Raw genomic sequence first — 57671 nt, 5'->3', positions numbered from 1 at the left:
CTCCTAGTACTTTTCGAATTCCAATTTCTTTAGAACGTGTAAATGCTTGTGCAGTAGAAATATTTATAAAGTTAATACAGCCAACTACAATTAAGAAAAAACCTATTAAAGAGAAGATCCAAAGCAGATTAACATTTATTCCTCCATATTTATTATTAAAATGTATATCATTAAGCGCTTGCAATTTATAACGATGTACATTTTTACTTTTAGAACGATGCTTCGTCACCAATTCTACTAGTCTATTTTCTATTTGAGCAATATTTTGATTAGGCCTTAATAATGTAAAACACATTAAGCTACTATTAATACCACCCCAAGAGCCACTAGACACAAAATCATCATAACTTTTTAATGTTTTAAATGATGGAAAAATACTAGCTTCTATAAGTGTTCTCTCTGGTAAATTTTTAAGAACCCCGATTACAGAAATGGTTTGATTATTATCAAGAACAAAAGTTTGCCCTAATGCATTTTGATCTCCAAACATTTTTTTAGCAAATCTCTCTGTTATATATGCCGTATTTGGTTCTGCAAGTGTTTGATCTCCTAATTTTTCTAATAAAGGAAAATTCAAAATATCAAAAAACTCAGGTTCTGCAAATGCAATATCTTCTTTAAAACGTTTTTCCTCATTACCATCAGAGCCATTAACTTGCCAATTTTTTCTGATATAAAAACTAGCTACTTTTTCTGCATAATCATAATCCAACTCAAACGCTTTTGCAAACCCTGGAGGAACAGCTGCATCATATTCTATATCATCACGATGTTCTTCGGTTACGACACGGTAAATACGATCCGCATTATTATGAAATGTATCAAATTGCAGATGATGGCTAACATATAAGAATATCAAAGTAGTACATCCAAATCCCAATGCCAATCCAAGAATATTAATAAAGGCAAATACTTTTCTCTTACGAAGGTTTCTCCAGGCGATTTTTAAGTGATTTTTAAACATAGTTTTGTTTTTTTGATAACCCTGAAGGTTTAAAAAAAATCTTCGGGGTTATCATGACTTTATTCTGTTCTTAAACTCTTTATAGGGTTTACAATAGCAGCTTTAATACTTTGATAACTTACAGTAAGTATAGAAATGATTATGGCCAAAAAAGCAGCAGTAGCAAATACTCCCCATCCAATTTCTATTCGGTACGAAAAGTCTTCTAACCATTTATTCATAGCATACCAACCAAGCGGTAATGAAACCAGAATAGCGATTCCTACTAGTTTCAGAAAATCTATAGTTAGTCTATATGAGATTTGACTAACACTTGCTCCCAATACCTTTCTCACTCCTATTTCTTTGGTCCGTTTTTCTGCATTAAAGGCGGCTAATCCAAATAATCCTAAACATGCAATTAAAATAGAGAGTATCGTAAATGTTATAAAAACACGTCCTAACCGTTTTTCCGCTTGATAAGTATCATTAAAAGAATCTTCTAAAAATCGATAACTAAAGGGTTGACCTGGAGCTACTCGATTCCATATATTCTCGATATTTGCAATTGTATTTGAAAAATTACCTGGCGCTAATTTAACAGACATTGATCCCGAAGAGCTGCTTAAATTAAGACTTAATGCGCCTATATCTTCTCGTAATGATTCAAAGTGAAAATTCTTAACTACACCAATAACCTTAGAAAATTCAGGGTTTTCTGATCCTAATTCTCGAGACAACCTAATTCCTAATGCCTCTTCGGGCTGTAAGCCCATAATTGCAACTGCAGATTCATTTAAAATAATTGCCGAAGAGTCAGCGCTAAACGCCTTATTAAAATCTCGTCCTGCAATAATTTCTATCTTAAGTGTATTTAAATAATCATGATCTACATCCCACGTCTGCATGTTTATTGCATTTTCTTGTTCTGTAGATCCATCTTTGAAGAATGAAGAATTATTCCTATAAGAAGGTGTGGGTAAGTAACCACTTAGAGATACACTTTCTACTTGTCCAAGCTTCTGAACCTCTTCTTTAAAAGAAGTAACTTGATTTCCTGCTGCATATGCATCATTAACAATTAAAACTTGATCTTTGGTATAACCAATATCCTTATTTTGAATAAATTCTAATTGTTGAAACACAACTAAGGTGCTTACAATCAGAAAAACCGATATTGCAAACTGAAAAATTACTAATGAATTTCTTATCCGACCTCCGCCATTACTGACTCCTGCAGATCCTTTTAATACTTTTACAGGTATAAATTTAGACATAAAGAACGCCGGATAGCTTCCAGAAAAAATACCGAGTACAGCTGTAGCTAAAAATACTATAAACCAAAATATAGGGTTTGTAAAAGGTATTGCAATTGTTTTTCCTGATAGTGTATTAAAAAAAGGGAGTGCTATTACAGCCAAGAGTATTGATAAGACTAGTGAGATAAAAGAAATAATCGCTGATTCTGTTAAAAATTGCTTTATTAAACCAAATCTGCTAGAACCCAAGGTTTTACGAACACCAACCTCTTTTGCTCTTTTAAGAGAATGTGCCGTAGATAAATTCATAAAGTTTACACTGGCTAAAAGAATTAAGAAAACACCAATAAAAGAAAGAATATATACATTTTGCATACTACTATTTGGACTCAATTCTGTAATTCTGTTGGAATGTAAATGGATATCTGTCAATGGCATTATACTATAATTAATATAGTTGCCAGAAGCGATAAATTGTTCTTTGGTTATTCCAGGATAAAAAGCTTGAGCATAAGGAATAATATATTTATCTATCATTGACTCTAATAAAAAATTAAAATCATCAATATTCGTGTCTTTAATAAGTTTAACAAAAGTGAAATAATTATGGCTAGTCCATTCCATCGCTTGTGCATCTTCATATCCCGACATAGCCATAAAAACACTGCGATCTTTTAGAAAAGAATTTTGTGGAAGATCATCCATAATACCCGTTATGGTATATGTTTCAGAATTTTCTAGTACAACCAGCTGTCCTAATGCTTCATCTAATTTGAAATGCTTTTCTGCGGCACTTTTTGTTAACACCAAAGTATTTGGTTTAGTTAAAGCTGTTTTGACATCTCCATACAATAATTCAATACCAAACATTTCAAAAAAAGTAGCATCTGCATAGGTGCCTTGTAATTCTTTTGCATTTAACTCAGCATTGCTTTTTTTGATCAATACACTCCCTATATTTCTAAATCTTGTGGTGACTTTTACTTGAGAAAAATCATTTTTCATTGCTGCTGCCATTGGCGCAGATACTTCTGCCGATTCGTGCGCGTCACCACCAAATTTAATATCAGCATTTACTCTATAGATTTGATCAGAATCAGCAAACATTGTGTCATAACTTAGTTCATCATAGATATATAATGAAATAAGTAAGCCTCCTGCCATTCCGATAGCTAATCCAAAAGTGTTCAGAAAAGTAAAAAAGGGTTGTTTTTTAAGACTTCGCCAGGCAATTTTAAGATGATTTTTAAACATAATTATTCTTTTTTGATGATGATATTACTCAGTACGTAAACTTTTTATAGGGTTTACTATCGCTGCTTTTATTGATTGATAACTTACTGTTATTAGAGCAATAGCAAGTGCAACAACTCCTGCTAAAACAAAAATCCACCATGAGATCTTTATTCTGTAGGCAAAATCCTCTAACCAATTATTCATAAAGTACCAGGAAATTGGCACTGCTAAAACGATAGCAATTAAAACCAGCTTTAGGAAATCCTTAGAAAGTAATGTTGTAATACTAGTTACAGATGCTCCTAAAACTTTACGAATTCCAATTTCTTTGATTCTATTTTCTGCCATGTAACTAGCAAGACCAAATAAACCTAGACAGGAAATAAAAATGGTAAGCAATGTAAATAAGCTTACGAGCTGACCTGTTCTTTTTTCATCGTTAAATTTTTGAGCATATTCCTGATCTACAAATTCGTATTCAAATGGATATTCGGGGTTGTATTTTCGAAATACACTTTCTACTTTGGCAAGACTTTCTGAAGTGCTATTTGCTGTATTGAGTTTTATATGGATTATATTAAACCAAGCTTTGGCACCTTCTATCACCATTGGGTCTATCTTTTGAAACGGAGATTCTAACACAAAATCTTTTGCAACTCCTACAATATGCCAGTCTATACCGTTATCTTTTACAATCTGACCAATAGGCTCATCAAAATTCATTAGTGCCGCGGCAGACTCATTAATAAGTACTGCCGTAGAATCTGTTGGATACATATCTAAATCCAGATCACGACCTTCAACAATTTCTACACCTAAAGTTTCTGACACATCTTCATCGGCTACGAACCTTTGGATTATGATCTTATTTTCTTCGTTTTTTCCTTGCCATTCAAACCCCCAAGTATTGCTCCAACCCTCAGTAATTGGAGAACTAGTTCTCGTTATTGAAGTGGCAGCTCCAGAAGCCAATAATTCTTCTTTAATGAGGGCATAATTTTTTTCTACATCACCTTCTATTGACGTATAAACTAAATTGCTTTTAGAATAACCCGTTTGTCTGTCTTGTACTTTTTTTAACTGTTGTGCTACAATCATACTAGAAGTAATCAATATAATCGCAGCAGAAAATTGAAGAACCACCAAAACTTTTCTTGGTGTAACCGCAGCATTTGACTTAATAAATGTTCCTTTTAATACAGAAGAAGGTTTAAACCCTGAAAGAAACAACGCAGGATAGCTACCCGCCAAAAGACCAGTAAAACATATTACCCCAAAAGCCGATATCCAAAATCCAACATTAGTCAAATCTAATGATAATGGTTTTTCTACTAATGCACCAAAATGAGGTAATCCAATTATAACGAATATAAGGGCAAATACCGCTGCAATGAATGATATGAATATTGATTCTCCTAAAAACTGACTTACAAGTGCCAATCTTCTTGCTCCTACAACTTTTCGTACGCCTACTTCTTTTGCTCTTTTCTCACTTCGAGCTGTACTCAAGTTCATAAAATTTATACAGGCAATTATCAAAATTATGCTTGCTATGATACCAAACATTCTAATCACATCTATTCTACCTCCTATTTCCTTACCATTTTCAAAGTTCGAATACAACCAGGAACGTGTAAATGGGTACAAGTACGTTACCATTTCTGGAGAGTCTTTGTCATACACTTTTCTTAAGCCTTCTATTCGTTTTATGAACGCAGCATGATCGGCTTCTTTTTTAAGCATTACAAAAGTGGCAATAGAATTATTGCTCCAATTTTTATCATCCCATCCACGTTGTTTTAAAAATGCCCAAGGCATCAAAAAATCAAATTCAAAAGCTGTACTTGATGGTAAATCTTTTAAAACTCCACTAATCGTAAAACTATCGGTGTTATCTACTTTTACTATTTTACCTACTGCGGGTACGTTACCAAACATTTTTTTTGCAAAAGATTCTGTAATAACAACCGAATTAACATCCTCTAGAACAGTTTCTATGCTTCCTTCTAACAAAGGGAAACTAAACATTTTCAGAAAATCTGGGTCTGTTATAATTCCGTTACCGTTTATTCGTACATCACCTTGTGCAAATAAAAACTCAGAATCTTCTTGTAATCTTACTGCACTTTCAACTTCTGGATAATCCTCTTGGATGATGGGTCCCATGATTTTAGGAGTAGAATTCCATGTCCATATCTCTCCATTTACCGGATGTTGATTATACACTTGATAAATTCTATTTTTATTTTCATGAAATTGGTCCATCCCGATTTCAAAATTCACCCAAATCACTATGAGTGTCGTTACCGCAAGACCAATAGAAAGTCCAACAATATTTAATACAGAGAAACTCTTGTTTCTGAGTAAATTTCGCCAAGCGATTTTTAGATAGTTTTTAAACATGATATTGTGATTTGATAATATGGTTCAGACCACAAAGGTTTTAAAAACCTTTGTGGTCTATTACGCTATTCTGTTCTTAAACTTTTTACGGGATTTGCCATTGATGCTTTTATTGCATGAAAGCTTATCGTTAAAATTGCTATTGCAAGTGCTATCATACCTGCCATACCAAATACCCACCAATTTACGTCTACCCGATATGCATACCCTCCTAACCACTTATGCATAGCGTACCAAGAAAAAGGTGTCGCTATAACGACCGCGATAAGTACCAATTTGATAAAGTCTTTTGACAATAATTTTACAATACTCGAAGCTTCTGCACCCAATACTTTACGTATACCAATTTCTTTGGTTCTTTGCATGGCACTATAAATTGCTAAGCCTAATAAACCTAAACAAGCAATTAAAATGGCTAGAAATGAAAAGATGGTAAATAACTTTTTAAACTTAAAATCAGCTTCATATTGTGTATTAAAAGAATCATCCAAAAAGCTATATAAAAATGGACGATGTGGAGCCAAAGCAGCCCATTTATCTTTTATATCCTTAATAGTTTTCTGAAGGTTTTGGGATTTTATTTGTAATGAAAAGTATCTACTACTGCTAGGTTCTAATCGTAGTGTTAAGGGAGCTACTTTTTGGTGTAAGGATAAATAATTAAAATCTTTAACTACCCCAATAATTGTACCTTCTTTACCCCATTGCTCAAATTGTTTTCCTATAATTTCAGATGGATCTGTATATCCAAAACTTTTTACAGCAGCTTCATTAATTATCATCGAAGAAATGGTATCTGTTGCAAAATTTCTAGAATAAGCTCTACCTGCGACTATTTCAATATTATAATGAGGTATAAAATCAACATCTATTTCGTATAAGAAAGGATCAAAATTTTTCATCGGCCCTTCTTTTGTCTCTATATTAGTTCCTGCCGCGGGAAAATGACCTCCTGGAACAGTTCGTGAGGCTGAAACTGAACTAATATCTGGATGATTTAAAAACTCTCTTTTAATGGTTTCTATATTATCACGTACTTGACCATCCCAGTTGAAATCTATAACTAACTGTTGTTCTCTATCAAAACCTAAGTTCTTATTTAGCATATAGTCTAACTGAGAATATACTATTACAGTACTTGCAATTAAAGCGATCGAAAGACTAAATTGAAATATAACAAGCCCCTTTCTAAGATTAACTCCTTTTTTTGAAGTGCTAAAAGTTCCTTTAAGTACACTTGATGGTTTAAAGTTAGATAATATAAAAGCAGGATAACTCCCCGCTAATATTCCTGTAATAAATGCTGTTGCAAAATATAATGACAGCGTAAAACCATTAAAAATTTCTCTGATTAGAAATTGCTTTCCTGTTATTGTATTCATCCAAGGAAGACATATCATCACCAATACCAAACCTAGTACTGCGGATAACATACCCATAAGTAATGACTCTCCTAAAAACTGATAAATCAATCCTTTTTTATCTGCTCCAATTACTTTGCGTACTCCAACTTCTTTTGCTCTGTCTAACGAACGGGCAGTAGCAAGATTCATAAAATTAATAGAAGCAATTACGAGTATAAAAAAGCCAATAATAATAAAAATGTAAATGTTAGATAAGTTACCTGTAATTCCTGGTTGTCGAGCAGCTTTAGAATTTAAATACATATCTTTTAGTGGCTCAAATGAAAGATCATAATAGTATTGAGCATCTCCAGCGGGTCTGTTTTTTTTCAGAAAATCTGGCATCTTATCTTGAAATGCCGTTTGATCAAAATTATCGTTTACCAAAAAATAGGTATAAAAATCAACATATCCCCAAGCATCAAAAATACCTGGTCTAGTTTGGTAAAAGGAGCTCATAGACATAAGGATATCAAAAGAAAAATGTGAATTAGATGGTACATCTTTCATTACACCTGTAACCGTGTATACGCCATCATTGGCTCTACCACCAACCCCATCAATACTTTTTCCCATTGGATCCTCATTACCAAAATACTTTTTTGCTATGCTCTCGGTTAACACTATAGAATATGGAGCTTTTAAAGCGGTCTCTGGGTTTCCTGAAATTAAAGGCCAACTAAATACATCGAATACCGTTGGGTCTACATAAAAACAATTGGCTTCTTGGAAAGAACGTTCATTATAATCTAACAGCACATCAGATCTTCCTGAAAATTGAACTGTTTCAATAACTTCAGAAAAATCACTTTTTAAAGCTTTTCCAACTGGCGCATTACCCCATATCCATCTATCATCTAAATTATCTTTGCTACTATGGTGAACAACTCTATATATATTATCACCATTTTCATGATAACTATCATAAGAAAGTTCATTCCTCACAAACAACGTTATCAATAAAAAACAAGTCATGCCTATAGCCAGACCTCCAATATTTATAGCAGAATATCCTTTGTTTTTTAAAAGATTTCTCCAAGCTATTTTGATATAATTCTTAAACATGATTTTATTTCTTTGCTAAACCCCTAAGGTTTTAAAAACCTTAGGGGTTCTGTTTGATTTTATTCTGTTCTTAAACTTTTTACAGGATTAACTACTGATGCTTTTATGGCATGAAAACTCACTGTTAATAATGCTATAACAATTGCTAAAACCCCTGCTAATCCAAACATCCACCATTGTATGGTTATTCGATATGCAAAATCGCTTAACCAATAATCCATGATAAACCATGCGATCGGTGATGCTATTAAAAAAGCGATCACTACCAGTTTTAGAAAATCTTTAGATAGTAATCGTACTACTTCGGTAACTGAAGCTCCTAATACTTTTCTAACGCCTATTTCTCTTTTTCTTTGAAGTGTACTGTACGCGGCAAGTCCCAATAAACCTAGACAGGAAATAAGAATTGCTAATATTGCAAAATTTAAAAACAAGTCTCCAAATCGTTCTTCGGTACGGTATTGTTCATCAAAAAATTCATCTAAAAAATAATAATCAAATGGCTCTGTAGGTAATATAGAGCTCCATTGACTCTCAATAGAGGCAATTGTTTGTTTTATATTTTGCCCAGCAATTTTAACCGCTATAAGATCATTTCTATCCGATTCTATTCTCATGGTCATCGGACTGATATTTTGTTGTAAAGATCTAAAGTGAAAATCCTTTATTACTCCTATAACTTGTCCTTCTCTTCCCCATTGTTTGAATTTGGCTCCAATTGCTTCTTCGGGGTTACTGTACCCCATTATTTTTGCTGTTTCTTCATTAATTACCATTGCTTCTGTTGAATCGGTGGCAAATTCTTTTGAGAAACCTCGTCCTGCAGCAAGTTCTAATTCAAATTGAGAGATATAATCATAATCCACAAAATAGAGCGCAAGATTGGCTGCTTGAAGTTCTCCCGCTTTATTTTCAATTTCTGAATACGCATTAGAATTTCCTCCTCCAGGTACACTAGAACCAAGACTTGTAGATTTTACACCAGGTAATTTTTCAATAGCATTTTGAAATGCCAATTGTTTAGGAGAAGCGTTTGTTTCTAAAATTAACAATTGTTCTTTACTAAATCCCAATTCTTGATTACGCATAAAATTGGTTTGATTGTAAATAATTATGGTTCCGATAATTAATGCAATGGATATTGTAAATTGTGTAGTCACCAATCCTTTTCTTAAGATTGTACCTTGGGTTCCTGTAGAGAAATTTCCTTTAAGAACACTTACTGGTCTGAAAGAAGATAATACAAATGCTGGGTACAACCCTGCAAGGATTCCAATACTCAAAGAAATTGAAAAAAGTATTAATATATTAATACCGCTTGAAAAAACACCCGAGCTTATTATCTTACCAGCAGCGGCATTAAATAAAGGAAGAAATACTACGGATAAAACAATACTAATTATAAACGCAATAATACTTATAATAATGGATTCTCCTACAAATTGCAATGCTAGTTGTCCTTTTTCTGCACCGATTACTTTACGAACCCCAACTTCTTTTGCTCTTTCTACAGAACGTGCTGTGGTTAAATTGATAAAGTTGATACTAGCAATCAAAAGAATAAAAAGTGCTACAATAGAGAAAATGTAAATATTATTAATGTTTCCATCACCTTTTCCCCCACGCGTTGAATGTAAATAGACATCTTCGAAAGGTTCCAAAAAAAGCGTAGCAAACATTTGAAATTCTCTCATTTCTTCTCCACAATTTCTCTCTAAAAAATCTTCAAACTTTGGTTCTAACTGCTCTTTTTTGACGTTTGAATTCACCAAAATGTATGCTGCGGGATCATAATTACCCCAAGCTGTGTTTAGTTCCTTATCCAGATCTTCTGTGAATGTAGTTAAGGATAGTACCATATCTGCGCGGATATGTGAATTTTCAGGAATATCCTCCATCACGCCAGTGATTTTTGTGATATATCCGTCTTCGGTAATTTTTAATGACTGCCCTATTGGATTTTCGTCACCAAAATATTTGTGAGCAGTTGTTTTAGATAAAACAATACTATAAGGCTCTTTAATAACTGTGTTAAGGTCTCCTTGTAATAATTTAAAATCAAACACTTCAAAAAATGCTGGATCTGCTGCGATAGCATTAGATTCTTTGAACTTGATTTCATCATTCCGAACCAACATATTCATATTTAGAATTCGAACAGCAGATTCTATTTCGGAGAATTGTTCTTCTAAATGTGGTGCTACTGCCCAAGCTGGTTGTGATAATTGTAAATGATCCGAGGGTGTTTTTAAATCTGCTACAACTCGATAGATATTGTCTGACTTTGTATGAAAACGATCATAACTTAATTCAAAATTAACATATAATAAAATTAGAAACCCAGCGGTAAGGCCAATTGCTAATCCACTTATATTAATCAGAGAAAAGCCACGTCTTCTCCAAAGGTTTCTTAATGCTATTTTGATATAATTCTTAAACATGATAATTGTTATTTTATAATTTGATTAAGACCTCGAAGGTTTTTAAAATCTTCGAGGTCTGTCAGGTACTTATTCTGTTCTTAAACTTTTGGTAGGATTAGCTGTAGCTGCTTTAAATGCCTGTATCGATACAGTTAATACAGTTATCACCATTGTGATTCCCCCGGCAAGTATGAAAAGCCACCAATCAATCGAAATGCGGTAAGCAAAACCTTCTAACCAATTTTCTAAATAATAATAAGCAAGTGGTGCAGCAATAAGTAGGGCAATTGCGACCAATTTCACAAAATCCTTTGTAAGCATATTAACCACATTTCCTACACTTGCACCCAATACTTTGCGGATCCCAATTTCTTTCTTTTTCTGCTCTGCCATGAATGAAATAAGTCCAAAAAGTCCTAGACAACTAATTAAAATTGCCAAACATGTGAATACAATTGATATTTGACCTAATCGTTTTTCTTCTGCAAATAACTTTTCAACTTCACTATCAATAAAGTGAAACACAAACGGTGTATTTGGATTAGTAGATTCCCAACTTTGTTCTAGATTAGCTAATAGTGTTTTATAATCTTTAGTTTCTGTTTTAACGATTACCCATCCAGGAGCATTTTCATTAAAAAGCATAATTGGAGCTATAGATTCTTTTAGCGATGAGAAATGATAATTATCCACCACACCTACAATCTCGTACTCACTAACCCGACCCTCATACGTTTGAATAAGTTTAGAAGCTAAGGCATTTTCTAAATCAATATTAAATGCATCTATAGTTGCTTTATTAACTACAATTTGGGTACTATCATTTGCTCTTAAATCTCTACCTGCAAGAAATGAAGTTCCTACTGTTTTAAAATAATTATCGCTAACGCCATTGTATTTTACCAAGGTTTGGTTTGCTGGATTACCTCCTGGAAGATGAAGTCCCAAATCTCCCATAATAAATTCTGATGGGTAATGATTACTTCCTGCTGCATCTAATACCCCCGAAACATTTAATATCTGTGATCGTAATGCACTAAATCTGCTCACGGTTTCATCGGTACCTAATCGGATTGCTATGAGATTTTCTTTATCAAATCCCATATCCAAATTTTGTGAATATTTTACTTGCTTATTCACTACTATTACTGCAATAATTAGGGTGATAGAAACTATAAATTGGAAAACGACCAATGCCTTACGGAAATTTCCATTTCCTGATGATACATTAATGGTTCCTTTTAGTACTTTAATCGGTTTTATCGATGACAAAACCAGTGCTGGATATGCACCTGCAAATAAACCGCTAACAATACTTAAAACTACTAATGGTAATAAAGCCTCAATTTGGAACAAAGCAGTATATTCTATATTTCCTTTAGTCAATATATTTACAAAGGGTAATACTACCGCCGTTAAAGGAATACTAATAAGTAATGCCAAAAACGAAAGTAAAACAGATTCTCCTAAAAATTGACGAACTAAAGATCCTTTATTAGCTCCTACTGCTTTTCTAATTCCTATCTCTTTAGCTCGTTTATTAGCTCTTGCTGTACTAAGATTGATGAAATTTACACAGGCAACTAATTGAATAAACAAGGCTAAGATCAACAATAAATATAAATACTGAATATTAGAAACTTTATCAATTTGATTAGATATTCCTTTAGAATACAAATGAATATCTTTTACTTTTTGCAGAAACAAAGATTTATCAAATCCAACATCTGCTAGATTTTGACCACCACGAGTTTGTATAAAATTAGGCAATTTACGCTCTAACTGTTTTTGCTCAGAACCTGGAAGTAACTTTACATAGCTATGTACAAAGTTTTGAGTAGCAAAATTCTGTTCATTTCTTACAAACTCTCCCAATCCAGGAGAATTCATACTTAAAATATAATTTGGATTAAGGTGAGATTTTTTAGTGCTATCGTCAAAAACACCCGTTACTATTACCTTTATTTCATTTTCTCCACTTCCTAACACAAGTGTTTGGTTTTCTGAATTTTGGTTTCCAAATAATTTTTCTTTTAGTGTTGATGATAGTACTATTGTATTTGGTTGCGTTAAGGCTCCCGATGGTCGTCCTTCTACAAATGAATAGTTAAATAGTTTGAAAAAAGTAGAATCGGCAAGATACCCTCTTGATTCATAATAACTATTGTTGCTATTTTGAACTTTGATAAGTGCATCATTACCTTCTCCAAAGTAAACAATTCTACAGGCTTCTACTACTTCTGGAAAATCTTCCTTCATGGCAAAAGCAATAGGTGGAGAGCTTGTTGCCGAATTAAAATCTGCACCACCATTACCATTTCCTGTAATTACTGTGCGTATGCGATACAACGATTCTGTATTTTCATGATGAGTATCATAACCCAACTGTGCTAATACAAAGACAATTATGCTTAAGCAACATATAGTTCCTACTGTAAGTCCTAATAAATTTATGGTGGTCTGAAGTTTATTTTTCAGAAGACTTCTCCAGGCTATTTTGATATAATTCTTAAACATAACTGTCGTTTTTTGATGATGAATTGATTTGATTAATGAATACTTAGTTCATTTTTTGAATGACGGCTCTTCCTATTACTATTCCTTTGTTTATAGATGGGTTTCCATTATAAGCTACTGTTGCTTCTCCAAATGCAGTCACTTTTAAGTGGTCTGAAACATTTACCCTAAAATTACCTTCTCCATAAGCTGTTATTTTTGTGTTTTCATTAGCGATACCTAGTGTATTTATTTTGCCTTCGCCATATACTGTATATTTTTGATTATTTACAGTACCTTCTTTAAGTTCTAAATAACTTTCGCCATACATAGTAACATTTAGATTGTTAACTTTAAGTGCGTTCATAGTAATTTTAGATTCTCCGTATGCTTTTAATCTAAAACCATCTTGCTCTATTAAACTTTCACACTTTATAATCTCTTCTCCACGAATCGATAGATCTTTAAGCTCTTTGTAGATTACTGTTGCTACCACTTGCGTATCTTTATAAAGTGGTTTTTTGCGATTGTTCCACTCGTCTCTCTTTGTTTTTACATTCTTAGTGACCATTTTTGCTCCATCAAGATAAATTCTAAGTGTTTTACCTTCATTTTCGATATTGATTTTTTCTTGAGAAACTTTTGAACTTTCAATAATTACGCGTTCTGCATCTCCTTTTTTAAATGTTACTTGAATGTGTGGGCTTATTATTGCACTATCAAAATGGTTTACCTGTACAGTTTTTGTTTGCCCATAACCTATGATGTGCATTAAAAACATTGAAATTGCGAGTATTAAATGTGCTATATACTTTATCATGAGTTTATTTTTTTGATGTTAATGAATGAGATTTATGCGTTAACCCCGAAAGGTTTGTTTTGACTTTCTGTTACGATTTGACCATCAAACAGATTTATCACTCTATGTGCATAATGTGAGTCTCTGTCTGAGTGGGTAACCATTACTATGGTTGTTCCTTCTTGATTAAGTTCTGTTAGCAAATTCATAACCTCAATACCATTTTTAGAATCTAGGTTTCCTGTTGGTTCATCTGCCAATATTAATTTTGCATTAGTAACAACTGCTCTTGCTATTGCTACACGTTGTTGTTGTCCTCCTGATAATTGCTGAGGAAAATGTTTTTCTCTATGTGCAATTTTCATACGTTCTAATACTTGTCTTACTTTTTGTTCTCGCTCACTTTTTTTCATATTTAAGTAAATAAGCGGTAATTCTACATTTTCAAAAACTGTAAGTTCATCGATCAGGTTAAAGCTTTGGAAAACGAACCCTAGGTTTCCTTTTCTAATTTTGGTACGTTGATTTTCTTTTAATCCTCCTACTTCATGACCATTAAAGTGATAACTGCCTTCATTTGGATTATCCAACATTCCAATAATGTTTAACAACGTAGATTTCCCACAACCAGACGGTCCCATAATGGCAACGAACTCTCCTTCTTCTACTTTCAGATTTACACTATTTAAGGCCAAGGTTTCAACCTCTTCGGTTCTAAAACTCTTTTTTAAGTTTTCTATCTGTATCATTTTTTGATTGTTTTATTTTTTAGTGTATTGCTTATTTTAATATTATTTTTTCGGCATCTCCGAAACTATCATAATTTGAAGTAATTACTTTTTCTCCCGCTTCTAAACCTTCTAGTACTTCATAATATCTAGAGTTCTGCTTACCAATTCTTATGGGTCTTTTCCAGGCTACTTCTCCAGAGGCATCTACTACAAAAATCCACTGCCCTCCTGTACTTTGAAAAAAGCTTCCTCTTGGTAGTAGCATAGCATCATTAGATGCTCCTAATTGTAGCTTAATGTTATAGCTTTGTCCTGATCGTATCGTTTCTGGTTTTTGATCTACGAAGACTAAATCAACTTTAAATTTTCCATTTCTTACTTCGGGGTATACCTTGCGTAAACGTAGTTGATATTCTTTGCCATTACGTTCAAGTATTGCTGTTAAATCTCTTTTCACTCTATCAATATAATGCTCATCAATAGTAGCTTCAATTTTATAATCCGTTAATACATTTACTTGACCTATACGTTGGCCTTGTGCTATACTTTGCCCTATTTCTGCATCTAAAAATCCTAATTGACCATCTGCAGGAGCTCTAACATTTAAATGATCTATACGTTCATATACCATCGATAATGTCTTTTTCATTCTTGCCAGATCCGCATCCAGTTCATTTAAAGAAGTGCTGCGTAATACGTTATCTTGATCGGTTTGCACTTTGATAATATCAAATTGTTTTTGCGAAAGTTCAAAATTTTCTTTGGCAGTTAGGTATTCTTCTTTTGAGATTAACTCATCTTCATACAATGCTTTACTTTGCTCGTAATTTCTTTTTAGTTTTTGTAATTCATATTTAGAGTTAACCAAATCTTTTCGACCTTCTACTTGTCTAGAATCAAAAGTAAGTTTTGTAGATCGCAGATCATTTTGTTTTAATGCAAGGTTATTTTCACTTGCCAATATCTGCTCATAAAGACCTCTGTTTTCTAAAGTCAGGATGATATCTCCTTTTTTAACCATCGCTCCTTCTTCGATAAGCTTTTCTGTTACTCGTCCACCTTCATAGGCATCCATATATATAGTGCTTATAGGTGCTACAGCGCCATTAATGGTGATATAATCATCAAACTTTCCGAAGGAAACATTGGCTATCGATAGTTTTTCCTTTTCTGTTCTAAAGGTGGCTGCCGAGTTTCCGAAAACCATTTTCCACCCTACAAAGAACAGTATCACACCTATAACAATATATCCGTAGTGTTTAGGTCTTAGTCCTTTTTTCTTTTCAATTTTTATATCCATTTTATTGTGCTCTGTTTATATTAAATACGGGTAATCCTTTGTAAAAGTCTAGTGTGCTTTCATTTACTTTTAATCGAAGTTGTACCTGTAAATTTTCGTTTTGTGAATTAGCTAGTAAGTTTTTTGATTGGTTTAATTCTATGGCGCTTATTAATCCTTTTTCATATCGTTTTTGTGCAATTTCAAAAGTTAATACTTGAGCATCCTTTCTTTGTTCGCTTTGCTTATATTCTCTTGATAATGCATTTCCTTCTTGCACTAATTGCTGAATTAATTGATACAATTCTTGTTTTTGAATGTCATAATTATTTTCTGCTCGCATTAATGCTACTTTTTGTTGTTTAACTCTTGAACGATTAGACCATGCATTACTAATTGGTATGTTTATAGAAACACCTACAAATTGTGCTGCGTTGTCCTTTATTTGTGTATTAAAAGGAATAACTTCTCCTGCGTCATCTAAACCATTATCTACATATCTTGAACCGTAACCTGCAAATAATGATAATGACGGGTATAAGTTTCCTCTAGCGGCAGACAACTGTTTCTTAGCTGCCTTTGTTCTAAGCTCTCGAGCCTTAATAATAGGTACAAAATCTTTTGCCGTATTAAAAATAGAATCTTTATTCTTATCTACGAGAACTTCATTCTGATCAATTGCTACGGGAGTTGATTTAATCGTTATCGTTGTAGCATCTTCTAAGTTCATTTCTTGAATCAAAGTAAGTTTTGCTGCAATTATATTATTTTCATTTTGAGTTACTAATAATTGATCCGCCAATAATGCTGATTCTGCTTCGTACAAGTCGGCTTTTGCTTTTTGCCCCAATTCTACTTGTCTCTTAACCAAATTATGGTTGTTTTGTGAAACCTGCACTTGTTCTCGAGAGATGTCTAGCAGTCCTTGCATAAATTGAATATCATAAAATGCAGACATTACTCTAAAAGCTAATAAATATTCTTGTTGTAGCCTTTCTTCATTTGCCGCTTTATATAAAAATTTAGTGGCTTTAATAGTATTTACTTTTTGAAAACCTCTAAACAATTCTAATTCTGCATTTAAATTGTAATTATTTGAAACAAATTCTGTGTTCTCGAAAATGTTTGTATTTGGGTTAGCTGATCTACCAAAGTTTTTAATATAATTTGATGATGCACTTATATTAGGTAATAGACTTCTTATAGATTGTTTATATGTCTCTTTATTTGAATCTTGATTATATTTAAAATCTTTAAGTTGTAAATTATGACTTACAGCATATGTCACACATTCATCTAGTGACCATGATTTCTGTGAGCACATCGTATGAACCACGAAGATCAAGAGAAAAAATACTATTTGGTTTTTATTATTCATTAGTTTCAATACTTAAAATACTTTTTAGATACCAAACCATAGTCTAATCTCGTGCCATAAAATTAACTATCTGATTAACAAGTTTTTATGATTAAAATTCAAAATTATGGATTAGACGAATGTAAAATATTTATACAAATAGTGTCTAATTATTTTACACTTGTATTGGTGTATGCATTAAGATTTGTAGTTTTAATGTATTAATTGAAACCGTATATCATGCAAGATGGAAAAATCTTAGTCATAGATGACAATAAGAGCCTTTTAAGTGCGCTAGAAATTTTATTACAATTCGAATTTAAGAATGTAGAAACAATTTCTAACCCTAATCAAATCTCTTCTTTTAAGGATTTAAATACTTTTGATATTGTATTGCTGGATATGAATTTTTCTGCTGGTGTTAATACTGGTAACGAAGGATTATTTTGGCTTAGAGAAATTAAAAAGAAAGCGCCACTAATTTCTGTAATTATGATGACTGCTTATGGCGCTGTTGACCTTGCTGTAAAGGCTTTAAAAGAAGGTGCTACTGATTTTGTATTAAAACCCTGGAACAACGAAAAACTATTAGCCACTATAAAATCGGCATATTTATTACGAAAGTCTCAAAACGAAGTTCAAGAACTAAAGCAGAAAGAATCCCATCTTAAACAGGTAATTAATCAGGATAGTAATTTTATCATTGGTAACTCGAAAGCACTTACCGCTGTACTAAATCTAGTGACTAAAGTTGCCAAAACAGATGTTAACGTATTAATTACTGGAGAAAACGGAACAGGAAAAGAGCTTATTGCTCGTGAATTACATCGACTTTCTGTTAGACAAAAAGAAGTTTTTATTGGAGTGGATATGGGTTCGATATCAGAAACCTTATTCGAAAGTGAACTTTTTGGTCATACCAAAGGTGCTTTTACAGATGCCAAAGAAGATCGAGCAGGAAAATTTGAAGCTGCCAATAAGGGAAGTCTGTTTCTGGACGAAATAGGAAACCTATCACTTCAAACTCAGGCCAAATTATTATCAGCGATTCAAAATAGAACTATTGTACGAGTAGGATCTAATAAAACAATACCTGTAGATATTCGGTTAATATGCGCAACCAATTGCAACCTTAACCAAATGGTAGCGGATGGCGTTTTTAGAGAAGATTTGCTATACAGAATTAATACAATTCATATAGAAGTACCACCACTACGAGAGCGAGGGAATGATATTTTAATTTTAGCAGATTTCTATTTAAAAAAATTCGGGTCAAAATATAATAAACCAGCACTTAGAATAAACAACTTTGCCGAAGAAAAATTATTAGCTTATCGATGGCCTGGTAATGTAAGAGAGTTACAACATACCATAGAGAGAGCTGTGATTTTATGCGAAGGAAATGTATTAAAACCAACAGATTTTCTATTAAGTACTACAAAAGAAATGTCTTTTGAAAAAGGGCCAGAAACTCTAGACGAGATGGAGCACTTGATGATTACAAAAGCTCTTGATCAGCATAACGGAAATTATAGTGCCGCCGCTAGTCAATTAGGAGTTTCTAGACAGACACTTTATAATAAAATGAAGAAATTAGATCGCTAATGGTAAGTAGAAATTTTTATAGACAACTAATATTTAGGGTTACGATGCTTGTACTAGTATCAATAGCCATGGCCTTCTTATTTTTTAAAGAACAGTATATTTTCTCTCTTTTTCTTTTAATCATAATTACATTTCAAACGATATTTTTAATCCGATATTTAAATTATAACAATAGAAAAATAGCATTCTTCTTTCATTCTATTAAAAATGAAGATTTCACACTTCGTTTTCCTGAAAATGGAGACATAGCATCATTTAATGAATTGAATCAAAGTCTTAATTCATTGAATGGAATTATGCAAAAAGTGTATTTAGACAATCAAGCTCAGGAACAATATTATAGAGAGATTTTAAAACAGGCCGAAATTGGTATTCTAACATTTAACAAAAAAGGACATATTCTTTTTGCAAATCCCGAAGTCGAGAAATTGCTCAACTATACGCCATTAAATCATATCAAACAATTGGATCAAATTGATAAAAAATTATATGCGATGTTTGAGAACATTGAGCCTTTTGAGCGACAGCTTTTTCAATTAACAAATGAACGAGAGACGATCCAACTCGCAATTAAATCTAATGAGATTGTTTTAAATAAAGAAAAATTAAACTTGATAACCATACAAGATATTAATAATGAATTAGACAAAAATGAAACAGATTCCTGGATAAAACTAATACGAGTATTGACACATGAAATTATGAATTCTGTAACACCTATCACCTCTATATCCGAATCTATTTTAAGGTATTATAAAGGCTCTAATGGTGTATTATTGGCTGAAGATCTTGATGATGATAAAGTAAAAAACACTGCAAAAGGATTAGAAGTTATTAAAAATCAGGGGAAAGATTTAATGAGTTTCGTACAATCTTATAGAAGTTTTCTAAATGTCCCTACTCCTGATAAGTCACTAATCAAAGTAGAAACACTTTTAGATAAAGTAAAAGTGCTGTCCAGCCATGAAATGGGATTTAATACTATTAGTTTTGACGTGATCAATACTACCGAAGATTTAGAAATATATGCAGATGAAAAATTAATAACACAAGTATTATTAAATCTTGCAAAAAATGCTATACAAGCCTTAAAGGAAACTGATAATCCTCATTTACAAATCATATCAGGTACGGCAGAACATAACAAAAAATATATTATTGTTAAAGACAATGGTCCCGGAATACCAACAGAACTAATTAATGAGATTTTTGTTCCGTTTTTTACCACTAAAAATGACGGAACCGGAATTGGTTTAAGTCTCTCTAAACAAATCATGCATCTTCATGGAGGGAGCTTGAAACTCTATTCCCTACCAAATAAGGAAACAACTTTTACATTGCTTTTTGAATAATTTATATACACTCAGTGTATTTGATCCAATTTTAAGGTTTTGAGTAATGCCTCAAAATAATAGTCTTCTTGATCAGGAACTATAGTAGTGGTATATGCTGTATTTTTTATCACGTAATATGATGAAGTTTTTGGATCTAAGGAGGTAGAATGTAGATTTACAATTTTCTGAATAAATTGATTAATCAAAAGTACCTCATCATAAGTGACTTCTCTTCTAAATGTGGGTTTGTCACTTTTGTAAACCAAATAATCATTCCTAAAACTTAACGATTTACAGTTACCAGTTGCCGTATTAAATTCAAATGTAAAATCCTTTGAAGCAAATATTTTATTTACGTTTTCTGCCGTAGGTTCTAATGTTCTTGCACAGCTTATGATAAAAACTATAGGTAGTAGTACTATTATTCTTTTCATATATAAGATCTTTTGAATTAGAACTATTTATTGTAGTAAATTGAATAAAAAGAAAAGATACAAAAATGGTATCTAGATAACCACATTCGTGTTATCTAGATACCATTTTAATTTTTTAATACAAAGAGAAGCCTCTTTATATTATTTTGATGCCAAATGCTTTACCGAGTTTTCAAAATCAATATCCTTAAGATTACTAATCAGTAATCCAATACCTCCAGATTTTGACGCTACGATATACTCTGTTTGAAACTTTCTGTCTTTTTTGTATGCTTTTAAATACTTAAGCTTAACAACTTTTGACGTAGGTGTAAAGAAGAAACGTCCGTGAATTCTTCTATACTTCACTTCTTGTACATTGGCCTCATCTTTTCTTTGATCGCTAAGAGCTTGTACAACTCTTGCTGCTCTATGCTCATCTAACTTGTAAAAATCACACGTATAAATGAAAACATAGTTTTCGACATTTTTAACATCTATAAATATCTCATAGTCGACTTTTTTATCTTCTATTTTCTTTAATTCGGCAAGTGCAACTTTTTTGAATTTAAGTTTACTCTCGTCTAGTAAATCTAATTTTTGCTTAAATTCATCTGTAGAAGTCTTAGCATAATCACTGGTAAGAACAATGGTATTATTCTTAAACTCGATTGTGTTTTTAGAAAACTTGACGAATCCAGGTTTTTTAGATGTAAAGTCGCAGCCTACAATAAGGACGGCTGTTGTGATCAATAGTAGAAATTTTTTCATAGGGCGTTTGTGTTAATAAATTACGGTTTTAACATAGGTTACCGTCATTAATTCGTACGCAATATAAGAAAAAATATTGAATTATAGCCATTCAACGGGATTTTTAAGCACTTTAACTAGTTTTGATTCAGCGCTTTCCGGTTCTGGATTATGGTCATAACGCCATTGTACATGGGGTGGCAAGCTCATTAAAATACTCTCAATCCTGCCATTTGTTTTTAATCCAAATAATGTTCCTTTATCATGAACCAAATTGAATTCGACATAACGTCCGCGTCGAATTTCTTGCCAATTTCTTTGTGCATCTGTATATGCTATCTCTTTTCGTTTTTCTACAATTGGCACATACGCATCTAAAAAACTATCCCCTATTTCTGTTACAAAATCATACCAATTAGACATTGACATCTCGTCATTTGCTTTACAGTAATCAAAAAATAGACCTCCTATACCTCTACCTTCTCCTCGATGTGCATTATAAAAGTATTCATCACATTTTTTCTTATACGTGGGATAAAAATCAGTGTTATGTTTATCACATGATGTTTTACAAATTTGATGAAAGTGTTTTGCATCTTCTTCAAACAAATAATACGGTGTTAAATCCTGACCTCCTCCAAACCAACTATCTACTATTGTACCAGTTTTATCATACATTTCAAAGTATCTCCAATTTGCATGTACTGTTGGCACCATAGGGTTTTTAGGATGTAATACAAGGGATAAACCACAAGCAAAAAAATCAACATCGCCTACATTAAAATAGCTCTGCATTGCTTTTGGTAAAACTCCCTCTACACCCGAGATGTTTACCCCTCCTTTTTCAAATACATTACCATTTTCTATAACGCGAGTTCGACCACCACCCCCTTCAGGGCGTTTCCAAATATCCTCCTTAAATTTCGCTTTACCATCAATCTCCTCTAGTTTTAAAGTTATACGATCTTGGAGGTTTTGTATATAGGTATAAAATTTATCTCTCATGGTTAGATTTTCTTTAAGCTCTTTTCACAATAGTGAAAATTTATTCTTTAATTTTTTGAAGGGACTCTGATGTGCCTTTTATTGCAATTAGTTTCTTTTCTTCTAAAATCTTTATAGTTTCACTAGACGCAGCCACTACAGATATCGGTAATGTTATAATAAAACCAATAATAGGAATAAACAACATTACTACAAATACAGCACCATTACCAATAGCAATACCTCTGTGCTTTCTTACAAACTGAACGCTTTCTTTATAATTAAAATGACGTTCCATAGTATAGTCCATATTTCCAAAACCTACATAGTATGCTTGTATCAAAAAGATAAGTATCGTTGCTATTATACCAACTACTGGGATAAAACTTAAAATTACTAACGGAATCATAAACAATAATTCTTTGAATAAGTTTCTCATATTAATACGTATACCTCTTGATAACTGCTCACTAAATGAAGTTTTACGGTGTTCATGTTGGGTGTTTCCTAAAAGATGGTGCTCTATTTTTTCTGAAACCGGACTCATAAACGGAGCAGATAATGCCATTACAATATGTTTATATAGCACTAACCCCAGTACTAAAATTAACAATCCACCAATATATGTACTAATGGTAGCAAATGTTTCTGATCCCCATTTCCAAATCCAAATTTTAGCAATAAAAGCACCTAAATTATCCGAAAAGAAATACGCCAATACCATGATTAATATTCCGGTGACTACACTAATTAATATAGGTATGGCAAAATATTTCCATAAGCCTAATTTTGAAATCAATTTAAATGTTCCGAAATACGCCTTGATTCCGTTAATGATGTTTTTGAACATAAGTGACTATTTTAATACCGAAGTACCTTCAGTAATGATTGATTATTTACTTTATATATGTAGTCATTTCCTAAATTTTGTTTCAATACAATATGAGTTTTCAATACTTCTAATCATTCATTTTCTAAAATATAGACCAAATCATTAGGGTAATTGGCTATTTCAATACTAGAGGTAACCTTTATTGCACAATTGGTCTTGTTCTTTAAAAAAAGAATAACTTCTTCTTCTGTAGCATTGACTAAAGTGCTAAAAAATTGTATTCCCATTGCATTATTATGCAAATCCATTGCTGTTTCTAAAGGTGCATTAGGGGCCAGTTTTTCGTGTAAATCTGTAATTTTCTGAGCCCAAATCATAGATTTTGCTTCAGTTTTGGTAATTTTTAAAGTTTCTTTACAAACAAGCAAACTCCATATCGCATGTCGAAAAGCGTTAGCCCTTCCATTTTTATGATGCGTTTTTTTGTAATGAATATCACAAATATACAATGCTCTTTTGGTAGCCTTAAGCGCTGGATATGCAAGTAGTGGATTAGCAAGTAACATTTTGGCTAACGTAGTGAACTGCCAAAAGTTTAATTGTCTTACTATTCCCCAAATATTCATACTTTACATTCGATATTCTTTTACAGCATCAACAAAGGCCTGTGCATTCTCTACAGGTATGTTGGGTAAAATACCATGTCCGAGATTAGCTATATAATTATCCTTACCAAACTCGTCAATCATTTGTTTTACCATCTTTTTAATTTCCGCAGGTGGAGACAACAGTCTTGAAGGGTCAAAGTTACCCTGCAGTGTTATATTTCCTCCGGTAAGATAACGTGCATTACGGGCAGAACAAGTCCAATCCACACCTAGGGCAGCAGCACCAGATTTAGCCATATCATGTAAAGCAAACCAGCATCCTTTTCCAAAAACGATAACCTCGGTCTCGTCTTTTAATGCATCTACAATTTGCTGAATATATTTCCATGAAAATTCTTGATAATCTACCGGGGATAACATCCCTCCCCAACTATCAAAGACCTGTACAGCATTAACGCCAGCTGCTACTTTAGCCTTAAGATATGCAATGGTAGTATCTGTAATTTTTTGTAATAGTTGATGTGCCGCTTCGGGTGCAGAAAAACAAAGTTCTTTTGCTTTATCAAAATTCTTAGATCCTTGTCCTTGCACAGCATAACACAAGATCGTCCAGGGTGATCCTGCAAAACCTATTAAAGGCACTCTATTATCCAAGCGCTCTTTGGTTAGTTTTATAGCATTCATTACATAACCCAATTCTTCATGTACATCTGGCACAACAACTTGTTCTACATCTTTTAATGATCTAATAGGGTTAGGTAACCACGGGCCAATACCGTCTTTCATCTCAACCTCAATATTCATTGCTTGTGGTATTACCAAAATATCACTAAACAATATAGCCGCATCAGGACCAATGATATCGATAGGCTGTACTGTAATCTCAGAAGCTAATTCTGGAGTTCTACAACGCGTAAAGAAATCATACTTTTTCTTTAACGCCATGAATTCTGGTAAATATCTTCCTGCTTGGCGCATCATCCATACTGGTGGTCGTTCTACTGTTTCTCCTTTTAAAGCCCTAAGGAATAGATCGTTTTTTATCATGAGTATACAATAATTATAATTTGTAAAATAAAAGCTATAGTGAACAAAAACGCTGCAATCTTTAAAAGAGAAAAACGCAAATTATCACTGATTATTAATTTATTTAAAATAGGTAATACAATTTTACTATCTAAAAATAGTGTTATTTTCTTCCGAAGAAGAGACATTATAATAATAACAATAACTAAAATTATCGTTATCAATTTGTTTTGTTTTATTACTCCAAAAGAAAAACCAAGCCCAATCCCAATACCCAACACAAATAAAATAATAAACGGAATTGTCTTGATAGAGTTTCGTATTAGTACTTCTGTTTTTTTGAGCCATTCTTTTCCTAAAATTTCTGGGGCAGCCAATGGAAAAGTTATAAACTGAAAAGAAATCGAAATAATACTTAAAATCTTAATCCACATTTTTAAAATATTTTACGGCTTGAACGATAACATTTGCAACAGTGGGTTTATTGGCAATGATTATAGTATCACTATGTTTTCTAACCTCGGACGCCGTTGTATTTCCGATACAAAAGGCAACACCTTCATCTAAACTATTTTCTGAAATATAACTTTGAACAGTTGAAGGACTAAAAAACAAAACACCATCAAAATTATGATTAAATTTCTTAGTATTAAGATTAGTTGTATATACAACTTGTTCCTCTAAACTAATATTATGTTGTTGTAAAATATGAGGTAATTCATCTCTTCTTAGATTTCCGCAAAAAAACAAAAAACTATCAGATTTATACTTTTTTACTATAATTTCTGCTAGTTCTGAAGCATTTTGAGCAGTTTCTACCACATTTTGCCCATTTTCTACCAATACATTCTTGGTGGTTGTTCCCACGCAAAAACACTTTTTAATATCATATCCTGAATCTTGTACAGCTCTAACAGCATTCTTGCTTGTAAAAATTGCATTTTCAATTTCGCGATCCCCAAAGACTTCTTCAAGATTAATTTTTATAGCATCATATTCTACAAAACTTAGGCCCGCATTAAGCACAAGTTCTTTTTGAGCTATTGTTAATTTTTTTGTAGAGAGTATTTTGGCTGTAGCATTCAAATTATTGTATTTCAGCTTTTATCTTCTTCATTAATTCACGACCTCCGTTCTCTAATATCTCCTTTGCGCAGGCTTTTCCAAAACCTTCTTGTCCGCTTACATTAATTTCTTTTCTAATATCTATTTTTTGCTTTCCGTCTAGACTAAACAATGCGCCATTAAAACGAATAGTATCATTTTCTATTTTTGCCAACGCTCCAATAGGTGCGGTACATCCTCCTTCTAACTCTCTCAAAAATTCTCGTTCGATATGCACACAAATCTCTGATGATTTATGATTTAAATTAGCCAAGGCTTCAAGACAAAATTCATCTTCTTTCTTTGCTACTATTAACATTGCTCCCTGTGCTGGTGCAGGGATCATCCAGTCTAAATCAATAAAATTATCAGGCTTTAAATTTATCCGTTCTAATCCTGCTGCTGCAAATATGGCTCCGTTCCAATCATTATCATTTAATTTTTGCATACGCGTATTTACGTTTCCTCGTAAATCTACTATAGTATGTGCGGGGTACCTATGTAGCCATTGTGCTTGTCGTCGCAAACTACCTGTAGCTATTGTTCCCGTAGCGTCTAAAAAATCAAGTCCTTTATGTACCAATATATCTTGAACATTGGCTCGTTCTAAAATAGCAGCTTCTACAATTCCTTTAGGCAATGCCGTAGGTACATCTTTCATAGAGTGCACAGCAATATCAATATCTCCATTTAACATGGCAACATCTAGCGTTTTTGTAAAAATGCCTGTGATTCCTAACTCGTATAATGGTTTATCCAAAACTATATCTCCTGTAGATTTTACAGGAACTAAGGTAGTTTTATACCCTAAACTCTCGAGGTGGTTTTGCACCGTATGAGCTTGCCAAAGTGCTAATTCACTATCTCTGGTACCTATACGAATTGTTGTTGTCAAGTTTATTTATTTTGTAGTTGGAAGACTTTTTGAATCAGTTCTATACTTACATCTGCCGAGGTGCTTTCTTCTCTTAAGTGGCTGGCAAAATGATTGGTGATTTTTTGGATGATTCTGCTACTTATAATATCGGCATGTTCCTCATCAAAATCAGAATACTTTTTTCGCTGTAAATTAATTTCAGCATCTTTTAAAGTAGTGAGTTTATGTTTAAGTGCTTTTATAGTAGGAGCAAATTTTCGAGTTTCTAACCAGGCATCAAATTCTGCTTTAATCTCATCTATAATTGCTTCTGCCTGCGGAATATGTTCTCTTCTACGTTTTAAAGTTCTATCTGTCATTTTTGAAAGATCGTCTAAATGAACTAAGGTCACGTTTGGCAATTCTTTTACATCTAAAGCAACATTACGTGGTATCGATAGATCTAAAATTAACAGAGGTTTATCTGAATGAATTAACTGTTTAGAGATCGTCGGTTTTTGAGCTCCTGTAGCCACTATTAACACATCAGATTCTTTAATTTCTGATTGTATATTAGCATAATCTTTTACGACCAGATTAAATTTACCTGCAATCTTCTCGGCTTTATTTTTAGTTCGATTAATAAGCACAATATGGTCGTTTTTAGTGTGCTTTATTAAATTCTCACATGTATTCCTTCCTATTTTACCCGTACCAAAAAGGAGCAAGTTTTTATCCGAAACATAAGGTACTCTAGCAAGTATATATTGTACCGCAGCAAAACTTACCGACGTAGCACCGCTAGAGATTTCTGTTTCGTTTTTAATACGTTTACTCGCTTGAATTACAGCATTAACTAAACGCTCCATAAAAGGATTCATCATATCCTTTTTCTTAGACTGCTTAAAACCTGTTTTGATCTGACTAATAATTTCAAAATCACCAAGTATTTGACTGTCTAATCCGGTTCCTACTTTAAAGAGATGAGAAATAGCGGCATTGTTTTTATGAACATAAGCCACTTTTTCGAATTCTTCAACAGTACCATGTGTATGTTCACAAAGTAATTTTATTAACTGAAAAGGATGTTCTGCAAAACCATATAACTCTGTCCTATTACAAGTAGAGATCACCACTAAAGAAGAAACACCTTCGTGTTTAGCTTGAGAAAGAATATTTAATTTAGCTTCTTCGTTGATACTAAAATGCCCTCTTACCTCGGCGTCAGCTTTTTTGTAGCTAAGACCAATTGCATAAAAATGTTTTCCATTCGCTCGTAAGTGGGGCTCCATGTATACTCTTTTCCTTTTTATAGTTCAACAAATGTATTTTACAAAAGCAATATAAAGTAACGCTAGAAGAACTATAAGTAACGAAAAGCGTTAATTTCGACAGTTTTTAGAACTAAAATCGTTCAAAACCCCTATTTTTGTTATAAATACATAAAACCGCTAACGATAGTTTAGATTAATTCTAAATTAAATCATTTTTTTAATTATGGAAATCGAATTAAAAAATAACGCTCCAGGAATCTTAGAAGAAACCAAAATAGAAGATGGCTTTACGATTTTGAAATTCAAAAACGAAACTAATGAAAGTCAATGCATTATAAGAGAAATCAATAGTAGTTTTATTCAATTTCATTTTTGTATTAAAGGCGGTATTAAATTTAACTTTAACAACGGAAGTTATGCGATTAATCTCGCAGAAGAGAACTCCTTATTACTTTATAATCCGCAACGTGATTTACCAATGAATATTGAAATGGAAAAAGATTCATGGTTAATTACTGTTTTAATTTCAATTAAAAAATTTCATTCTTTATTCTCTAAAGAAGCCAGTTATATTCCTTTTCTCGGTGATGGAAATCGAGACAAAAAGTATTATACTGATGCGATCATTTCTCCTTCTATGGCAGTTGTTCTTAATCAAATTATGAATTACAGCTTACACCAATCTATTAAATTACTGTATTTTAAGGGTAAAGCATATGAATTATTAAGTCTATATTTTAATAGACCAGAAGATGCGGATATAGAACAATGCCCTTTCCTTGTCGATGAAGAAAATGTAACCAAAATCAAAAAAGCTAAAGAAATTATTATTTCTAGAATGGCAGAACCTCCTACGCTTCAAGAGTTATCTAACGAAATAGGTTTATCGTTAAAAAAACTTAAAGAAGGTTTTAAACAAATTTATGGTGAACCTGTTTATGCCTTTTTGTTCGACTACAAAATGGAAGTAGCTCGCCAATTATTAGCTTCCGGAAGTCATAACGTGAACGAGGTAGGTTTAAAAGTAGGCTACAGTACGGCAAGTCATTTTATTGCCGCATTTAAAAAGAAATTTGGCACTACTCCAAAAAAATATGTTATGAGTCTAAATTAAAGACTCTTTAGTCAAGTAACTCTTCTTTAGCACTACCTTTACCTTTTTGTAAAGAGACTATTGAGTTGTACATTCCTTGATCTTCTTCTGATGCAGCTACAACAGATACAAATTCTAATTGTTCTAATAATTCTAAAACAAAAGGTAGTTTGTCTTTTTCGACATCTACAATAATACGTTTCATGTGTTTTTAATTTTGTTTGTTAACGGTCACATGGAACCCTTTCATACTACAATAAAGTATTTTGATTAGCAGTAATAGACTAATCAAATAGGGCTCATCTTTGCTTTTTTTTCATTCTAAAAGTACTAAAATAAAACTACTCTATTTTTCAGTTTATCATAATTTAACGTATTTCTAAGGTATGTTAGATTCTTAACCCGTAAATATGATAATTAAACAGTAATATTTGTAAATTATACTATCAAAAACTCTTATGGTTTTTGGCATCTTTCCTCTTTATAGTTCGTATTTTTGTTTGTGCTAAAAGAAAAATTATGAATAAAGGAGTTCTTCTTGTTAATCTTGGATCCCCTGACAGTACAGATCCAAAAGATGTAAAAAAATATCTAGGTGAGTTTCTAATGGATCCAAGGGTTATCGATGTTCCTCTTTGGGCCAGAACATTACTGGTGAAAGGAATAATTTTAAATACAAGACCAAAAAAATCGGCTGCAGCTTATAAAAAGATATGGTGGGATGAAGGTTCTCCCCTTATTGTTTTATCTGAAAGACTACAAAAAAAGGTTGCCGATCGCACGTCTATTCCTGTTGGACTTGCTATGCGTTATGGGAGTCTGAATATCAAGGATGGCTTACAAGAATTACACGACAAAGGTGTGACAGAAGTAATGATTATTCCTTTGTATCCTCAATTTGCTATGGCTACTACAGAAACTATTTTAGTATTAGCAGAAGAGTTACGTGCAGCGCATTTTCCTGATATGAAAATTACTGATATTCCGGCATTTTATAACAAACCCGAATATATTGATGTTTTATCTAATAGTATTGCTGAAAATCTGGAAAACTTGGATTACGAGCATCTATTATTCTCATATCACGGGGTACCAGAACGACATATTAGAAAGAGTGATATTAGTAATGGAAACTGTAAAATGGACGGAAAGTGTTGCTTTAAAAAAGGATCAGAGCAACATGAATTTTGTTATCGCCATCAATGTGAGATGACCACAGTACAAGTAGCAAAAAAATTAGGCCTTAAAAACGGAACATACTCTACATCCTTTCAATCTCGTTTAGGATTTGACCCATGGTTACAACCCTATACAGATCGTACTATCGAAAGAATGGGAAAAGAAGGCATAAAAAAAATGGCCATAGTTACTCCAGCTTTTGTTTCTGATTGTCTTGAAACCTTAGAAGAAATCGCTATGGAAGGAGAAGAAATATTTCATGAAGTAGGCGGTAAAGAATATACCACTATCCCTTGTCTAAATGATCGTGACGATTGGGCAGATGTAGTTGCCAATTGGATAAACGAATGGGTAGCTGTTAAAACCGAAATGGTGTAATGGCAAAAGTCTCTTCTGAAGCTTTAGGGGTTGAACCCATAGGTAAATTACTAATCAAACAGGCCGTTCCTGCATCAATAGGGATATTAGTGATGTCACTAAATATTCTTATTGATTCAATTTTTGTGGGTAATTGGATTGGCTCTATAGCTTTTGCATCGATTAATGTAGTGTTACCGGTTTCCTTTTTCATAGGAGCTATTGGTATGTCTATTGGTGTTGGAGGTTCTAGTATTATTTCACGAGCATTAGGAGCGGGTAACAAAGAAAAGGCATTAAAAACGTTTGGTAACCAAATATCTTTAGGATTTCTAGTGATGGTTCCTCTTGTAATTCTAGGCTTACTATTTGTTGATGATATCATTCCCAGATTTGGTGGAAAAGGAGCTATTTTTGATCCTGCAAAAATCTACTACACCATTCTTTTATACGGTGTTCCTATTCTCGGTTTTGCCATGATGGGCAATACTGTAATAAGAGCAGAAGGCAAGCCTAAGTTCGCTATGACAGCCATGATTATCCCAACCATTAGTAATCTTTTAATGGATTATGTTTTTATTTATCTTTTGGATATGGGAATGGCCGGAGCGGCATGGGCCACTACAGGTTCCTATTTAGCATGCTTTTTATATATCTTTTGGTTCTTCTCTTCAAAAAACTCTGAATTAAAAGTAGGTTTTCGTCATCTCGGATTACAAAAAGAAATCGTTTCAGAAATTGCAACACTTGGTGGCGTTACTATGTCAAGACAAGCAGTAGTAAGTATCACTTATTTATTAATGAATAACATTTTGTTCAATATTGGTCAAGAAGGTCTTGTTGCGGTATATGCTATCATTGGGCGAATGTTAATGTTTGCATTATTTCCGGTTTTTGGGGTAACACAAGGATTTCTGCCTATTGCTGGATATAATTATGGTGCACAACAGTATACACGCGTTCGCGAAACTATAAATACAGCTATTACTTATGCAGCAATAATAGCCACAATAGTATTTATCGGGTTAATGATTTTTCCTTCAGAAATTACCTCATTATTTTTAAGTGATAACCCAAGTTTAAGTCCAAAAGAATTAGCACTAAATAAATTTGTTCTAACACATACCGCAGCGCCTATGAGATGGGTATTTGCTGCTACGCCAATTATAGCGCTTCAGCTAATCGGAGCTGCCTATTTTCAAGCAGTGGGTAAAGCTATTCCTGCTTTGCTTTTAACATTATCTCGACAGGGATTTATTTTTATTCCGCTAGTCTTGATCTTACCTAAGTTTTATGGTGAATTAGGTGTTTGGATTTCTTTTCCGATAGCAGATGTTTTGGCAACGATAGTGACAGGATATTTTCTTAACCGCGAAATTAGAACAAAGTTATTGACACCAAAAACCAATTAAACAACATCTTATCTTCATCTAACCTCTAAAGTCTTATTTCTTCAAAAAACGTAAGTTAGATAAGGTAGCCCCATCAAGAGGGTTTAATGACATAATTAAAATCGCATATCTATCTCTATAATAGTTTCTTATGTTTATTTTTTTATTATAACTTTAGTTCTACATAAAATAGGGTGTTTGTACTTATAAGTGTTATACGATTATACTAATGCCACTATTATGTGCCATATATTAATTCATTTATACCAAAAATTACTTTGAATTAATAGTTGTATTACTAAAAAATCAATTCTCTTAAAACCAAAACTATGCACACAAACTCAACAGTCTCAAGAAGGCAATTAATCTTTGTTTTGATCCTTTTTCTCTTTTGTAATCTTTTTGTAAACGCTCAAGAAAAACATTATAGGGTCACTATAAATGCCAACAACAATCAATTACAAACCTTGATAAAAAAAGGATTTGAAGCTGATCATTTTCATTATCAAAATGGTAAAGTCATTGCAGAAATTTCAAAAAGCGATATTAATTTATTGAAAGAAAACAACATCAAGTTTAAAATCAACATTAGGAACCTCGAGAAGAGAATTCATAAAATCAATAAAAAAATTGACAAACAAAATGCAAAATCAAATGTACTACTAGCTGTTCCTACTCCGGCTAATTTTGAGCTAGGAACCATGGGGGGATTTCACAAATTTGATGAGGCAATTGCTGCTTTAGACAAAATGAGACAACTCTATCCAGAACTAATCACTGTAAAATCATCTATAGGAACTACAGAACAGGGTCGATCTATTTATATGGTCAAAATCAGTGATAATGCAGACACCGATGAAAATGAAGATGAAATGCTTTTTACTTCGATACATCATGCCAGAGAACCTATGGGTCTTTCGCAAAATCTATTTTATATGTGGTATTTATTAGAAAACTACAATTCTAACGATGAAATAAAAACATTGGTAGATAATACAGAGTTATATTTTATTCCGGTTATCAACCCTGATGGGTACACATATAATCAACAAACAAATCCAAATGGCGGAGGTTTCTGGAGAAAAAACCGAAGTAATAACGGTAACGGAACTTTTGGTGTAGATTTAAATAGAAACTATAGTTATCGTTGGGGAGGAGCGTCTAACAATACTAATAGCCAAACCTATCAAGGTCCTTCGGGATTTTCAGAATTAGAAACACAGGCAATTCGGGATTTCACCAACCAACATGAATTTATTGCTGCACTTAATTATCATTCTTTTAGTAATCTACTAATTCACCCTTGGGGATACAGTTCTAATACATTTACTCCTGACCAAAGTACTTTTGTCGCTATGGGGAATTATATGACCGAAGAAAATTCGTATGCCGTGGGTACACCAAATCAAACAGTTGGTTACAATGCTACAGGAAGCTCTGACGATTGGATGTACGGCGAACAAACTTCTAAACCTAAAATGTTATCTATGACTCCAGAAGTAGGTGCTTCTAGCGATGGTTTTTGGCCCGCTTCAAGTAGAATCATCCCTTTGTGTAACGACGCATTCCCACTTAACATTAAGATTACCCGAATGATCGCTCGATACGCAAAAGTCACTCCAACTACAGACAGTCAAACAATAAACTCCACAGCAGGGTCTGTAGATTTTTCTATACGACGATTTAGTCTTAAGCAATCTAACTGGACTGTTAGCTTATCTTCTACCTCATCCTATGTATCCTCTGCAGGAACAGCCAAACAATTTAATAGCATTCCTTTTCTTGATACAGATACGGGAAATATAAGTTTTCAATTAGATCCCAATACGCCTTCCGGCACAGTAATCCCAATAACATTAACTGTTGATAATGGTTCTTGGCAATATACCAAAAGCATCGATATCACATATACTGGCACTGGCGGTGATACTGAACCCCCATCTATTCCTTCAGGCCTATCGGTTTCTAACATCACTTCCTCTTCACTAACACTTTCGTGGAATGCTGCTACCGATAATATTGGAGTAACTGGATACGATATCTATCAAGCAAATACTTTAGTTTCATCAAGTACCGGAACTACAACAAACTTAACCGGATTGGCTAGCAATACTGCTTTTCAATTTAGCATAAAAGCTAAGGATGCAGCTGGTAATGTTTCTGATTTTAGTAATGCAGTAACGGCAACTACATTACCTGCTAATATATCGTATTGCAGTGCAAGTGCAAATAACACCTCTGATGAATATATAAGTAATGTTCAAATAGGAACTATTAACAATACTTCGGCTGCAGAAAATGGAGGTTATAGTGATTTTACATCCATCGCCACAACTTTATCCAAAGGAGTTTCAAATACCATAACCATAACTCCAACCTGGACTGGCACAGTCTATAGAGAAGCCTACAGTGTGTGGATTGATTATAATCGAGATGGGGATTTTAATGATTCAGGCGAACAGGTTTGGAGTAAACCTGCCTCTAGAACAACCCCTTTAAGTGGTAATTTTACAGTACCTGCAAATGCGCTCGAGGGAAACACTAGAATGCGTGTGATTATGCGATATAATAGAATCCCATCTGCTTGTGGCACTTTTACTTATGGTGAAGTTGAAGATTACACAATTACTATAGCAACAGGAGCTACCGCAGCGCAATTGGTTAAAAGTTCGGTTAACGAAAATTCAATTAAAATCTATCCAGTACCAACTAAAAATGTGTTAAATATTACACTACCTAATAAAGGAGTTTATGAATATGCTATAGTAGATTTACTTGGTAAAACGGCTACTTCGGGTACATTCTCGAATAGTATAAACACACAAAAATTAGCTGCTGGCACTTATATTTTAAAGGTGATCGCTAAAGAAGGTACGTATACCAAACAATTTATAAAAGAAGATTAATTATTCAGATATCCATAGGCGTCTGAAAAAGTAATATAAAATTGTCAATCTGAGCATGTTGAAGCTTTTAAGTGCTTTACTTGTAAATGGTCTTCGACAGGCTCAGACTGACAAATCAGAATTTTTCAATTTTTTAGACAGCTTCTATTCCAATAATCCTGCTTTATTTAATTTTTATATGGGTTTTATGAAGTCCTTTTTCATTCAAATACTCATAAAATGAATCTTGCCCACCAACCTTAGCATGATGCAACAACGTAAATCCATGGGGGCCTTTAGCAAAAATTAGTTTAGGATACGTTTCTAAAACAGGCTGTACGAGTTCTATTTTTCCTAGCATTGTTAGCACAAAAAGATTAACACGAGCTCCTTGAGAAATAAGATACTCTGCAATTTCTTTATGACCTACATGTCCCGCCCCTTCGATTGCCTCTTCAAAATCACCATTACCCCAATCATAACTACTATAGATCAAATTAGGGTATTCACTTAACATTTCTTTTACCATATTAAGATCTTTATGGCCTGCCGACACAAATTCTTTGACTAATTTATGATCTAAAGGTTCTTCTTGAATTGACTTAGAGTACATAAACCCTGGGGTTATACTTGCCAAAGTAATTCCGGCTAATGAATTTGTAATAAATGCTTTGCGATTCATGATACTTATTTTTTTCTGGTTGCTGCTTTACTTATAATCTTCCAATTTCCTTCAATCTTTTTAAGGAGGAAAATATCTATAAAGCGTAAATCCAGTTTTGAAATCAAAATCTCTGCCTTTGCTGTAGCAATATCATTCTCTATATCAACAGCTATTATCTTACCTGTTCGCCCATTAAATTTTCCTTTTTCTTTCTTTTCATAGCCCGCAGCATAATCTTTGACAGGCACGATCCACAAGCTATTATCTTTTCGACTTAAAAACAAATTAGCCTCTTCATAAAACGCTTCTTTAATCGTTTCTGGTTTGTTATACGAAGTCCCTTCAATATACTTATTAATAGTTGTATTTATTTGATCTTTATCAGATTGCGCTATCAAAAAACTTGAATTTAATACTAATGCACTAATCCAAAAATAGGTGTTGATTTTTCTCATGATTTGTTTTATTTTAAATTTTTAATTCTTACAATTTTACCATTATCTTCATCTGTTAGCATATATAATTTTCCGTTGGGGCTTTGCGTAATTTTTCTAGACCTTACGCGATCATCTACAAACAGTTCCTGAGCACTTTTAATCGTTTGATTTTCTATTGTAAATCGCCAAAAACTCCCTACAGATAGACCAGGTACGAGTAAGTCATTTTTCCATTCTGGAAATTCGTCTCCTGTGTAAAACATCAACCCTGTAGGTGCTACGGTATGTTTCCAATACCAATCCGGATCTGTAAAAGAAGCTCCTTCAATATGAGGAGGAACATAATCCCTACTTCTATACCCCCCTGTTGTTATAATAGGCCAACCATAATTAGCACCTGCAGACAACCTATTGATTTCGTCTCCTTGTTTTGTACCATGCTCACTAAACCAAATATCCCCAGTTATAGGCTGCACCGTTATTCCTTGAGCCGCTCTAATACCTATAGCATACAAACCTGGCACTGCATCTGGTCCAAAATCCGGATTATCTTTGGGAATACTTCCATCTGCATTAAAACGATAAATCTTACCTCTCTTATCGGTGAGGTCTTGGGCAATTGGTAGCGCAGGTTCATCAATTTCTCTAAATAATCGTTCTCCTATGGTGATGTATAGTTTTTGATCTGTTCCAAATGTCATTCCGCCTCCGTAGTGGTAATATTCACGTGTAAAAGGACCCGCTTCTAGAATCGTCTTACGATCGTATAAAGAATCATTTTTTAATGTCGCCCGCACAACTTTAGTGGTACTGCCCTTTCCTTTCTTTTTTGCAGCATAGGATAGGTATACAAAGTTATTATTATCAAAATCCGGATCTAAGACTACCTCAAAAATTCCTGAATTATCACCTCTAGAAACCACACGTATACTATCTGTAAGATCTGTTGGAAAACCTTTTATGATAGTTTTTCTTTTTGAGGAAAGATCTACTCGAAGAAGGTCGCCATCCTTTTCGGATACCAAGACCTCATCTTCAGACAAAAATGCCATACTCCAAGGATGATTTAAACTGTCTACAACAATTTGTTTACTTGGATTTGTTTTTGAAATTTGAAATCTTGGTTTTTCGGTTTTACTACAACCAAGTAGTACACCCAAAAATAAAAAGAGGATTACTCTGCTCATGTTTATTGATTTTGTTTTTGAAATTTGATTGCAAAATCAGAAACGAGGTATTAAAATCCTTTAATAATCATGATTTTTAAAACGAAAAAGACAAAAAGCTAAACTAAAAAAGTTGGATCAAGACACATATATAATTACTTTCGAAAAGAATCTAAAAAATAATAATCATGAAAGAATTACAAAATTTTGAATACGCAGAAATAGATATGACAACAATATATGGTGGATCTATTTATTTGGAGTATGAAGAGCATACAGGAAATCCAACTGCTTAAACAGTAGCAATTCATACATAAGTATTTAATCGGTTCTGGTTTGAATTTAATGTAATCAACATGCTTTTTTACCAGAACTGATTTATGTATATATCATAATTCTTATTCTCTCCTTATACAGAAGTCTAATAAAAAATTCGCTATTTTAGGCTAAATAACTCTAAATTGAGTTCTATATTTAGAAGGTGTTGTCTCGGTTTCTGCTTTAAATGCAAGATTAAATGAAGTCACATTACCAAAACCACAATCATACGCAACAGTAGCAATTTTTTCATTGCTATATTCTGGATCAATTAGTAATACTTTTGCTTTTTTGATGCGATAATGATTCACAAATTCAGAAAAATTCTTTTGCTCATTTTCATTAATAACCTGTGAGAGTTCTCTTGGGGTTATCTCTAATTTTTCTGCCATCTTTTGCAAAGAAATATCTGTATTTAAGAATATTTCTTCATCTACAAACGCCTCTTTAATTTGTTCTAATATTTTTTTTGAAGTACTTCGGTTTATAGAAGAGTTACTATACTTTTCTAAGGCAAAAACATGTCTTTTTAAAAGAAGGTAAGAAAACCCATAGACCAATATTGAATACAAAATTGCCCCACCTATATAAAAAGGAATAAATCCTATAAAATTACTAAGATAAAAACACCAGATCAAGCAAGCTCCTATTACAATTGCACGATACCATCTTAATAACCGTGGGTTAGCTTCTTTTACCATTTTAAAAATAGTAACCCATGACAAAATTAAATAAATAGCCAAATGAAAAACGACCAGACCGTAACTTAAATATGATTCAAAATTTTTGACGTTAGGAATAAGTTTACTAAACAAAACAAATAAGACAAATGGCGTTAGATGTACATAGTTCCATTTTGAGAAATGATCATTTTTTTGCAAAAGAACTCTTCCATAAAACCATAAAAATGGTCCCGACATTAAAATACCTGAAATACCCAAATTGCGATGCCAAGGATCCAAAACCATATAATTATTAAATACTGATTTGCCAATTCGTATGGTCAACCCAAGCAATACAAAAGCCAAAAATTTATTGGCTTGTCTGTTTCCTTTTTTAAGGGTAAACAAATAAAAAGATAAAAAAAGGGCTTGGGCCAATCCCAAACAACTAAGTACTAAAATAAAACCTTGCTGAAGCATTTTTCAAAAATAACAATGATAACCTATACACCAAGGTTAAAATTACGTGAAAATCTTTTGCATTCCTTTTTAATTTCTGACTTTAGTATCCCATCAAATCTATTTTAACCTAGATTATGTATTAGAACTTCGTGATGAAGCTTGTAAGTGCAATAAAAATTGATATTTTCTTGATTTTAGTATAGCATCGCTATAGTTAAATCAAAAAATATGATCAAACCTCAGTTTTTAAAGTAATTTCAAGATGAAATAGATTTTCTAATGTATACTCTAAGTTTAACCTAAGTGCTATAGTTTTTAAACTAAAAACACAACTCACATGCGATCAAAATTTACAAGAGTAATTTGCTTACTCTTTTTGTCATTCATTAGTATTTTTTCTGTTAACTCTCAAACCTATGATCAAAGTTTATATGATGCTTTAGAGTATCGTTTGGTTGGCCCATTTCGTGGAGGTCGAAGTGCAGCAGTAACCGGTGTACCTGGAAAACCCAATTTATTTTATTTTGGATCCACAGGTGGCGGTATCTGGAAAACAGTTGACGGGGGACGAACATGGAGCAATATTTCTGATGGTTTCTTTGGTGGTTCTATAGGTTCGATTTCAGTTTCAAAAAGTGATCCTAATGTAATCTATGTGGGTGGCGGTGAAAAAACACTACGTGGAAATGTATCATCAGGCTATGGGGTTTGGAAAAGTGTTAACGCCGGTAAAACATGGACACAATCAGGGCTGCCAAAAAGCAGGCACATTCCTAGAATAAGTATTCACCCAACAAACCCTAATATTGTGTATGCAGCTGTATTGGGTAATATATATAAACCTACCCAAAACCGTGGAGTTTATAAGAGTATTGATGGAGGTAAAACATGGAACAAAGTCCTTTCTGCAAATGCAGATGCTGGTGCTGTTGACCTGACTTTAGATCCAAATAACCCTAGAATCTTATATGCCTCGACCTGGAATGCCAGACGAACACCTTACAGTCTTAGTTCTGGTGGTAAAGGATCTGCCTTATGGAAAAGTACTGATAGCGGAAAAACGTGGAAAGAGATTTCAAAAAATAAAGGTTTTGCAAAAGATACCCTAGGGATTATGGGGGTAACCGTATCACCAGTAAATAGCGAAAGAGTCTGGGCTATCGTCGAAAATAAAGAAAAAGGCGGTGTTTATCGTAGTGATGATGGTGGCGATACCTGGAATCAGTTAAATAGCTCAAGAAGTCTTAGACAACGCGCATGGTATTATAGTAGAATATATGCAGATCCTAAAGATAAAGATGTCGTCTATGTGGTAAACGTATCGTATCACAAAAGTAAAGATGGCGGTAAGAATTTTAGTAGTTTTAATGCCCCACATGGTGATCATCATGATCTTTGGATTTCTCCAGAAAACCCAAATCGTATGATTATTGGGGATGATGGTGGCGCACAAATCACGTATGACGGTGGTGAAACCTGGAGCACCTATCACAACCAACCTACATCACAATTTTATAGAGTAACTACCGATAATAGTTTTCCGTATAGAATCTATGCGGCGCAACAAGATAATTCTACCATTAGAATAAATCATCGAAGCACTGGTAGATCTATCTCTGAGGATGATTGGGAACGTACTGCTGGTGGAGAGTCTGCTCATATTGCAGTAGATCCAAAAAATAATGATGTAGTATATGGCGGTAGTTATGATGGTTTTTTAACCCGAATAAATCATAAAACCGAAACCATAAGATCGATTAGTGTATGGCCAGATAATCCTATGGGACATGGCGCAGAAGATATGAAATACCGTTTTCAATGGAATTTTCCTATCCTATTCTCTAAACACAACCCCAATCGCTTATATACCTTTTCAAATCATGTACATGTCACTGAAAATGAAGGTCAAAGTTGGAAAGTAATTAGTGAAGACCTTACACGAAATGATCCTAACAAGTTAAAATCTTCTGGGGGACCAATTACTCAAGACAATACCTCTGTAGAGTATTACTGTACCATTTTTGCTGCGGCAGAAAGTCCTCTAAAAGAAGGCTTACTTTGGGTAGGTAGTGATGATGGATTAGTTCATGTAAGTAAAAATGGCGGGACATCTTGGGAGAACGTTACTCCCAAAGGCATGCCAGAATGGATGATGATCAATAGTATAGAGCCTAGCGCCTTTGACGAAGGCACCTGCTATATTGCTGGAACCAAATATAAAACGGGAGATTTTGCTCCGTACTTATATAAAACAACAGATTACGGTAAATCCTGGAAAAAAATTACCACAGGTATAGCTCCAGAACATTTTACTAGAGTACTGCGTGAAGATCCTAAACGAAAAGGACTTTTATATGCTGGTACCGAGACAGGAATGTATGTTTCATTCAATGATGGATTAACTTGGCAATCGTTTCAATTAAATCTTCCAATAGTTCCTATTACCGATCTTACTATTAAAGAAAATAACTTGGTGGTAGCAACACAAGGACGAAGTCTATGGATTATCGATGACCTAACCGTATTACATCAGCTAAATGATGGATTAAAGACCAAGAGTCACATTTTATACAAACCTAAAAACACTTACCGAATGGGAGGCGGAAGCATTAAAGGTTCTAAAACCGAAGGGACCAATCATCCCGCTGGTGTAATGACTTATTTTTATCTTAAGAATTTTGACAAGAAAAAAGATACCGTTGCTTTAACCTATTTTAATACCAACAATGATACTATCAAATCATTTAGCACAAAAGCAAAAGAGAAAAAAGATCAGTTAAAAATAGACAAAAAAGGAGCCAACCAATTTAATTGGAATATGAGAGGAGATGGCGCCGAAAAACTAAAAGGAATGATCTTATGGTGGGCAAATCTAGACGGACCAAAAGCCGTACCCGGAAACTATAAAGTAAGCTTAAGTATCAATGGAAAAGAAGTTTCTAACCAACCTTTTTCTATTCTAGCTGATCCTAGAGCAGAGTCAACAACAAAAGAAATGCAAGAACAGTATAATTTTATCACTAGTGTTAATCAAACAGTAGACAAGGCTCATAAATCCATTAAGAAGATCAGGAAAATTAATACCCAACTCAAAGGATTTTCTGCGCAATATAAAAATGATGATACAACCAAAGATTTGGTAGAAAAAGCAAAAGCATTACAGAAGAAGTTTGGTGAAATTGAGAAAGCATTATATCAAACTAAAAATAAAAGTAATCAAGATCCTTTAAATTTTCCTATTAAGCTTACCAATAAACTGGGTCACTTAAATTCATTGGTGGGTATGGGAGATTTCGGACCAACAGCACAAGATATAACTGTAAAAAATGAGCTAGTTAAAAAAATAGAAGTGCAATTGCAGGCTTTTGATACATTAGTTTCTGAAGAAATTAAAAAGTTTAATACCGAATTCAATACCTTGCAACTTAATTATCTTTTTGTAGAATAGCTTATAATAATACCGTCATATCACCCCAACTGGAGTTGAATAAGTTTGAACATATGCCTCTTGGCCATATTCCAGGTGACAGTACGTGATTATTTTTATATTTTGAAACTAAATTAAATCTACTGTCATCCCGAGCGTAGTCGAGGGGCAGCTAATTATGAAGTATTATTTTGTTTATATTGTTGAATGTTCAGATAAGTCCCTTTATATTGGATTAACTAACAATCTTGAGAGAAGAATAAATGAACATAATAATGGCTTAAATGACAATTCTTATACTTCTATCCGCAGGCCTGTTAAATTAATATTCCATCAAGAATTTATGCAATTTGAACAAGCTGAACGATTTGAAAAGAAACTTAAAAAATGGAGTAGAAAGAAAAAGTTGGCATTGGCAAATGGTCAGTTTGATTTATTAAAGTTATTATCAGAATGTAAAAATAATAGTCATTCTAAGAATTTCTTACCTCTCGACTCCGCTCGAGATGACCGTGCGTTATTATTTTTATATTTTTGAAATTCATTTACTAAAGTCACCCCGCCATCCCAAGCAGAGTCGAGGGGGCATTTTAATCAAAACATATGCTCGAATACTATAACTACATAAAATCCCTGCATCTCATCTTTGTAATAACATGGTTTGCGGGGTTGTTTTATATACCACGATTATTTATTTATCAAATTGAAGCATTTCAAAAACCTTCTCCTGATAAAGAAATACTAGGGGATCAACTTAAACTAATGGCTAAACGTTTGTGGTTTATTATTACATGGCCTTCTGCCATATTAGCAACATTGTTTGCGATATGGTTACTTATTTTAATGCCAGCTTGGTTGCAGCAACCTTGGATGCATGTTAAACTGGGCTTTGTAATACTTCTTTTTGCTTACCATTTAAAATGCAACCATATCTATACACAATTACAAAACGATGTTATAAAGTGGTCTTCGAATCAAATGCGTATGTGGAACGAAGGTTCTACCATCATTTTATTTTCTGTGATTTTCTTAGTTATTGTTAGAGATGCCGTAAACTGGATTTATGGTGTAATAGGTATTATCTCTTTAGCTGTACTGTTAATGGTAGGCATCAAATTTTATAAAAGAGTTCGAGATAAAAATCCCAATGCGTAGTCACCTTGAATTTTCTTCAAAAAACATATCAAACAAAATCCAATCACGCTATAACTATAAGAGAAGCAGTGCCAGAAGATGCAGCACAATTGCTAAAACTTAAACTTGAGTATTTAAAAAACACAGATACAATTCCGTTATTTGATTACGAATATTCAAATAATGTTACCGAAGAGCATCAGTTGATTAAACGCTATCAAAAACAACCAAACAGTATTTTGCTAGTTGCAGAAAATGAAGGAAATATTGTAGGTAATATTGATCTTACCGGCAGTTGGAGAAAAAAAATGTCTCATACAGCGGTAATAGGAATGGGTATACATACATTATGGCAAAATCAGGGTGTCGGTACATTTTTGATTCAAAATGCTATAGATTGGTCTAAGCAAAACACCTTGATCAAAATCATCTGGTTAGAGGTATACGCAACGAATGTAGCAGGTATTGCGTTATATAAAAAAATGAGATTTAAAGAGTGCGGACGGATTGATTGTTTTTTTAACGAGAACGAAAAGTATATCGATAAAATTACAATGGTTATTAATATTTGAGATTATTTTTTCTTAAAACTTAGTAATAAAACAAGAATAAAGAGGCTGTTTAAAAGTTTTTAAACAACCTCTTTATGATGTTTAGATTATTCGTTTAGTTTTAACGACCACATAATCTGTTATTTCTATTGCTATACATACGTCTTACTGCCCTAGCATCATTGTTAGATACTTGATTTGCGTTAAATACGATCCCTGGGTTAGATCCAGAAACCATAATTGAATTAGGATCACCAAGAGGTGTTCCAGGTACACGTGTCCCTAAATTATCCTGCTCAGAATGTACAAATCCAATATTATGTCCAATCTCATGAGCTAATATATTACCCCATTCTCTCGCCGTTACTGGATCTCCATCAATACTAGGTTCGTTAAGGTTCAAAATGATCAAGCCTCCTTCTACTCCATTTGTAGGAAACTCCCCAAGGCCCCATCCACCTATTTCGCCAGGGGTAGATAAACGCACTAAAATATCGGGATTAGAATTCACCTCTACTAATTGAAGAGTTGTATTATTTACCCTATTCCATAAGTTAAGGCCTCTTCGAAAGCCTCTTCCTGCAGCATTATTACCCAAAGCATTCTGAATTCTAATATTACCTGCTCTGTTACAATCAACAATACCAAAAAATGCTTGCTTTTGGAGATTTTCTTCTTTCACAGATTTATCTGTAAAAAAAATATCTCCGTCCACGATAAATCCTCCTTTAGAAGATTTAATCGATGTTTTCTCCATATCAAAACCTAAACTTTCTAGTTTTGCTAAAACCTCAGAAGGTATTTTTTCTTGATCAAGAGAATTTTCTGGTTGAACATCATTGTTTGCATCGTTTGTGCATTGTACTATGCTTAAAGCCAAAATGACGAGCATAGAAAATTTGAAAATTTTCATAATTAATATATTATAAGTTGGCTCGTAAATCTAGATAGTAAAGATTCTTTGAAATGTTAGCTGCCTAACATTTAAGAAAACTTTCACCAATATTTATACTTCAATTATGATATATCTTGCCCTTTGTTTTAACACCAATTTGATCAACTCTACATTGTTTTTATATGATTAAAGTTATGTCAACACTAAATTTTCATTGCTTACTTAAGAGTTCGAGCTTTGATCTTACGACTTTTCCTTATCTTCGTGCAACTTTTTTAGCATAATTCTATGATTAAATCTATGACAGGCTTCGGGAAGTCTATTCTACAGCTCCCTACAAAAAAAATTACTATCGAGGTTAAATCTCTTAATAGCAAAAACTTAGATCTCAATGCCAGAATTCCTTCTCAGTATCGCGAAAAAGAACTGAAAATGAGAAACACTATTGCCAAATCATTGGTAAGAGGAAAAGTAGATTTTGGTTTATACGTAGAAATTACCGCAGAAGAAACCTCGACAAAAATTAATGAAGCTGTTGTTAAAGATTATATCAAGCAATTAGAAGCAATACATACAAATGGCGATGCACTAGAGTTTGTAAAAATGGCTGTGCGCATGCCAGATGCACTTAAAACTGTTAGAGAAGAAATTAACGAGAAAGAATTTCAAGCCATTGAGAGTTCTCTTCAAGATGCTTTAAATGCTATAGAAAAATATCGAATAGATGAAGGTGAAGCATTAGAGAAGGATTTTGTTCTTCGTGTTAAAAATATAGGAGAGCTACTTGAAAAAGTTATTGAAATGGATCCCGAACGTATTGAAGGCGTTCGAGAACGTCTTCATAAAGCAGTTTCAGATCTTAAAGAAGATGTAGATCAAAATCGTTTTGAACAAGAATTGATTTATTATCTCGAAAAATTTGATATTACTGAAGAAAAAGTTCGATTAGCAAATCACTTAGAGTATTTTACATCAACACTTAATTCATCTGATTCGAACGGAAAAAAACTAGGCTTTATCTCACAAGAAATCGGTCGAGAGATTAACACTATTGGTAGTAAATCTAACTATGCGCCTATGCAACAATTAGTTGTACAAATGAAAGATGAACTTGAAAAAATTAAAGAACAATTACTAAACGTTTTATAAATGAGTCAAGGTAAGCTTATTGTACTTTCGGCACCTTCTGGTAGTGGAAAAACTACTTTAGTAAAACATTTGTTACATAAAGAAGAATTAAATCTGGGATTTTCTATTTCTGCAGCTTCAAGAGAACCCCGTGGAGGAGAAATACATGGCAAAGATTATTATTTCTTATCGCTAAGAGAGTTTAAAGATAAAATTAAAGCCGAAGAGTTTCTAGAATGGGAAGAAGTTTACCGTGATAACTTTTACGGTACTTTAAAAACTGAAGTACAACGTCTATGGGATATTGGGAAACATGTAATATTTGATATTGATGTAGTAGGAGGCTTAGATATTAAAAGAATTTACCCGGATAGAACACTGGCAATATTTATCAAACCGCCAAGTATAGAAGAACTCAAAATACGTTTAAAAAAACGTAAAACCGAGTCTGAAGATAAAATCAATATGCGAGTAGCAAAGGCCTCTACAGAAATGGCTACTGCACCCCAATTTGATGCGATAGTTACAAATGATGATTTAGAGAAAGCCCAAGCAGAAGTTTATCAATTGGTAAAGAAATTTCTTTTAAGTTAGTTATACTAGGTTATTTATATTTTCCTTAGAAAAACAAAAACTACCTTTTCTATGAAAAAAATCGGATTATATTTTGGAACATTTAATCCTATTCATATCGGGCATCTCTCCATTGCAAATCACATGGCAGAGTTTTCGGATCTTGATGAGATATGGATGGTAGTTACCCCGCATAACCCTTTCAAAAAGAAAAGTACTTTACTAGATAACCACCATCGTTACGAGATGGTTTATCGCGCTACAGAAACGTATCCTAAATTAAAACCCAGTGATATAGAATTTGGTCTGGTACAACCAAATTATACGATTAATACATTAATTTATCTTCAAGAAAAATATCCAAATGATAGCTTTAATCTTATCATGGGAGAAGATAACTTAAAAGGATTTCATAAATGGAAAAACTATGATGTTATTCTAGAAAATCATCACATTTATGTTTATCCTCGTATTGCATTAGGACAAGTAGAAACACAGTTCACCGATCATCCTAAAATACATCGTGTTACTGCGCCCATCATGGAGATATCTTCTACATTTATTCGAAAGTCGATTTCTGAAGGTAAAAATATCAAACCTTTGTTACCTCATGACGTTTGGCAATATATTGACGAAATGAATTTTTACCAATAAAAATATATTAATACCTATCTTCTGATCCTATAGTTGTCTTTATTCTTTTAATAAGACGATGCATTCTACCACTTCCACCCGCAATAATCCCTGCTGTAAGTACAATATCTATGGATTGAATAATGGTAACCTGTATCTTAAACAATTGTTCTTCTGTTTCTGGATTATTAAATATAATACCAGACATAAGTCGTAATCCAGAAAAAGAAAGCACCAATCCAATTGCAAAAGCAACAATAGTTGTTCTACGTTCTCTTTTTAATCCATGACTCATAAGTTGTTGTTCTAATCTGTCTTTTTCTTTGATCATAGCGATCATTTTATCATCTACTGCTAAGGTTTCTTCTTCGGCCATTGGTTCTTCAGGATCAATCATCATTGGGTCAACCGGAGTATTCACCTCATCCATATACGCTTCGATATCTGCAATACGATCTTTGCATTTCTTTTTTGCTTTCTCACTTGGATCATCAACAAAAATCTCAATAAACTGCTCAACGATTAACATTATAACAGATATATACCCTAACATGGCGATCACATTACCTGGATCCAAATCAGAAAGATCAATCGGTGGGAATTCCTGTTCGAAGTAAACAAAAGCCGCAATGGCGATAACAATTAAGACAATTGCAATTGGATTTTTATAAAGGGCTTTCATTTAATAATTGTGTTATTAAGTTTCTATATAAAGATATAAAAACTTAAAAATGAAATTGTCATGATTATAGAAAATTAATAGTATGCTTTACTTCTACTTATTTTAAAAAACGCATTTTTTTTCTTCAGTTTCGAAAAATGAAACTGGCAGGTTGTACTATTGAATCAAAATTAATTAAAAAGAGAAGGTAACAATTATGCTATTGCTAACATATAGTATATAGGGAAACATTTTAAAAACAAAATCTGATTATAAAACAAATTAAAGATGAGGAAAACCGTAAGAAATAAATGCATTAAAACACACCTTTTTTGTGTTGTTCAACAAAAGTTTAGTGCTTCTTAACGAAAAGTTAAGACATAGGGAAAAACATCCCCATAATCCGATTGCGAGCAAGTGATTTAGGTCGTAGGTTTGCCGCCGGGAAAACAAATTAAAAAGTCATTCAATTTAATATTTTTATGAAAAAACAACTGCTGTTTATGGTGTTGGGTATCTGCTATACACTCACCTTTGGACAAGAATTACCACAATTATCACCTCCTACACCCGAGGTTGCTGCCCTAGGGAAGTATGATGATATACCAATGAGTCTTTCTACAGGAACTCCTACTATTTCGATACCACTCACCAGTATTTCAGATGGTGCATTAAGCGCTTCGGTATCGGTAAGTTATCATGCTTCAGGGATTAAAGTTAGTGAGATGGCCTCTCGGGTAGGTTTAGGATGGGCCTTGCAGGCTGGAGGTATAATTTCTCGTCAGGTACGTGGTATTGCTGATGATCATCAAGAAGGTTTTATCAATACCAGTAACACTATGGATTATTTTCGCTCCCTTCCCTTTGATAGCGAAGAACGCAGACAACTGTTCCAAAATGCCTTAGATGACATTCAAGATTTTGAATCTGACATGTATCATATAAATGTAGCTGGGTTATCGGGTAAATTCTTTTTTGATCAAAATGGGGATATTGTCGTACATCAAAAAAGTGATTTAAAAATTGTAGCCCTTCGTGATGGTCATTTAATCTCTGGTTGGGAGATTACTACACCAATGGGTATACGATATACTTTTGGAGTCGTTCCTGGAACTACACAAAAAGTACATGAGGATAAGGAGACTCGATTCGAATCGTCTGCTGCAAATTTCCCAACGGGTTATAAATCTCATACTTCGGGTTGGTATCTGACTCAGATATCCGATTATAAAGGCAATCAGATTAATTTTGGATATACCGCTGGAACAGCACAAATCAAGTATTTTAACGTTACAGGACAAAGTAAAAACTTATTTGGTTTTGGTAATTGTGGTCTCGGTGGCGGAGCTACTGATCCAATTTCTATGAGTGAAGATATTTATAAACCTACTTATTTATCCTCGATCACCACTAGACAAGGACAAATTTTGTTTGAGTATAACCATAACCGTACAGATGTAAAGAATGATAAAGCTCTTACAGGAGTTCAATTAATAGATAGTAATGATACTATTATCGATAGTTACGTATTAGATCAGGGGTATTTTATCGCAACAGGATTTACAAGGTTTTCAGATAAGGGCGATGTAGACCAGCGTACACATAGATTATATTTAAAAAGTATTACGCAACAAAAAGGTACTGCGAGCAATAAAGTACATCGTTTTAGCTATAATCAAACCCACGAGTTACCAGAGCGTTTTTCATTTTCACAAGATTTTTGGGGATATTATAATGGTGCGGATAATGATGTCTTATATCCTTCTATAGTGTATCGTCCTGTTGCTAGTCCTATAGAAGTTGACGGGGCCGATCGAACAATAAGTGAAGCGCATGCCAAGGCGTTATTATTAGAAAAAATCACTTATCCTACAGGAGGTAGTACCCACTTTATTTTTGAACCCAATACAGTATATGGGAATAGGGACTTTTTTGTGGGAATGAAAACCGTTAGTACTCCTATTACAGAAGCATCTTTGGAGATGAGAGATAATTTAGGAAGCCCTAATAAAGTGACCTCTAGTTTTACCCTTTCAGAATCTAAAACAGTCGCTGTTAAGGTATATGCACAAAGGTCTTGTAATATGAATGCTGCAGATTGCCCTAAGATCAAAATGTATAAAAGTAATGGAGAATTAGTAAATGCCATTTTTAAAACAGAAACAAATACTGATATCTTATTAGATCTTGCTGCGGATACCTATACAATCGAAATGAGTTATGAGATTCCATCAGATAATTATATTACGATTTCATTGAATACAAGAGAATTAGGTACTATCAGTGAAGGTGAATTAAAAGCTGCTTACACAGGTGGATTACGTGTTAAAGAACTCCAGTTTCGGGATCAGGACAATAGTTTACTTACGACCAAACGTTATGAGTATCATGAATTTGGAAACACCACACAATCAAGTGGAAGGTCGTTAAATCCACCTATGTTTATATCGCGTAATGTACCCGTAAGTGTAGGTTGCAGTCAAACTATACTAAGTTCTAATGCGATGTTTCCTTTAAATGGGCAAAGTGGTTCTCATGTGAATTATACCAATGTTACAGAATATACCCAAGGGATAGAAAATGGGAAAACAGAATATACCTATAGTTATGCTCCCGATGGCGCGATTAGCGCAACCAATGTTTTTGACGGAAAAGGAGATTTAATTGTTCCTGCTTTAGATTATTCACACCGAAGAGGACAATTATTACAACAAAAAGTATATCGTTATGAAAAAGCATCAGGAAATTTTTCAGTAGTAGAAGACACTAAGAATAGCTATACTACATACGGTGACCGAAGAACTAAAAATATCATGATGGGAAAAATAGGAGCACTTAATGAAGGAGATAGTTATGATAATATTAGTGAACGTTACCTGATGACAGGAACCTCAAAAACAAATTACTACCCATCGGGTACGGTAAAAACTACAACGAGCTACGGCTATGATCCTGGAGAATATGTAGGTAGAACGCTTCCGTTAACTACCACAACTACCGATAGTAATGGAGAAGTCATCGAGACTAAGACCTATTACCCAGATGATGTGACTACTGCAACTGCATTAGGAGAATCACTGACTACAGCTGAGTATGCTGCGATTTCACCGCTAAAAAGTAATGGATCTCAACCACGTATAGGGACTGCTATTCAACAAGAGACGCGTATCAACAATGTGCTTGTTACTAAACAGCGTACTAATTATAAAGATTGGTCTGGTTTGATCTTACCCCAGATTGTACAAGCCGCTAAGAGGAATGATGCTCTAGAAGATCGTATCGAGTATCTAAACTATGATAATAAAGGCAATCCTTTAGAGGTACAACAAACTAACGGCAGTCATAGCATCTATATCTGGGGGTATAATGAGTTATATCCTATCGCTAAAATCGATCATGCCACCTATATCGGGATGCCTACAGCGGTGACTACACTAATTAATCAACTAAAAACAGCATCTAATAGTGATACCACTGCTGCTACTGAAGCCACACTACGTGATCTCATGAATCAATTACGGGATCATGCCTATTTTAAGGATAGTCAACTTACCTCATTTACCTATAATCCTTTAGTGGGGGTAACTAGTGTAACAGATCCCAGAGGATATACGATGTATTATGCGTATGATACTTTTAATCGATTGGAATATGTAAAAGATGATGAGGGGAAACTGATTTCAGAAAACAAATATGGGTACAAGAACTAATGAAGGCAAGAACAATGAAAAATAAGATACAAAACTATATAGTGCTGATCATTATCATGATGAGTACAGCAAGTGCTTTTTCACAATTTGGCGGCGGCGAAGATGGCGGCGGCGGTGACAATTGTAATATTTATTCCTATCGCGATGCCGATAGAGATGGCTATGGAGTCTTTAGTCAAAAAATTTGCGACACCGATGTCCCTGATGGATATTCAACTAGATATGGGGATCGGGATGATAACAATGCTTTAATTACAGATCTTCCTCCCAAATATTTCTATTTTGATAAGGATAAAGATAGCTACGGGAATCCTAATAATAAGGTATATGCCAGTAGACGCCCTAATGGGTATGTCACTAATAATAGTGACTATGATGATAATAACAAACTCATCACCAATATCGCTCCTCGAAACTTTTATCGTGATTACGATAAAGATGGTTTTGGGAATCCTAGCAATAAAGTATATCGCAGTGCTAAACCTAGTGGCTATGTTACTGATGCTCGTGATTGTAACGATAGCGATAAAACAGTCAACCCTAATACAGTTTGGTATTTAGATAATGATAACGATAACTATGCACGTAGTACGAAAAAACAATGTACCAGTCCTGGTTCAAAATACAAGCGTAGTGTTGCAGGCTCAGGAGATTGTAATGATAGTGATGCAACCTTAAATCCACTTACCGTATGGTATTATGATAATGACGGAGATGGTTTTGGAAATGAAGGCGACTTAAGTACCGTGCGACAACAATGCGGGCAACCTTCTTCAAAATATGTGCGAAAAAAAGGAGATATCAATGATAATAATGAATATATCACGAACATAACCCCAAAGAACTTTTATAGAGATGCAGATAAAGATACCTATGGTAATCCAAGTATTAAGTTTTATCGCAGTTTTGCCCCTAGCGACGGGCATACCTATGTGACCAACGGTAGTGATTACGATGATAGCACTGGACATATCACTAATATTGCTCCCAAGAATTTTTATAGAGATGCAGACAAAGATACCTATGGTAACCCTAGTATTAAGTATTATCGTAGTAAAGCTCCTAGTGATGGTTATATATACGTAACAAATGGTAGTGACCGCGATGATGGCAACAAATGGATCACTAATATTGCTCCCAAGAATTTTTATAGAGATGCAGATAAAGATACCTATGGTAACCCTAGTATTAAATATTATCGCAGTGCAGCCCCTAGCGATGGCTATGTCTATGTCACTAATGGTAGCGATTGTAATGATGGCGATAAAACGGTCAACCCGAATACAGTTTGGTATTTAGATAATGATAACGATAACTATGCACGTAGTACGAAAAAACAATGTACCAGTCCTGGTTCAAAATACAAGCGTAGTGTTGCAGGTTCAGGAGATTGTAATGATAGTGATGCAACTTTAAATCCGCTTACCGTATGGTATTATGATAATGACGGAGATGGTTTTGGAAATGAAGGCGACTTAAGTACCGTGCGACAACAATGCGGGCAACCTTCTTCAAAATATGTGCGAAAAAAAGGAGATATCAATGATAATAATGAATATATCACTAACGTACCACCAAAGAACTTTTATAGAGATGCAGATAAAGATACCTATGGTAATCCAAGTATTAAGTTTTATAGAAGTTTTCCTCCTGCAGATACGCATAGCTATGTAACTAATGGTAGTGATCATGATGACAGTAATGAGTTTATCACCAACATTGCTCCTAAGAACTTCTACAGAGATGGAGATGGTGACACTTTTGGAAACCCAGATATTAAATTTTATCGTAGTGCTGCACCAAGCGATACCTATAGTTATGTGACCAACGGTAGTGATTATAATGATAGTAATGAGTTTATCACCAACATTGCTCCCAAGAATTTCTATAGAGATGGGGATAAAGATACTTTTGGAAATCCAAATATCAAGTTTTATCGCAGTGCCGCACCAAGCGATGCCTATAGTTATGTAACTAATGGTAATGATTGTAATGACGCAGATGCAAGTTTAACACCTAATACAGTTTGGTATAAAGATGGTGATGGCGATACTTTTGGGGATAAGAATAGTACTAAAAAACAATGTACTAAACCCACAGGTTATGTACGTAATGATGATGATTATAATGATAGTACAGAAAATATTATCAACATAGCGCCACAGACTTTTTACTTAGATACTGATGGAGATGGTTTTGGAGACCCTAATCAAAGCGTGTTCTATAGCGTACAACCTACAGGATATGTGACCAATGCAAATGATAATTGCCCAGATGTTTTTGGTGAACATAATGGTTGTGCAGATATTCCTTATGATGGGGTTACTATTAGCAATGAAAATTATGTCTTTACGAGAGCCTATCAAGAGGAGATGGATGCCGCAACAGCCATCAATTTTAATAAAGATGTGATCGAGAGCATCACCTATTTTGACGGACTGGGACGACCAAAACAACAAGTAGGGATCAAAGCTTCTCCACAAGCTAAAGATATCGTTACCCATATTACCTATGATCAGTATGGCAGACAGGCACAACAATACTTGCCTTTTGAAAGACCAACTGGCACCTCTACTCCTTTAGGAAGTTATGCAAGCGTAAATGTGGTTACTGATATTAACAGCTATTACAACAATGTCTACGGAGCAGATTTTACCGTAGCACCCGATCATCAGAATTTTAATGCCTATTCTGAGAGTATTTTTGAGGCTTCACCTTTAAACAGAGTGCAAGAACAAGGGGCACCGGGATCTGTCTGGAAAGCTAATAAAGATGTAGATACCGATCATACCATAAAATTTGATTGGGACACTAATACATTAGAAGAAGTCATCAAGTTTAGAGTACAGTTTACAGGATCAGATACCGAGTCTCCGACCTTAGTCAAACAAGACTTCTATCCCGTTGGAGAATTGCAAGTAACGATCACCAAAGATGAAAACTGGACCGTAGCAGATGGTAATAATCATACGACCAGAGAATATACCGATAAACGTGGTAGAGTGGTCTTAAAGCGTACCTATAATACCATATCAAATACAAGTGGTGGTAGTGCTGCCGCAGGTGGTGGAGAAGCTCATGATACCTATTATGTATATGATGATTATGGTAATCTTACCTATGTGATTCCTCCAAAAGTAACTACCACAGATGACGTAAGTGCTACAGAACTGAGTGAACTCTGTTATCAGTACAAATACGATTACAGAAATCGTCTGGTTGAAAAGAAAATCCCGGGTAAAGGGTGGGAGTATATTGTATATAATACTCTAGATCAACCTATCTTAACACAAGATGCTCTTTTAAAACAAGAGAGCCAATGGCTCTTTACCAAGTATGATGCTTTAGGTAGAGCTGCCTACACGGGTAAAATAACAATCACTGGTAAAACAAGAACTCAGTTACAAGCAGAAGCTACGGGGTATAGTGATGATGTATGGGTAGATAAAACCACTACAGGCATCCGTTATGATGATGGTGGCTATCCTAAAGTAACTACAGGAGAAACTTTAACCATCAATTATTATGATGACTATGAGTTTTTAGGAACAACACCAATACAAGAATTGGCAAATCCAGGTACGGTGTCTGGGGAGGCGATAACAAACCGTAACAGGTCCCTGCCTACAGGCTCTAAAGTAAAAGTTCTGGGTGAAGATAAATGGATTACCACAGTAACCTATTACGACAATAAAGCAAGACCTATTTATGTAGCCAGTAACAATGAATATCTAAATACAACTGATAGTGTAGAAAGTGAATTGGATTTTGTGGGTAAAGTCTTAAAAACGACTGCCACTCATACCAAAGGCAGTAATGCTGCAATTGTTACAGTAGATACTTTTACGTATGATCATATGGGGAGAGCAAAAAAGCAAACCCAACAAATTAATAATCAAGATACAGAAGTCATTGCAGAGAATACGTATGATGCTTTAGGACAATTAATCTCTAAAAAAGTTGGGGGTTCTGTCACCTCGAGCGGAGTCGAGGGGTCAAGTCTACAAACCATAGATTACACCTATAATGTACGGGGTTGGATGACTGGGATTAATGATGTTGAGAATTTAGGTAATGATTTATTTAGTTTTGGTATTCATTACAATACGACTACCGAAGGTTTATACGCAAAAGCATTGTATAATGGTAATATCAGTGAGACCTTATGGAAAACCGCTAATGATAATGTTAAAAGAGCATATGGATATCGATACGATGATTTAAATCGATTTGTTGCTGCTACTGATAATGATAATAAATATGTAGTGTCTAGTATTACTTACGATAAAATGGGTAATATTTTATCCTTAGCAAGAAATGGTTTCCAGAACAGTTCTAATTTTGGAAATATGGATGTACTCGCCTATAAATACGATACAGGTAATAAACTCTTAAGTGTTACAGATACTGGTAACAAAACCTATGGTTTTAAAGACGGCACCAATACCAACGATGACTATGATTATGATACCAATGGTAACATGATCAAAGACCAAAACAAAGGCATCACAAGCATTACGTATAATCATTTAAACCTGCCAGAAACAGTTTCTATAAGTAATAGTGAAGGTACAGGAACTATTTCTTATATTTACGACGCAACAGGAGCAAAACTTAAAAAAACTGCTCCTAGTGGAGGTTCTTTAACAACAACAGAGTATGCTGGTAATTACGTCTATAAGAATGGTAATCTTGAGTTTTTTAACACGTCAGAAGGTTATGTAGAAAAAGAAGCTGATGGGTATAAGTATACATATCAGTACAAGGATCATTTAGGAAATATTAGATTATCGTATAAAGATGCTGATGGTAATGGCTCTATAACCACAAATGAGATAGTCCAAGAGAAGAATTACTATCCTTTTGGACTACAACATAAAGGATACAATAATGTAGTAAGCCCTAATGCTAACAGCACAGCACAGAAGTTTAAGTTTAATGGTATAGAACATGAAGAAGTCTTAGGACTTGATCTTTATGAAATGCCTTTACGACAATATGATCCTGCTATTGCGAGATGGACTTCTATTGATCCTGTTACGCATCACTCGATGTCTACTTATACTGCTTTTGATAATAACCCAGTATATTGGGCAGACCCTAGTGGGGCAAATTCTGAAGATTTAGTAAATGAAATTATTAACAAATCTTCTGGATATGATTCTTCTACTTGGAAATCCAATAATGATGGCACTTTTAGTGCTAGTAAAGGACGATCTGCTGGAACTGAGTCTGATGAAAGTGAAAATGAAAACAACGATCCTCAAGATGATATTACAGTTAATTCTAACGGTGTTGTAACCAACGTAGTAAAAAATGGGAAACCAAATAGATTCTTTGATGAAAATGGAAATGAATTATCCTTCCATGATTCTAATGGAGTCGACAAGCCTTTTATAACAGGAACTTATAGAAAAGGTGATCGAGTATTTTATTCGATTTCTACTCAACAAGTAAATCAGGAAATAATAGATTCCGGTCTGATAATGCAAAGGTACTTGTCTGGAATGAATGGCTCAGGAGCAGTATTTTGGGCTTGGAGTTGGATTAGCGCTGCGGGTAAAGGACATGGTGATTTTGATTTTGCAGAAGGATATCTAATAAATTTATCGGAAGAAAAAATACATAGCAAGAATGATCTATTATCTAGAAGTAGGGCATCCTGGGTAGATGGAACGGCATTTTTTAGATTTGGTAACACAAATAATATTTATAATCTTTATGATGCTGGTAATTATATGTGGGGGAGAGCAATGGGAATGTCAGGATTTAGTTACGGCGAGATTAGATTTGGTTCTAAAGCGAATGAATTTGGATTTGATTCAGAAGCCGATCAAAGTGCAATTAAAAAAGGATTTTTTGGAAATTAATATAATATGAAATTAAATATAAAACTGTTTTATAAAATTGCTATTCTCTTTTTAATAATATCAATATTTGGACTTTTAACTAATTTATTTTTTGCAGATTATTTATCTCGTAAAGAGCAAGGTATGTTAAATATATATCTATTTATGCCAAGTGTTTTTGTATCATTTATTAGCTCTTTATTTGGATTGATTTTAATTTTAAAAAAAGAAAATTATACTCAAATAAATCTATTAGTTTTTATACTTTCACTTTTGAATATGGTTTATTTTCTTTTCAGGATTGTAAGCTGAACCT

General features: G+C 33.7%; 42 protein-coding genes (1 of these 42 running past the window's edge). 15 read left to right on the top strand and 27 right to left on the bottom strand.

Annotation, left to right across the window (positions count from 1 at the left end):
* The 10 genes from AWE51_RS24935 to AWE51_RS24890 all read right to left on the bottom strand — a co-directional run.
* Positions 1-964 carry the start of an ABC transporter permease gene (locus AWE51_RS24935; RefSeq protein WP_066319857.1) on the bottom strand. 1421 nt of this gene lie to the left of the window's left edge, so the window shows 964 of its 2385 coding nt (coding positions 1-964); its start codon is at positions 962-964; its stop codon lies off the left edge, out of view.
* 59 nt (positions 965-1023) lie between these two features.
* On the bottom strand, positions 1024-3456 hold the full coding sequence (locus AWE51_RS24930) for an ABC transporter permease (protein ID WP_066319854.1): 2433 nt from the start codon (positions 3454-3456) through the stop codon (positions 1024-1026).
* 24 nt (positions 3457-3480) lie between these two features.
* The gene (locus tag AWE51_RS24925) at positions 3481-5841 is read right to left on the bottom strand and encodes an ABC transporter permease (RefSeq protein WP_066319852.1); all 2361 of its coding nucleotides are present in this window, start codon (positions 5839-5841) and stop codon (positions 3481-3483) included.
* A gap of 65 nt (positions 5842-5906) precedes the next feature.
* On the bottom strand, positions 5907-8309 hold the full coding sequence (locus AWE51_RS24920) for an ABC transporter permease (RefSeq protein ID WP_066319850.1): 2403 nt from the start codon (positions 8307-8309) through the stop codon (positions 5907-5909).
* A 59-nt stretch (positions 8310-8368) separates the two neighbouring features.
* Entirely contained in the window at positions 8369-10750 is a 2382-nt protein-coding gene (locus tag AWE51_RS24915) for an ABC transporter permease (protein WP_066319848.1), read from the bottom strand.
* A 69-nt stretch (positions 10751-10819) separates the two neighbouring features.
* Entirely contained in the window at positions 10820-13249 is a 2430-nt protein-coding gene (locus AWE51_RS24910; protein ID WP_066319846.1) for an ABC transporter permease, read from the bottom strand.
* A gap of 43 nt (positions 13250-13292) precedes the next feature.
* A complete protein-coding gene (locus tag AWE51_RS24905; RefSeq protein ID WP_066319836.1) occupies positions 13293-14048 on the bottom strand; it encodes a head GIN domain-containing protein in 756 nt (251 codons plus the stop codon).
* Positions 14049-14080: 32 nt separating this feature from the next.
* Positions 14081-14776, bottom strand: a complete 696-nt coding sequence (locus AWE51_RS24900) for an ABC transporter ATP-binding protein (RefSeq protein ID WP_066319834.1) — start codon at positions 14774-14776, stop codon at positions 14081-14083.
* Positions 14777-14807: 31 nt separating this feature from the next.
* Positions 14808-16058 carry an efflux RND transporter periplasmic adaptor subunit gene (locus AWE51_RS24895; protein WP_066319831.1) on the bottom strand — a complete coding sequence of 417 codons (1251 nt, stop codon included), beginning with the start codon at positions 16056-16058 and terminating at the stop codon, positions 14808-14810.
* A gap of 1 nt (position 16059) precedes the next feature.
* Positions 16060-17415: a TolC family protein gene (locus AWE51_RS24890; protein WP_066319828.1), complete on the bottom strand. Its 1356-nt coding sequence runs from the start codon at positions 17413-17415 to the stop codon at positions 16060-16062.
* A gap of 219 nt (positions 17416-17634) precedes the next feature.
* Between AWE51_RS24890 and AWE51_RS24885 the strand changes: the two genes are divergently transcribed.
* Together AWE51_RS24885 and AWE51_RS24880 are read left to right on the top strand one after the other, a co-directional pair.
* Positions 17635-18999, top strand: a complete 1365-nt coding sequence (locus AWE51_RS24885; protein WP_066319827.1) for a sigma-54-dependent transcriptional regulator — start codon at positions 17635-17637, stop codon at positions 18997-18999.
* A gap of 44 nt (positions 19000-19043) precedes the next feature.
* On the top strand, positions 19044-20351 hold the full coding sequence (locus tag AWE51_RS24880; RefSeq protein WP_232517455.1) for a sensor histidine kinase: 1308 nt from the start codon (positions 19044-19046) through the stop codon (positions 20349-20351).
* 11 nt (positions 20352-20362) lie between these two features.
* On the opposite strand, the gene AWE51_RS24875 is transcribed toward AWE51_RS24880, so the two are convergent.
* The 10 genes from AWE51_RS24875 to hemA form a co-directional block, all read right to left on the bottom strand.
* Positions 20363-20767 (bottom strand): hypothetical protein, encoded by a 405-nt coding sequence (locus AWE51_RS24875; RefSeq protein ID WP_066319819.1) that lies wholly within the window; start codon positions 20765-20767, stop codon positions 20363-20365.
* Between the two features lie 141 nt (positions 20768-20908).
* Entirely contained in the window at positions 20909-21517 is a 609-nt protein-coding gene (locus AWE51_RS24870) for a hypothetical protein (RefSeq protein ID WP_066319817.1), read from the bottom strand.
* An 81-nt stretch (positions 21518-21598) separates the two neighbouring features.
* A complete protein-coding gene (gene hemF / locus AWE51_RS24865) occupies positions 21599-22501 on the bottom strand; it encodes an oxygen-dependent coproporphyrinogen oxidase (protein WP_066319814.1) in 903 nt (300 codons plus the stop codon).
* A gap of 40 nt (positions 22502-22541) precedes the next feature.
* A complete protein-coding gene (locus AWE51_RS24860) occupies positions 22542-23330 on the bottom strand; it encodes an EI24 domain-containing protein (protein WP_066319812.1) in 789 nt (262 codons plus the stop codon).
* A 113-nt stretch (positions 23331-23443) separates the two neighbouring features.
* Positions 23444-23938: a DUF6973 domain-containing protein gene (locus AWE51_RS24855; RefSeq protein WP_066319801.1), complete on the bottom strand. Its 495-nt coding sequence runs from the start codon at positions 23936-23938 to the stop codon at positions 23444-23446.
* Positions 23939-23941: 3 nt separating this feature from the next.
* A complete protein-coding gene (hemE, locus tag AWE51_RS24850) occupies positions 23942-24967 on the bottom strand; it encodes a uroporphyrinogen decarboxylase (protein ID WP_066319798.1) in 1026 nt (341 codons plus the stop codon).
* On the bottom strand, positions 24964-25380 hold the full coding sequence (locus tag AWE51_RS24845; protein ID WP_066319796.1) for a hypothetical protein: 417 nt from the start codon (positions 25378-25380) through the stop codon (positions 24964-24966). The genes hemE and AWE51_RS24845 overlap by 4 nt, the downstream gene beginning before the upstream one ends.
* The gene (locus AWE51_RS24840; RefSeq protein WP_082832616.1) at positions 25370-26032 is read right to left on the bottom strand and encodes a uroporphyrinogen-III synthase; all 663 of its coding nucleotides are present in this window, start codon (positions 26030-26032) and stop codon (positions 25370-25372) included. The genes AWE51_RS24845 and AWE51_RS24840 overlap by 11 nt, the downstream gene beginning before the upstream one ends.
* A 1-nt stretch (position 26033) precedes the next feature.
* Positions 26034-26945 carry a hydroxymethylbilane synthase gene (hemC, locus tag AWE51_RS24835; protein ID WP_066319794.1) on the bottom strand — a complete coding sequence of 304 codons (912 nt, stop codon included), beginning with the start codon at positions 26943-26945 and terminating at the stop codon, positions 26034-26036.
* 2 nt (positions 26946-26947) lie between these two features.
* Positions 26948-28198 carry a glutamyl-tRNA reductase gene (gene hemA / locus AWE51_RS24830; protein ID WP_066319792.1) on the bottom strand — a complete coding sequence of 417 codons (1251 nt, stop codon included), beginning with the start codon at positions 28196-28198 and terminating at the stop codon, positions 26948-26950.
* 205 nt (positions 28199-28403) lie between these two features.
* Here hemA and AWE51_RS24825 point away from each other — a divergent pair, with 205 nt between their 5' ends.
* Positions 28404-29294 carry a helix-turn-helix transcriptional regulator gene (locus tag AWE51_RS24825; RefSeq protein WP_066319790.1) on the top strand — a complete coding sequence of 297 codons (891 nt, stop codon included), beginning with the start codon at positions 28404-28406 and terminating at the stop codon, positions 29292-29294.
* Positions 29295-29301: 7 nt separating this feature from the next.
* On the opposite strand, the gene AWE51_RS26755 is transcribed toward AWE51_RS24825, so the two are convergent.
* The gene (locus AWE51_RS26755; protein WP_157766222.1) at positions 29302-29478 is read right to left on the bottom strand and encodes a hypothetical protein; all 177 of its coding nucleotides are present in this window, start codon (positions 29476-29478) and stop codon (positions 29302-29304) included.
* Between the two features lie 314 nt (positions 29479-29792).
* Here AWE51_RS26755 and hemH point away from each other — a divergent pair, with 314 nt between their 5' ends.
* The 3 genes from hemH (at position 29793) to AWE51_RS24810 (ending at position 35106) form a co-directional block, all read left to right on the top strand.
* The gene (gene hemH / locus AWE51_RS24820; protein WP_066319788.1) at positions 29793-30830 is read left to right on the top strand and encodes a ferrochelatase; all 1038 of its coding nucleotides are present in this window, start codon (positions 29793-29795) and stop codon (positions 30828-30830) included.
* Entirely contained in the window at positions 30830-32221 is a 1392-nt protein-coding gene (locus AWE51_RS24815; protein ID WP_066319780.1) for an MATE family efflux transporter, read from the top strand. The genes hemH and AWE51_RS24815 overlap by 1 nt, the downstream gene beginning before the upstream one ends.
* A gap of 308 nt (positions 32222-32529) precedes the next feature.
* Entirely contained in the window at positions 32530-35106 is a 2577-nt protein-coding gene (locus AWE51_RS24810) for a M14 family zinc carboxypeptidase (protein ID WP_066319777.1), read from the top strand.
* A 163-nt stretch (positions 35107-35269) separates the two neighbouring features.
* Here AWE51_RS24810 and AWE51_RS24805 read toward each other — a convergent pair whose 3' ends face one another.
* The 4 genes from AWE51_RS24805 to AWE51_RS24790 all read right to left on the bottom strand — a co-directional run bounded on the left by AWE51_RS24805 (position 35270) and on the right by AWE51_RS24790 (position 38812).
* Positions 35270-35767 carry a hypothetical protein gene (locus AWE51_RS24805; protein WP_082832615.1) on the bottom strand — a complete coding sequence of 166 codons (498 nt, stop codon included), beginning with the start codon at positions 35765-35767 and terminating at the stop codon, positions 35270-35272.
* 5 nt (positions 35768-35772) lie between these two features.
* On the bottom strand, positions 35773-36204 hold the full coding sequence (locus tag AWE51_RS24800) for a nuclear transport factor 2 family protein (protein WP_066319774.1): 432 nt from the start codon (positions 36202-36204) through the stop codon (positions 35773-35775).
* 8 nt (positions 36205-36212) lie between these two features.
* Positions 36213-37373, bottom strand: a complete 1161-nt coding sequence (locus AWE51_RS24795; RefSeq protein ID WP_066319772.1) for a PQQ-dependent sugar dehydrogenase — start codon at positions 37371-37373, stop codon at positions 36213-36215.
* Positions 37374-37798: 425 nt separating this feature from the next.
* On the bottom strand, positions 37799-38812 hold the full coding sequence (locus tag AWE51_RS24790; RefSeq protein ID WP_066319770.1) for a helix-turn-helix domain-containing protein: 1014 nt from the start codon (positions 38810-38812) through the stop codon (positions 37799-37801).
* 319 nt (positions 38813-39131) lie between these two features.
* On the opposite strand from AWE51_RS24790, the gene AWE51_RS24785 reads away from it, so the two are divergent.
* The 4 genes from AWE51_RS24785 to AWE51_RS24770 all read left to right on the top strand — a co-directional run bounded on the left by AWE51_RS24785 (position 39132) and on the right by AWE51_RS24770 (position 43927).
* Positions 39132-42242, top strand: coding sequence for a VPS10 domain-containing protein (locus AWE51_RS24785; protein WP_066319768.1), 3111 nt, complete (start codon positions 39132-39134; stop codon positions 42240-42242).
* Positions 42243-42399: 157 nt separating this feature from the next.
* Entirely contained in the window at positions 42400-42759 is a 360-nt protein-coding gene (locus AWE51_RS24780; RefSeq protein WP_066319766.1) for a GIY-YIG nuclease family protein, read from the top strand.
* Between the two features lie 65 nt (positions 42760-42824).
* Positions 42825-43376 (top strand): CopD family protein, encoded by a 552-nt coding sequence (locus AWE51_RS24775; RefSeq protein WP_066319761.1) that lies wholly within the window; start codon positions 42825-42827, stop codon positions 43374-43376.
* 5 nt (positions 43377-43381) lie between these two features.
* Entirely contained in the window at positions 43382-43927 is a 546-nt protein-coding gene (locus AWE51_RS24770) for a GNAT family N-acetyltransferase (RefSeq protein WP_066319759.1), read from the top strand.
* A gap of 100 nt (positions 43928-44027) precedes the next feature.
* Here the strand turns inward: AWE51_RS24770 and AWE51_RS24765 are convergent, their stop codons facing one another.
* Positions 44028-44819 (bottom strand): reprolysin-like metallopeptidase, encoded by a 792-nt coding sequence (locus AWE51_RS24765; RefSeq protein WP_157766221.1) that lies wholly within the window; start codon positions 44817-44819, stop codon positions 44028-44030.
* A gap of 270 nt (positions 44820-45089) precedes the next feature.
* On the opposite strand from AWE51_RS24765, the gene AWE51_RS24760 reads away from it, so the two are divergent.
* Genes AWE51_RS24760 through nadD form a run of 3 tightly spaced genes read left to right on the top strand, consistent with a single transcriptional unit; the run spans position 45090 to position 47156 of the window.
* Positions 45090-45950, top strand: coding sequence for a YicC/YloC family endoribonuclease (locus AWE51_RS24760; RefSeq protein ID WP_066319754.1), 861 nt, complete (start codon positions 45090-45092; stop codon positions 45948-45950).
* Positions 45951-46523: a guanylate kinase gene (gmk, locus tag AWE51_RS24755; protein WP_066319753.1), complete on the top strand. Its 573-nt coding sequence runs from the start codon at positions 45951-45953 to the stop codon at positions 46521-46523. It begins immediately after the preceding gene.
* 51 nt (positions 46524-46574) lie between these two features.
* Positions 46575-47156, top strand: coding sequence for a nicotinate (nicotinamide) nucleotide adenylyltransferase (nadD, locus tag AWE51_RS24750; protein ID WP_066319751.1), 582 nt, complete (start codon positions 46575-46577; stop codon positions 47154-47156).
* A 7-nt stretch (positions 47157-47163) separates the two neighbouring features.
* Here nadD and AWE51_RS24745 read toward each other — a convergent pair whose 3' ends face one another.
* Entirely contained in the window at positions 47164-47817 is a 654-nt protein-coding gene (locus tag AWE51_RS24745) for a hypothetical protein (protein ID WP_066319747.1), read from the bottom strand.
* 461 nt (positions 47818-48278) lie between these two features.
* Between AWE51_RS24745 and AWE51_RS24740 the strand changes: the two genes are divergently transcribed.
* Positions 48279-51506, top strand: a complete 3228-nt coding sequence (locus tag AWE51_RS24740) for an RHS repeat domain-containing protein (RefSeq protein WP_066319745.1) — start codon at positions 48279-48281, stop codon at positions 51504-51506.
* 14 nt (positions 51507-51520) lie between these two features.
* Positions 51521-57376 (top strand): DUF6443 domain-containing protein, encoded by a 5856-nt coding sequence (locus AWE51_RS24735; protein WP_157766220.1) that lies wholly within the window; start codon positions 51521-51523, stop codon positions 57374-57376.
* The last annotated feature ends 295 nt before the right edge of the window (positions 57377-57671 follow it).

It is taken from the genome of Aquimarina aggregata (genome assembly GCF_001632745.1).
Lineage (GTDB): Bacteria > Bacteroidota > Bacteroidia > Flavobacteriales > Flavobacteriaceae > Aquimarina > Aquimarina aggregata.
The sequence above is the reverse complement of the archived record's forward strand: the minus strand, read 5'-3'. Positions and strand labels throughout refer to the sequence as shown.

Bases quoted from the DNA above. Each gene is read 5' to 3' on its own strand.
- AWE51_RS24930 (WP_066319854.1), bottom strand. From the start codon at position 3,456: ATGTTTAAAAATCATCTTAAAATTGCCTGGCGAAGTCTTAAAAAACAA.
- AWE51_RS24925 (WP_066319852.1), bottom strand. From the start codon at position 5,841: ATGTTTAAAAACTATCTAAAAATCGCTTGGCGAAATTTACTCAGAAAC.
- AWE51_RS24920 (WP_066319850.1), bottom strand. From the start codon at position 8,309: ATGTTTAAGAATTATATCAAAATAGCTTGGAGAAATCTTTTAAAAAAC.
- AWE51_RS24915 (WP_066319848.1), bottom strand. From the start codon at position 10,750: ATGTTTAAGAATTATATCAAAATAGCATTAAGAAACCTTTGGAGAAGA.
- AWE51_RS24910 (WP_066319846.1), bottom strand. From the start codon at position 13,249: ATGTTTAAGAATTATATCAAAATAGCCTGGAGAAGTCTTCTGAAAAAT.
- AWE51_RS24905 (WP_066319836.1), bottom strand. From the start codon at position 14,048: ATGATAAAGTATATAGCACATTTAATACTCGCAATTTCAATGTTTTTA.
- AWE51_RS24900 (WP_066319834.1), bottom strand. From the start codon at position 14,776: ATGATACAGATAGAAAACTTAAAAAAGAGTTTTAGAACCGAAGAGGTT.
- AWE51_RS24895 (WP_066319831.1), bottom strand. From the start codon at position 16,058: ATGGATATAAAAATTGAAAAGAAAAAAGGACTAAGACCTAAACACTAC.
- AWE51_RS24890 (WP_066319828.1), bottom strand. From the start codon at position 17,415: ATGAATAATAAAAACCAAATAGTATTTTTTCTCTTGATCTTCGTGGTT.
- AWE51_RS24885 (WP_066319827.1), top strand. From the start codon at position 17,635: ATGCAAGATGGAAAAATCTTAGTCATAGATGACAATAAGAGCCTTTTA.
- AWE51_RS24880 (WP_232517455.1), top strand. From the start codon at position 19,044: ATGCTTGTACTAGTATCAATAGCCATGGCCTTCTTATTTTTTAAAGAA.
- AWE51_RS24875 (WP_066319819.1), bottom strand. From the start codon at position 20,767: ATGAAAAGAATAATAGTACTACTACCTATAGTTTTTATCATAAGCTGT.
- AWE51_RS24870 (WP_066319817.1), bottom strand. From the start codon at position 21,517: ATGAAAAAATTTCTACTATTGATCACAACAGCCGTCCTTATTGTAGGC.
- hemF (WP_066319814.1), bottom strand. From the start codon at position 22,501: ATGAGAGATAAATTTTATACCTATATACAAAACCTCCAAGATCGTATA.
- AWE51_RS24860 (WP_066319812.1), bottom strand. From the start codon at position 23,330: ATGTTCAAAAACATCATTAACGGAATCAAGGCGTATTTCGGAACATTT.
- AWE51_RS24855 (WP_066319801.1), bottom strand. From the start codon at position 23,938: ATGAATATTTGGGGAATAGTAAGACAATTAAACTTTTGGCAGTTCACT.
- hemE (WP_066319798.1), bottom strand. From the start codon at position 24,967: ATGATAAAAAACGATCTATTCCTTAGGGCTTTAAAAGGAGAAACAGTA.
- AWE51_RS24845 (WP_066319796.1), bottom strand. From the start codon at position 25,380: ATGTGGATTAAGATTTTAAGTATTATTTCGATTTCTTTTCAGTTTATA.
- hemA (WP_066319792.1), bottom strand. From the start codon at position 28,198: ATGGAGCCCCACTTACGAGCGAATGGAAAACATTTTTATGCAATTGGT.
- AWE51_RS24825 (WP_066319790.1), top strand. From the start codon at position 28,404: ATGGAAATCGAATTAAAAAATAACGCTCCAGGAATCTTAGAAGAAACC.
- AWE51_RS26755 (WP_157766222.1), bottom strand. From the start codon at position 29,478: ATGAAACGTATTATTGTAGATGTCGAAAAAGACAAACTACCTTTTGTT.
- hemH (WP_066319788.1), top strand. From the start codon at position 29,793: ATGAATAAAGGAGTTCTTCTTGTTAATCTTGGATCCCCTGACAGTACA.
- AWE51_RS24815 (WP_066319780.1), top strand. From the start codon at position 30,830: ATGGCAAAAGTCTCTTCTGAAGCTTTAGGGGTTGAACCCATAGGTAAA.
- AWE51_RS24810 (WP_066319777.1), top strand. From the start codon at position 32,530: ATGCACACAAACTCAACAGTCTCAAGAAGGCAATTAATCTTTGTTTTG.
- AWE51_RS24805 (WP_082832615.1), bottom strand. From the start codon at position 35,767: ATGAATCGCAAAGCATTTATTACAAATTCATTAGCCGGAATTACTTTG.
- AWE51_RS24800 (WP_066319774.1), bottom strand. From the start codon at position 36,204: ATGAGAAAAATCAACACCTATTTTTGGATTAGTGCATTAGTATTAAAT.
- AWE51_RS24795 (WP_066319772.1), bottom strand. From the start codon at position 37,373: ATGAGCAGAGTAATCCTCTTTTTATTTTTGGGTGTACTACTTGGTTGT.
- AWE51_RS24790 (WP_066319770.1), bottom strand. From the start codon at position 38,812: ATGCTTCAGCAAGGTTTTATTTTAGTACTTAGTTGTTTGGGATTGGCC.
- AWE51_RS24785 (WP_066319768.1), top strand. From the start codon at position 39,132: ATGCGATCAAAATTTACAAGAGTAATTTGCTTACTCTTTTTGTCATTC.
- AWE51_RS24780 (WP_066319766.1), top strand. From the start codon at position 42,400: ATGAAGTATTATTTTGTTTATATTGTTGAATGTTCAGATAAGTCCCTT.
- AWE51_RS24775 (WP_066319761.1), top strand. From the start codon at position 42,825: ATGCTCGAATACTATAACTACATAAAATCCCTGCATCTCATCTTTGTA.
- AWE51_RS24765 (WP_157766221.1), bottom strand. From the start codon at position 44,819: ATGAAAATTTTCAAATTTTCTATGCTCGTCATTTTGGCTTTAAGCATA.
- AWE51_RS24760 (WP_066319754.1), top strand. From the start codon at position 45,090: ATGATTAAATCTATGACAGGCTTCGGGAAGTCTATTCTACAGCTCCCT.
- gmk (WP_066319753.1), top strand. From the start codon at position 45,951: ATGAGTCAAGGTAAGCTTATTGTACTTTCGGCACCTTCTGGTAGTGGA.
- nadD (WP_066319751.1), top strand. From the start codon at position 46,575: ATGAAAAAAATCGGATTATATTTTGGAACATTTAATCCTATTCATATC.
- AWE51_RS24745 (WP_066319747.1), bottom strand. From the start codon at position 47,817: ATGAAAGCCCTTTATAAAAATCCAATTGCAATTGTCTTAATTGTTATC.
- AWE51_RS24740 (WP_066319745.1), top strand. From the start codon at position 48,279: ATGAAAAAACAACTGCTGTTTATGGTGTTGGGTATCTGCTATACACTC.
- AWE51_RS24735 (WP_157766220.1), top strand. From the start codon at position 51,521: ATGAAAAATAAGATACAAAACTATATAGTGCTGATCATTATCATGATG.